General features: G+C 69.7%; 51 protein-coding genes (1 of these 51 cut by a window edge). 27 read left to right on the top strand and 24 right to left on the bottom strand.

The annotated features are described in order from the left end of the window. Window positions 1-946 carry the 5' portion of an acyl-CoA dehydrogenase family protein gene (locus ACWFRB_RS14490; protein ID WP_452641845.1) on the bottom strand. The gene continues 788 nt to the left of window position 1, outside the view, so 946 of the gene's 1,734 nt are visible here — the first part of the coding sequence; it begins with the start codon at window positions 944-946; its stop codon lies off the left edge, out of view. Between the two features lie 153 nt (window positions 947-1,099). Between ACWFRB_RS14490 and ACWFRB_RS14485 the strand changes: the two genes are divergently transcribed. The 7 genes from ACWFRB_RS14485 (at window position 1,100) to ACWFRB_RS14455 (ending at window position 8,597) form a co-directional block, all read left to right on the top strand. Then, the gene (locus ACWFRB_RS14485) at window positions 1,100-2,032 is read left to right on the top strand and encodes an oxygenase MpaB family protein (protein ID WP_452641844.1); all 933 of its coding nucleotides are present in this window, start codon (window positions 1,100-1,102) and stop codon (window positions 2,030-2,032) included. 9 nt (window positions 2,033-2,041) lie between these two features. Continuing rightward, window positions 2,042-3,388: a cytochrome P450 gene (locus ACWFRB_RS14480; protein WP_452641843.1), complete on the top strand. Its 1,347-nt coding sequence runs from the start codon at window positions 2,042-2,044 to the stop codon at window positions 3,386-3,388. Between the two features lie 21 nt (window positions 3,389-3,409). Beyond that, entirely contained in the window at window positions 3,410-4,000 is a 591-nt protein-coding gene (locus ACWFRB_RS14475; RefSeq protein WP_452641842.1) for a TetR/AcrR family transcriptional regulator, read from the top strand. A gap of 4 nt (window positions 4,001-4,004) precedes the next feature. Further along, window positions 4,005-5,531, top strand: coding sequence for a succinic semialdehyde dehydrogenase (locus ACWFRB_RS14470; protein WP_452641841.1), 1,527 nt, complete (start codon window positions 4,005-4,007; stop codon window positions 5,529-5,531). Between the two features lie 8 nt (window positions 5,532-5,539). Beyond that, window positions 5,540-7,147, top strand: a complete 1,608-nt coding sequence (locus ACWFRB_RS14465) for an AMP-binding protein (protein WP_452641840.1) — start codon at window positions 5,540-5,542, stop codon at window positions 7,145-7,147. After that, window positions 7,144-7,968, top strand: a complete 825-nt coding sequence (locus tag ACWFRB_RS14460) for an SDR family NAD(P)-dependent oxidoreductase (protein WP_452641839.1) — start codon at window positions 7,144-7,146, stop codon at window positions 7,966-7,968. The genes ACWFRB_RS14465 and ACWFRB_RS14460 overlap by 4 nt, the downstream gene beginning before the upstream one ends. Window positions 7,969-8,039: 71 nt before the next feature. Beyond that, window positions 8,040-8,597 (top strand): hypothetical protein, encoded by a 558-nt coding sequence (locus ACWFRB_RS14455; protein WP_452641838.1) that lies wholly within the window; start codon window positions 8,040-8,042, stop codon window positions 8,595-8,597. A 30-nt stretch (window positions 8,598-8,627) separates the two neighbouring features. Here ACWFRB_RS14455 and ACWFRB_RS14450 read toward each other — a convergent pair whose 3' ends face one another. After that, window positions 8,628-10,373, bottom strand: coding sequence for a proline--tRNA ligase (locus ACWFRB_RS14450; RefSeq protein ID WP_452641837.1), 1,746 nt, complete (start codon window positions 10,371-10,373; stop codon window positions 8,628-8,630). 59 nt (window positions 10,374-10,432) lie between these two features. Between ACWFRB_RS14450 and yaaA the strand changes: the two genes are divergently transcribed. Beyond that, entirely contained in the window at window positions 10,433-11,173 is a 741-nt protein-coding gene (yaaA, locus tag ACWFRB_RS14445) for a peroxide stress protein YaaA (protein ID WP_452641836.1), read from the top strand. Window positions 11,174-11,385: 212 nt separating this feature from the next. Here the strand turns inward: yaaA and ACWFRB_RS14440 are convergent, their stop codons facing one another. Next, window positions 11,386-11,520 (bottom strand): hypothetical protein, encoded by a 135-nt coding sequence (locus ACWFRB_RS14440; protein ID WP_452641835.1) that lies wholly within the window; start codon window positions 11,518-11,520, stop codon window positions 11,386-11,388. A 16-nt stretch (window positions 11,521-11,536) separates the two neighbouring features. Here ACWFRB_RS14440 and ACWFRB_RS14435 point away from each other — a divergent pair, with 16 nt between their 5' ends. Next, window positions 11,537-13,141, top strand: coding sequence for a neocarzinostatin apoprotein domain-containing protein (locus tag ACWFRB_RS14435; RefSeq protein WP_452641834.1), 1,605 nt, complete (start codon window positions 11,537-11,539; stop codon window positions 13,139-13,141). A 69-nt stretch (window positions 13,142-13,210) separates the two neighbouring features. Here ACWFRB_RS14435 and ACWFRB_RS14430 read toward each other — a convergent pair whose 3' ends face one another. The 3 genes from ACWFRB_RS14430 to ACWFRB_RS14420 form a co-directional block, all read right to left on the bottom strand. Next, window positions 13,211-15,745, bottom strand: coding sequence for a polynucleotide kinase-phosphatase (locus ACWFRB_RS14430; RefSeq protein ID WP_452641833.1), 2,535 nt, complete (start codon window positions 15,743-15,745; stop codon window positions 13,211-13,213). Beyond that, complete coding sequence (locus tag ACWFRB_RS14425) at window positions 15,742-17,148, bottom strand: 3' terminal RNA ribose 2'-O-methyltransferase Hen1 (protein WP_452641832.1); 1,407 nt, start codon at window positions 17,146-17,148, stop codon at window positions 15,742-15,744. Before ACWFRB_RS14425 ends, ACWFRB_RS14430 begins: the two co-directional genes overlap by 4 nt. A gap of 441 nt (window positions 17,149-17,589) precedes the next feature. Continuing rightward, entirely contained in the window at window positions 17,590-18,318 is a 729-nt protein-coding gene (locus tag ACWFRB_RS14420) for a class I SAM-dependent methyltransferase (protein WP_452641831.1), read from the bottom strand. 138 nt (window positions 18,319-18,456) lie between these two features. On the opposite strand from ACWFRB_RS14420, the gene ACWFRB_RS14415 reads away from it, so the two are divergent. Continuing rightward, window positions 18,457-19,116 (top strand): response regulator, encoded by a 660-nt coding sequence (locus ACWFRB_RS14415; protein ID WP_452641830.1) that lies wholly within the window; start codon window positions 18,457-18,459, stop codon window positions 19,114-19,116. Here the strand turns inward: ACWFRB_RS14415 and ACWFRB_RS14410 are convergent. Both ACWFRB_RS14410 and ACWFRB_RS14405 read right to left on the bottom strand, forming a co-directional pair. Then, window positions 19,092-20,273 carry a sensor histidine kinase gene (locus ACWFRB_RS14410; RefSeq protein ID WP_452641829.1) on the bottom strand — a complete coding sequence of 394 codons (1,182 nt, stop codon included), beginning with the start codon at window positions 20,271-20,273 and terminating at the stop codon, window positions 19,092-19,094. The genes ACWFRB_RS14415 and ACWFRB_RS14410 overlap by 25 nt on opposite strands. A 38-nt stretch (window positions 20,274-20,311) precedes the next feature. Next, window positions 20,312-21,571: an alpha/beta fold hydrolase gene (locus tag ACWFRB_RS14405; RefSeq protein WP_452641828.1), complete on the bottom strand. Its 1,260-nt coding sequence runs from the start codon at window positions 21,569-21,571 to the stop codon at window positions 20,312-20,314. Window positions 21,572-21,924: 353 nt separating this feature from the next. Between ACWFRB_RS14405 and ACWFRB_RS14400 the strand changes: the two genes are divergently transcribed. Together ACWFRB_RS14400 and ACWFRB_RS14395 are read left to right on the top strand one after the other, a co-directional pair. Further along, on the top strand, window positions 21,925-24,198 hold the full coding sequence (locus ACWFRB_RS14400; RefSeq protein WP_452641827.1) for a hypothetical protein: 2,274 nt from the start codon (window positions 21,925-21,927) through the stop codon (window positions 24,196-24,198). Between the two features lie 195 nt (window positions 24,199-24,393). After that, complete coding sequence (locus ACWFRB_RS14395) at window positions 24,394-25,257, top strand: hypothetical protein (protein WP_452641826.1); 864 nt, start codon at window positions 24,394-24,396, stop codon at window positions 25,255-25,257. Window positions 25,258-25,335: 78 nt separating this feature from the next. Here ACWFRB_RS14395 and ACWFRB_RS14390 read toward each other — a convergent pair whose 3' ends face one another. After that, window positions 25,336-26,001, bottom strand: a complete 666-nt coding sequence (locus ACWFRB_RS14390) for a TetR/AcrR family transcriptional regulator (protein ID WP_452641825.1) — start codon at window positions 25,999-26,001, stop codon at window positions 25,336-25,338. An 84-nt stretch (window positions 26,002-26,085) separates the two neighbouring features. On the opposite strand from ACWFRB_RS14390, the gene ACWFRB_RS14385 reads away from it, so the two are divergent. Beyond that, window positions 26,086-27,222, top strand: a complete 1,137-nt coding sequence (locus ACWFRB_RS14385) for an epoxide hydrolase family protein (RefSeq protein WP_452641824.1) — start codon at window positions 26,086-26,088, stop codon at window positions 27,220-27,222. A 60-nt stretch (window positions 27,223-27,282) separates the two neighbouring features. On the opposite strand, the gene ACWFRB_RS14380 is transcribed toward ACWFRB_RS14385, so the two are convergent. The 8 genes from ACWFRB_RS14380 to mqo all read right to left on the bottom strand — a co-directional run bounded on the left by ACWFRB_RS14380 (window position 27,283) and on the right by mqo (window position 36,589). Next, entirely contained in the window at window positions 27,283-28,686 is a 1,404-nt protein-coding gene (locus ACWFRB_RS14380; protein ID WP_452641847.1) for an MFS transporter, read from the bottom strand. An 86-nt stretch (window positions 28,687-28,772) separates the two neighbouring features. Beyond that, entirely contained in the window at window positions 28,773-29,999 is a 1,227-nt protein-coding gene (gene cobA, locus ACWFRB_RS14375) for a uroporphyrinogen-III C-methyltransferase (protein WP_452641823.1), read from the bottom strand. A 37-nt stretch (window positions 30,000-30,036) separates the two neighbouring features. Next, complete coding sequence (locus ACWFRB_RS14370; protein WP_452641822.1) at window positions 30,037-30,402, bottom strand: cobalamin biosynthesis protein; 366 nt, start codon at window positions 30,400-30,402, stop codon at window positions 30,037-30,039. Continuing rightward, entirely contained in the window at window positions 30,395-31,813 is a 1,419-nt protein-coding gene (locus ACWFRB_RS14365; protein WP_452641821.1) for a cobyrinate a,c-diamide synthase, read from the bottom strand. The genes ACWFRB_RS14370 and ACWFRB_RS14365 overlap by 8 nt, the downstream gene beginning before the upstream one ends. Further along, the gene (gene cobO, locus ACWFRB_RS14360) at window positions 31,810-32,430 is read right to left on the bottom strand and encodes a cob(I)yrinic acid a,c-diamide adenosyltransferase (protein ID WP_452641820.1); all 621 of its coding nucleotides are present in this window, start codon (window positions 32,428-32,430) and stop codon (window positions 31,810-31,812) included. The genes ACWFRB_RS14365 and cobO overlap by 4 nt, the downstream gene beginning before the upstream one ends. A 23-nt stretch (window positions 32,431-32,453) precedes the next feature. Beyond that, window positions 32,454-34,394, bottom strand: a complete 1,941-nt coding sequence (locus tag ACWFRB_RS14355) for a magnesium chelatase subunit D family protein (RefSeq protein ID WP_452641819.1) — start codon at window positions 34,392-34,394, stop codon at window positions 32,454-32,456. Between the two features lie 167 nt (window positions 34,395-34,561). After that, window positions 34,562-35,032, bottom strand: a complete 471-nt coding sequence (locus ACWFRB_RS14350; RefSeq protein ID WP_452641818.1) for a GNAT family N-acetyltransferase — start codon at window positions 35,030-35,032, stop codon at window positions 34,562-34,564. A gap of 12 nt (window positions 35,033-35,044) precedes the next feature. After that, on the bottom strand, window positions 35,045-36,589 hold the full coding sequence (mqo, locus tag ACWFRB_RS14345; protein ID WP_452641817.1) for a malate dehydrogenase (quinone): 1,545 nt from the start codon (window positions 36,587-36,589) through the stop codon (window positions 35,045-35,047). A gap of 118 nt (window positions 36,590-36,707) precedes the next feature. Here mqo and ACWFRB_RS14340 point away from each other — a divergent pair, with 118 nt between their 5' ends. Beyond that, the gene (locus tag ACWFRB_RS14340; RefSeq protein WP_452641816.1) at window positions 36,708-37,706 is read left to right on the top strand and encodes an alpha/beta hydrolase; all 999 of its coding nucleotides are present in this window, start codon (window positions 36,708-36,710) and stop codon (window positions 37,704-37,706) included. Continuing rightward, window positions 37,703-39,076: a mycothione reductase gene (gene mtr, locus ACWFRB_RS14335; protein ID WP_452641815.1), complete on the top strand. Its 1,374-nt coding sequence runs from the start codon at window positions 37,703-37,705 to the stop codon at window positions 39,074-39,076. The genes ACWFRB_RS14340 and mtr overlap by 4 nt, the downstream gene beginning before the upstream one ends. Before the next feature lie 68 nt (window positions 39,077-39,144). Here mtr and ACWFRB_RS14330 read toward each other — a convergent pair whose 3' ends face one another. Then, complete coding sequence (locus ACWFRB_RS14330) at window positions 39,145-39,711, bottom strand: alpha/beta fold hydrolase (protein WP_452641814.1); 567 nt, start codon at window positions 39,709-39,711, stop codon at window positions 39,145-39,147. Between the two features lie 116 nt (window positions 39,712-39,827). On the opposite strand from ACWFRB_RS14330, the gene ACWFRB_RS14325 reads away from it, so the two are divergent. The 3 genes from ACWFRB_RS14325 to ACWFRB_RS14315 are packed head-to-tail and all read left to right on the top strand — an operon-like array spanning window position 39,828 to window position 41,835. After that, window positions 39,828-40,190, top strand: coding sequence for a GntR family transcriptional regulator (locus ACWFRB_RS14325; RefSeq protein ID WP_452641813.1), 363 nt, complete (start codon window positions 39,828-39,830; stop codon window positions 40,188-40,190). Beyond that, window positions 40,187-41,092, top strand: a complete 906-nt coding sequence (locus tag ACWFRB_RS14320; RefSeq protein ID WP_452641812.1) for an ABC transporter ATP-binding protein — start codon at window positions 40,187-40,189, stop codon at window positions 41,090-41,092. Before ACWFRB_RS14325 ends, ACWFRB_RS14320 begins: the two co-directional genes overlap by 4 nt. After that, window positions 41,089-41,835 (top strand): ABC transporter permease, encoded by a 747-nt coding sequence (locus tag ACWFRB_RS14315; protein ID WP_452641811.1) that lies wholly within the window; start codon window positions 41,089-41,091, stop codon window positions 41,833-41,835. The genes ACWFRB_RS14320 and ACWFRB_RS14315 overlap by 4 nt, the downstream gene beginning before the upstream one ends. 10 nt (window positions 41,836-41,845) lie before the next feature. Here the strand turns inward: ACWFRB_RS14315 and ACWFRB_RS14310 are convergent, their stop codons facing one another. From ACWFRB_RS14310 to ACWFRB_RS14300, 3 genes are all read right to left on the bottom strand, one after another. After that, a complete protein-coding gene (locus tag ACWFRB_RS14310) occupies window positions 41,846-43,381 on the bottom strand; it encodes a cobyric acid synthase (RefSeq protein WP_452641810.1) in 1,536 nt (511 codons plus the stop codon). After that, entirely contained in the window at window positions 43,378-44,235 is an 858-nt protein-coding gene (gene map, locus ACWFRB_RS14305; RefSeq protein WP_452641809.1) for a type I methionyl aminopeptidase, read from the bottom strand. Before map ends, ACWFRB_RS14310 begins: the two co-directional genes overlap by 4 nt. Window positions 44,236-44,322: 87 nt before the next feature. After that, entirely contained in the window at window positions 44,323-44,511 is a 189-nt protein-coding gene (locus ACWFRB_RS14300) for a ChaB family protein (protein WP_452641808.1), read from the bottom strand. Between the two features lie 190 nt (window positions 44,512-44,701). On the opposite strand from ACWFRB_RS14300, the gene ACWFRB_RS14295 reads away from it, so the two are divergent. The 3 genes from ACWFRB_RS14295 (at window position 44,702) to ACWFRB_RS14285 (ending at window position 46,665) form a co-directional block, all read left to right on the top strand. Continuing rightward, window positions 44,702-44,902, top strand: coding sequence for a hypothetical protein (locus ACWFRB_RS14295; protein WP_452641807.1), 201 nt, complete (start codon window positions 44,702-44,704; stop codon window positions 44,900-44,902). Window positions 44,903-44,911: 9 nt separating this feature from the next. Next, window positions 44,912-45,421 carry a DUF6328 family protein gene (locus ACWFRB_RS14290; protein ID WP_452641806.1) on the top strand — a complete coding sequence of 170 codons (510 nt, stop codon included), beginning with the start codon at window positions 44,912-44,914 and terminating at the stop codon, window positions 45,419-45,421. 92 nt (window positions 45,422-45,513) lie between these two features. Next, window positions 45,514-46,665 (top strand): carboxylate-amine ligase, encoded by a 1,152-nt coding sequence (locus ACWFRB_RS14285; protein WP_452641805.1) that lies wholly within the window; start codon window positions 45,514-45,516, stop codon window positions 46,663-46,665. A 21-nt stretch (window positions 46,666-46,686) separates the two neighbouring features. Here ACWFRB_RS14285 and ACWFRB_RS14280 read toward each other — a convergent pair whose 3' ends face one another. The 3 genes from ACWFRB_RS14280 to ACWFRB_RS14270 all read right to left on the bottom strand — a co-directional run bounded on the left by ACWFRB_RS14280 (window position 46,687) and on the right by ACWFRB_RS14270 (window position 51,310). Beyond that, window positions 46,687-49,866: an arabinosyltransferase domain-containing protein gene (locus ACWFRB_RS14280; protein WP_452641846.1), complete on the bottom strand. Its 3,180-nt coding sequence runs from the start codon at window positions 49,864-49,866 to the stop codon at window positions 46,687-46,689. A gap of 161 nt (window positions 49,867-50,027) precedes the next feature. Then, window positions 50,028-50,756 (bottom strand): GntR family transcriptional regulator, encoded by a 729-nt coding sequence (locus ACWFRB_RS14275; protein WP_452641804.1) that lies wholly within the window; start codon window positions 50,754-50,756, stop codon window positions 50,028-50,030. Continuing rightward, a complete protein-coding gene (locus ACWFRB_RS14270; RefSeq protein WP_452641803.1) occupies window positions 50,753-51,310 on the bottom strand; it encodes an HD family phosphohydrolase in 558 nt (185 codons plus the stop codon). Before ACWFRB_RS14270 ends, ACWFRB_RS14275 begins: the two co-directional genes overlap by 4 nt. 98 nt (window positions 51,311-51,408) lie before the next feature. Here ACWFRB_RS14270 and ACWFRB_RS14265 point away from each other — a divergent pair, with 98 nt between their 5' ends. The 6 genes from ACWFRB_RS14265 to ACWFRB_RS14240 are packed head-to-tail and all read left to right on the top strand — an operon-like array spanning window position 51,409 to window position 57,232. After that, complete coding sequence (locus tag ACWFRB_RS14265; RefSeq protein ID WP_452641802.1) at window positions 51,409-52,536, top strand: TIGR03364 family FAD-dependent oxidoreductase; 1,128 nt, start codon at window positions 51,409-51,411, stop codon at window positions 52,534-52,536. A 32-nt stretch (window positions 52,537-52,568) separates the two neighbouring features. Continuing rightward, on the top strand, window positions 52,569-53,252 hold the full coding sequence (locus ACWFRB_RS14260) for a phosphonatase-like hydrolase (RefSeq protein ID WP_452641801.1): 684 nt from the start codon (window positions 52,569-52,571) through the stop codon (window positions 53,250-53,252). A 58-nt stretch (window positions 53,253-53,310) separates the two neighbouring features. Further along, window positions 53,311-54,363, top strand: a complete 1,053-nt coding sequence (locus tag ACWFRB_RS14255) for a 2-aminoethylphosphonate ABC transporter substrate-binding protein (RefSeq protein WP_452641800.1) — start codon at window positions 53,311-53,313, stop codon at window positions 54,361-54,363. 1 nt (window position 54,364) lies between these two features. After that, window positions 54,365-55,570, top strand: a complete 1,206-nt coding sequence (locus ACWFRB_RS14250) for an ABC transporter ATP-binding protein (RefSeq protein ID WP_452641799.1) — start codon at window positions 54,365-54,367, stop codon at window positions 55,568-55,570. After that, window positions 55,567-56,472 (top strand): 2-aminoethylphosphonate ABC transporter permease subunit, encoded by a 906-nt coding sequence (locus ACWFRB_RS14245; protein WP_452641798.1) that lies wholly within the window; start codon window positions 55,567-55,569, stop codon window positions 56,470-56,472. Before ACWFRB_RS14250 ends, ACWFRB_RS14245 begins: the two co-directional genes overlap by 4 nt. Further along, window positions 56,447-57,232: an ABC transporter permease gene (locus ACWFRB_RS14240; RefSeq protein ID WP_452641797.1), complete on the top strand. Its 786-nt coding sequence runs from the start codon at window positions 56,447-56,449 to the stop codon at window positions 57,230-57,232. Before ACWFRB_RS14245 ends, ACWFRB_RS14240 begins: the two co-directional genes overlap by 26 nt. The last annotated feature ends 42 nt before the right edge of the window (window positions 57,233-57,274 follow it).

The raw sequence follows: 57,274 nt of genomic DNA, 5'->3' as shown, positions 1-57,274 counted from the left end.
TGAACTGCTTCATCGCGACCATCCGGGCGTAGGCGTCGACGAACGCCGCGCGCACGTGGGTGAAGTCGGTGACCGGGTTGCCGTAGAGGATCCGGTTCTGCGCGTGGGTGATCGCCTCGTAGAAGGCGTGCTCGGTGATGCCGATCGAGCCGGTGCACAGGTTGAACTTGCCGACGTTGACGGTGTTGAGCGCCGCCTCGAACGCCTGGACGCCCGTGTGCAGGATGTCCTCCTCGCGCACCGGGTAGTCCTCGAGCCGGAAGGTGCTCACGTACATCTGGCCGTGAATGACGTTGTCGATGAGCTTGTAGTTCGGATGCTGGCTGTCCGCGACGAAGAAGACGTATCCGTCAGATCCCTCGACGTCGGTCCGGCGACCGAACACCGACACCATGCCCGCGACATTGCCGTTGCCGATGTAGTACTTCTCGCCCGTCGCCAGGAAGGCGACGCCGTCGTCGCCGGGCTTCGGAGTGAGCAGCATGTCGGTGGAGTACACATCGGCGCCGTGCTCGCGCTCCGAGAGACCGAACGCCATCACGCCGCCGTCGGCCAGTTCGCGGGCGGCCCGCTGCTTCGCGGCGGTGTTCTCGCTCATCCAGATCGGTCCGAGGCCGAGGATCGTGACCTGCCAGGCGTACCAGTAGGCCAGACCGTAGAACCCGAAGATCTCACTGAGGGCGGCGTTGCGGGCCGCGTCCCAGCGCCGGTTCGGGTCGCCGTCACCGAACTCGGCCGGGGTCTGGAAGGTGGCGAAGAGCTTCTCGCTCTTCACGAACTCCAGGAAGTCCGACACCCAGGTGGCATCCAGGTCGTCCTGGAGCAGCTGCTTCTTGCCACGGTTCTCGAACCAGTCGACGGTCGCGCGCAGCAGCCGCCGGGTTTCCTCGTCGAACTCGGCGAAGTCGCTGGTGGTCGGGTTGAAAAGGTGTCCGTTCGCGGACATGGGCGTGCCCCTCTCTCGCAGATCAGCTCGCATCTGACATGAACCTACCAGCGAGTAGCAAATCCTCTCTCTTGTGGCGCGGGTCACTCCGATGCTACGTTCTGACACAGCGCGACAATTTTGTTTCATTGTCCAATCCGACAGGAACCCCCGATGCCGCTCGACTTCGATTCCGCCATCCGCGAGGCCGTCCCCATGCCGGTGGACGATGAGATCACCTCGAACTCACCGCGACTGGGCCCCGATTCCCTGATCTGGAAGTACTACGGCGACGTGCGCGGACTGCTGGGCTTCCAGCGACTCGCCGGGACCGAGAACTGCATCGAACAACTCGGCAAGGCGGTCGAGGACCATTCGGTGATCTTCTCGGACACCCTCGGCCGGGCCAGGCGCAGCGGACCCCCGATCATGAAGACCGTCTACAGCGAGGACCCGCACCACTGGGGCCGCACCGTCCGCGACTTCCACAAGCCGATCAAGGGCACCGTCGCCGACGGTTCGCGCTACCACGCGCTCAACCCCGAACTCTTCTACTGGGCGCACGCCACCTTCGTCGACCAGGTCCTCTACGTGACCGACACCTTCATCCGGCGCCTGTCCCACGAGGAGAAGGTCCAGATCTTCGAGGAGGGCAAGACCTGGTACGGCCTCTACGGGGTGAGTGATCGGAGTCAGCCGCAGACCTACGAGGAATTCCTCGAGTACTGGGAGCAGATGCTCGACCGGTTCGTACCGACCCGGACCATCGGGTACGCCACCGGGTACATCAGGAAGGGCGTGCCAGGGCCGCGACGAATCCCGGCGCCGGTGTGGCGGGTGCTGTCGGCGCCCCTGAACGGCTTCATCCGCACCGTCGTTGTCGGCACGCTGCCGCCGCAGATGCGCGAGGTCTGCAACCTCGATTGGGATAACAAGAAGGAGAAGCGGTTCCAGCGATTCGCTGCCTTCTCCCGCCGTATCAACCCCCTCGTCAACCGGTTGCCGCTGCGCGCGCTGTACCTGTCCTGGGCCTACGACGCATGGCGCCGGGTCGGCGTCGATCCCCGACCCCTGATGAACGCCCCCCTCGCCCCCACCGCCCGCTAGGAGTCAACCGTGCGCACCAGAGTGTTGGCAGCTCCCCCGGCCGGCAGCGGCCTCCGACCCATCTACGGCACCGGCGACCCCGGCGTGATCGAACTCCTCCGCTTCTTCCGCAATCCGATCGAGCTTGTGGCCCAGCGCCGCGCGGCCTTCGGCGACATCACCTACATCAAGGCGTTCGGCCTCGAATTCGCCATCCCGCTCACCGCCGACGGCACCGAGTCGGTGGCCATGAACCGGCAGAAGGCGCTGGCCGCCGAACCCGCATGGGGTTTTCTCATCGGACCGTTCTTCCGCCGCGGCATCCTCTTGATGGACTTCGAGGAGCACCGCCACCACCGGCTGATCCTGCAGCAGGCCTTCAACAACAAGCGGCTGCGCGGGTACCTGGACGAGATGCAGCCGATGCTGCGCAAGGGCGTCGAGCGACTCCCGACCGGCGAGAACGTTCTCGTCCTGGACGAACTCAAGGCGCTCACCCTCGACCTGGCCCTCGAGATCTTCCTCGGGATGGACCTGCCGCGCGCCGAGGCCGACCGCATCAACAAGGCCTTCATCGACTGTGTGAACGCCGGGATGTCGATCATCCGCAAGGACATTCCGGGGACCAAGTGGGCGAGGGGCCTGGCCGGGCGACGCGTGCTCGAGGAGTTCTTCCGTCGACACCTGCCCGCCAAGCGCGCGTCCGACGAGACCCCCGATCTGTTCTCGGTGCTCTGCCATGCGCGGTCGGAGGAGGGCCACACCTTCACCGACGAGGACGTCGTCAACCACATGATCTTCGTGCTGATGGCCGCGCACGACACCTCGACGATCACCCTCACCACCATGGCCTACTACCTGGCCAAACATCCCGAGTGGCAGGACAGGGCGCGGGCACAGTCCCGCTCGCTGTCCCGCGAGATCGACTACGACAACCTCGACGAGTTCACGGTGCTCGACGCCGTGATGAAGGAGTCGCTGCGACTGAACTCCCCGGTGCCGGGACTGGCTCGACGGGCGTTGGAGGACACCGAGATCAACGGGCACTTCGTCCCGAAGGGCACCTACGTGAGCGCGGTGGGAATGGTCAACCACCACAACCCGGACCTGTGGACGCATCCAGAGCGCTTCGACCCGGACCGCTTCTCCCCCGAGCGCGCCGAGGACAAGTCACATCGGTACGCCTGGATGCCGTTCGGTGGCGGCGTGCACAAGTGCATCGGCCTCTACTTCGCCCAGATGGAGATCAAGACGATCATGCACAACCTGCTCCTCGAGTACGAGTGGTCGGTACCCGCCGACTACACCTGGAAACTCGACAATTCCACGCTGCCGGTCCCGAAGGACCACCTGCCCGTCACGCTGCGGGCGCTGTGACCGCGGATATGCTGGCACGCGATGAACACGCGCCCCGCCCCCGTCGCGCCGACCGCTCCCCCTGCGGAGCAGGCGATGCTCGACGCCGCCCGGGACGAGTTCGAGCGCTACGGGATCCGTCGAACCAACATGGACGACGTGGCCAAGCGCGCCGGGATCAGCCGCAGCACCCTCTACCGGAAGTTCCCGAACAAGGATGCGCTGGTCGAGGTGTTGGTGTTGCGCGAGGCGGGACTGTTCTTCGACCAGCTCGACGCCCTGGCCCGGGACCTGGATCCGCCGCGGGCGCTGGTCGAGTGCTTTGCGCGGGGCATCGCTCTGACGCAGGAGATTCCGCTGCTCGGCCGGATTCTGGAGAGCGAGCCGGAGATGCTGGTCGAGGTGACCACGCGGACCGAGGGCGCACCGATCGCGGTGGCGGCCGCCCGGGTTGCCGCCGCGCTGCGTCACAGCGGGGCGACCATGCCCGAGGACGACCTGCTCTCGGTCTCCGAGATCCTCATCCGCATCTCGATGTCGCTGCTGCTGCACCCGCACGGCCGCCTCGACACCACCGATCCCGACGCGGTGCGTCACTACGCCGAGAGGTACCTCGTCCGACTGGTGTGGTGACACCGTGACGGCGTCGGTCGAGGCGCTGCTGCGCCAGCTGCCACCCTCCGCCGAGTTCGGCTCGGCCACCGCCCCTTTCACCGGCGAGCCCCTCCCCGAGATCCCCCAGACCGGCAACGAGTCGGTGGCCACGGCGGCGATCGCCTGCCGCGCCGCGCAGCCCGCGTGGGCGGCCCTGCCGGTGCGCGATCGGCAGCGGGTGCTGGCCCGATTCGCGCGGCTGTTGGTCGAGGACCACGACCGGCTGTGCGACCTCATGCAGTGGGAGACGGGCAAGGCCCGCGTGCACGCCGCCGTCGAGGTACAGGGCGTGGTCTCCGTGGCCCGTCACTACGCCGCCCGTGGCGGCGCCTACCTGGGCGAACGGCGCGCACTCGGCGCGGTGCCCGGCCTCGTCTCGGCCCGCGTAGGGTACCGCCCGAAGGGGCTCGTCGGGGTGATCGCGCCGTGGAACTACCCGCTGTTCCTTGCCGTCGGCGACGTGGTCCCGGCATTGCTGGCCGGGAACGCGGTCCTCAGCAAGGCCGACTCGCAGGCCCCGCTCACCCTGCTGCACGCGCGGCACCTGGCGGTGCGGGCAGGGGTGCCCGACGCCGTGTGGCAGGTGGTCGCCGGGCCGGGGAGCCGGCTCGGGCCCGCCCTGATCGACGCGGTGGACCACCTGAGCTTCACCGGCTCGACCGCGACGGGCCGCGAGATCGCGCGGCGCTGCGCCGACCGCCTGATCGGGGCCTCGCTCGAGCTCGGCGGCAAGAACCCGATGATCGTCTGCGCGGACGCCGACCTGCGGGCCGCCGCCCGCGGCGCCGTGCAGGCCGCCTTCTCCAATGCCGGGCAGATGTGCATCGGCATCGAGCGAATCTACGTCCACGAGAAGGTGTTCGACAGGTTCCGCGACGAACTCGTCCGCCGCACCGCGAGACTGCGGCTCGGCGCCGGATACGGCTACGACGTGGACATGGGTTCGCTCACCTCGCGACGGCAACTGGACCTCACCACGCGCCATGTGGCCGACGCCCTCGCCAAGGGTGCGAGCGTCGCGACCGGCGGCAGGCCCCGTCCCGACCTCGGTCCGTTCTTCCACGAGCCGACCGTGCTGACCGGCGTCACCGCCGAGATGGCCGTGTACGCCGAGGAGACCTTCGGCCCTGTGGTCTCCCTCTACCGGGTGGACTCCGAGGCGGAGGCCGTCCGCCTCGCGAACGAGGGCGAGTACGGCCTGAGCGCCAGCGTGTGGACCAGGGACCTGCGGTGTGGCCGTCGGATCGCGGCCCAGGTGGTCGCGGGCGCGGTGAACGTCAACGACGGCTACCTTTCCGCGATCGCCTCGCTCGGCGCGCCCATGGGCGGGATGCGCACCAGCGGCACCGGGCGGCGGCACGGCCGCGAGGGCATCGTCCGCTACACCGAACCGCAGACGGTCACCACCCAACGCGTCGCAACGGCGTACCCCGACCGATTCCGCGGGCCACTGCTCCGCGCGATGAACGCGGGCACCCGTGCGTTGCTCGCGATACGACACCAATCATGAGGAGAACGATGCGAATCCTCGACGAGGCGCTCGCCGCAGGCACGCTCTGGCGGGCAGGGGCGGTGCCGCGCAACCCACGATCCCTGGCCTCAGGCGCCCGCGCGGTCGCCCGGCTCGGGCCGTTCGGCGGTCTGCCCGCCTTCGGGGCGGCGGCCTTCCCGGACCGCGTCGCCCTGGTGGACGACCGGGGCCAGCTGACGTTCGCCGAGTTCGCGCGGCGAACCCACCGGCTGGCACGCGCGCTCACATCCCGGCTGGCCTCGCCCCAGCCGGGGGTCGGCATCCTGTGCCGAAACCACGCCGATGCCGTCGTCACCCTCTGCGCTGCGTCGGCCGCGGGTGCCCGGGTGGTGCTGCTCAGTCCCGATTTCGGCCCGCGCCAGGTGGCCCAGGTGGCCGCCCGCGAGCGGCTCGATGTGCTCGTCTACGACGAGGAATTCGCCACCGCGGCATCGGGTTTCGACGGTCCCCGGTGGTGCGCCTGGACCGAGGACGCCCGGTCGGAGAGCTCACTGGCCGCCATGATGACCGGCGAGTCCGCCGCGCTTCCCGCCCGGCCGGCTCGATCCCCGGCGTTGGTCGTGCTCACCAGCGGCACCAGCGGGCTACCCAAGGGCGCCCCGCGGTCGCAGGCGCCGTCGCTGCTGGTCCCCGCGGGGCTGCTCGCGAAGATCCCGCTGCGCGGCGGCGAGCGCGTGCTGCTCTCGGCACCGGTCTTCCACGGCTGGGGCCTGATCGTCGCGACCCTCACCCTCACCCTCGGCTCGACGCTGGTGCTGCATCGACGGTTCGACGCCGGGCGGGTACTGGCGGACCTGCAGCGGCAGCGCTGCTCCACCCTGGTGGCGGTCCCGACCATGCTGCGCCGGCTGGTGGCGCTCGGCGACGCGATTCCCGCGGCCGACCTGTCCGCGCTGCGGATCGTCGCGAGCGGCGGCGCCCGGCTCGACGGCGCCCTGGTCGCCCAGGTCACCGCGGCGCTCGGCCCGGTGCTGCACAATCTCTACGGTTCCACCGAGGCCTCGTACATCAGCATCGCGACACCGGAGGACCTGGCCGCGGCGCCGGACTGCGCGGGAATCCCGCCGCGTGGCACCGTCGTCCGCATCGCCGACGACGACGGCCGGTGCGCAGGGGTCGGTGCAGAGGGCCGGATCCTCGTGCGCACGCCGGGCCAGATCGATACGTACACCGACGGCACCAGCAAGAGCGATCCCGACGGGTTCCTCGACACCGGCGACCGCGGCCACCTCGACTCCGCCGGGCGCCTGTACGTCGCGGGCCGCTCCGACGCCATGATCGTCTCCGGCGGCGAGAACGTCTTCCCGGAGGAGGTCGAGATGGCGTTGCTCGCGCACCCGGAGCTGGCGGACGCCGCCGTCACCCCGGTCCCGGATGCCGAGTTCGGGCACCGGCTGCGTGCGTACCTCGTCCGCGCCGACTCCCCCGCGGGTCTCGACGCGCTCGACGAGCAGGCGGTCCGCCGGTACCTGGCCACGGAACTACCGAGATCGCGGATGCCGCGCGAGATCGTGTTCGTCGCTCGCCTCTCGCGGGGCTCGACGGGCAAGCTCACCCGCCACACACTCGACGAACTGCAGAAGGAGCACGGATGAGGGGCATCGATCTGACCGGCCGGGTGGTGGTCGTCACCGGCGGTGCCCGCGGCATCGGCCGCTCGACCGCGGCCGCGCTGCGCGCCGCGGGCGCCCGGGTCGCGATCGGCGACATCGACGAGGCGGAGGTGGTCCACACGGCCGGGCAACTCGGCGTGCTCGGCGCCGTGCTGGACGTCACCGACCCGGCATCGGTGACATCGTTTCTCGCCCAGGTGGAATCGACCCTCGGCCGGCCGTGGGGTTGGGTGAACAACGCAGGCATCATGCCGCTCGGCGCGCTCCTCGAGCAGGACGACGCCATCGTGGACGCGACGGTGGACGTCAACCTGCGCGGCGTCCTGCACGGCACCCGCGCCGCCGGACGGGCGATGGCACCGGCAGGCGGCGGCCGGATCGTCAACATCGCCTCGATCGCAGGCTGCATCCCGGTCCCCGGCATGGCCGTCTACAACGCGACCAAGGCCGCGGTGCTCTGCTTCGGCGACGCCGCCGACGCCGAACTGTCCGCCGCCGGGGTGCGGGTGTCCACGGTTCTGCCGTCGTTCACGAACACCGCGCTGCTGGACGGCACCCACCCCGGCCGACTGCTCGCCCCGATCTCGCCGGAGACGGTGGCCGACGCGGTCGTCGCGACGCTGCGGTCCGGCCGACGCCGGGCGGTCGTCCCGCGCCGGCTGTCCGGGTCCCTGCTCTGGCCGCTGTTCCCGCGCCCGCTCACGCGCCTGCTGCGGCGGGCGACCGGGCTCGACCGGGTGTTCCTCGACGTCGATTCCGGCCGCGCCGCGTATGACGCACGGATCCGCGGCGGGTCTACCTAGATCGGGGCGCCTCGACACGTGTGAGAGCATCCAGTGCCGCACCACCACCCGAGCCGAGGGACCGCTTCCGGATGTTCACCGCCGTCGCACTGCTGACCGTCGCCGCGGCCGGCTACTTCGGCTACCGGCGGCTGCGCCGCAATCCCGCACTGCGCGCCGACCTGTGGGCGCGGGTCAGGACGTATGCACTGGCGGCCGGGCTGTTGGCGCTGGCGGCGGTGGCCGTGTGGAGGGGGCCGTCGGGCGAGACCGCGCTGGTCCTCGCCTGCGCGGCCGTGATCGTCCTCCCCCTCGCCGCCCGAGCCACCGCGCAGGACCGGGCCGCGGTCCGTGAGACCGGGCGCCGCTCCCAACTGGGTCTCGAACCTCGCAGGCCGCTGGTCAACGTCCCATCGCTGCAGGCCCGTTGGGTGGCCGGAGGGGCCCTCGCCTACTTCTGCGTCGGGGGGTTCCGTGGCTTCGTCGCGCTCAATGCCGTCTTCTCACACCACGTACCGGACGCCGGCTGGGTGCTGTCGGCGGTCGTCGCGGCCGCCGCGGCCGCCGGGGTCGCCCATGTGAGCGTGCAACGGCGCCGGATCGCGGCGGAGGACGCCCGCCTCGACGCACTGGACCGGGCCGTCAGCTGACGGCCCGGTCCGGTACTGCTGTGTCGTGTGTCAGCCGCGGACGGCGGCGAGCACCTCGGCGAGCGCCGAGTCGGCGGGCACCTCCCGGGACTCCCCGGTGAAGCGGTCCCGCAGTTCCACGTTGCCCTCGGCGAACCCGCGGCCGACGACGACCACCAGCGGCACACCGAGCAGCTCGGAGTCCTTGAACTTCACGCCGGGCGAGGCCTTGCGGTCGTCGAGGATCACCGAGAGTCCGGCCCGGTCCAGCTCCGCGGCGAGCGCCTCGGCGCCCTCGCGGGCCGCGTCGTCCTTGTTCGCGATCACCAGGTGCACGTTCGCGGGCGACACCTCGGCCGGCCAGCGCAGGCCCTTGTCGTCGTGCTGCTGCTCGGCCATCACCGCGACCAACCGCGAGACGCCGATGCCGTACGAGCCCATCGTCGGACGGACCGGCTTGCCGTTCTCGCCGAGCACGTCGACGCCGAACGCGTCGGTGTACTTGCGGCCGAGCTGGAACACGTGGCCCACCTCGATGCCACGGGCGGCGACCAGCGGCCCCGCACCGTCGGGCGAGGGATCGCCGTCGCGCACCTCGGCGGCCTCGATGGTGCCGTCCGGGGTGAAGTCCCGGCCCGCGACGAGGCCGACGACGTGCTTGCCGTCCTCGTCGGCGCCGGTGATCCAGCTGGTGCCGTCGACGACCCTGGGGTCGACGAGGTAACGGATGCCGTTGGCCTGCAGCGCCTTCGGACCGATGTAGCCCTTGACCAGGAACGGGTTGTTCTTGAAGTCGGTCTCGGTGATCAGCACGTACTCGGCGGGCGTGAGCGCGGCCTCGAGGCGCTTCTCGTCCACCTCGCGGTCACCGGGGATGCCGACGCCGAGGAGCTCCCATTCGCCGCCGGGCACGCGGGTCTTGACCATGATGTTCTTCAGCGTGTCCGCGGCGGTGACCGTGTTCCCGAGGTCGGCGCCGTTGGCCCAGTCGACCAGCGACTCGATCGTCGGGGTGTCCGGGGTGTCGTACACCTTTGCCTCCGGCTGCCCGTCGAACGGGATCGCCGCGGGTGCGAGGGTCTTGACGGCCTCGACGTTCGCGGCGTAGCCGGACTCGATGCACCGGACGTAGGTGTCCTCACCGATCGGGCTCTCGGCCAGGAACTCCTCCGAGGCGCTGCCGCCCATCGCGCCCGAGGTCGCGGAGACGATGACGTACTTGACGCCGAGTCGCTGCAGGATGCGCTCGTAGGCATCGCGGTGCGCCTGGTAGGACGCCTCCAGGCCCTCGTCGGTGAGGTCGAAGGAATACGAGTCCTTCATCACGAACTCGCGGCCGCGCAGGATGCCCGCGCGCGGGCGCTCCTCGTCGCGGTACTTGGTCTGCACCTGGTACAGGGTGACCGGGAAGTCCTTGTACGAGTTGTACTCGCCCTTCACGGTGAGCGCGAACAGCTCCTCGTGGGTGGGTCCGAGCATGTAGTCGTTGCCCTTGCGGTCCTTGAGGCGGAACAGGCCTGCGCCGTACTCGGTCCAGCGGTTCGACGTCTCGTAGGGCTCGCGCGGGAGCAGAGCGGGCAGCAGGATCTCCTGCGCGCCAATCGCATCCATCTCCTCGCGGACGACCCGCTCGACCTCGCGGAGCACCCGGAGGCCCAGCGGCAGCCAGGAGTACACGCCCGGCGCGATGCGCCGCACGTAGCCGGCGCGGACGAGCAGCTTGTGGCTGGCGACCTCGGCGTCGGACGGGTCGTCGCGGAGCGTGCGAAGGAACAGCTGAGACAGGCGGGTGATCACGGGGTATCAGGATAGTCGGCCCGCCGGTCGGTCCGGCCCGCCCGGTACCGTTACCGCTCGTGCTGGTGCTGCTTCCCCCCTCCGAGACCAAGTCCGACGGCGGCAAGGGCGCCCCCCTCGACCTGGGCGAGCTGTCGCTGCCCAAGCTCACCGCGACGCGCGAGGTGCTGGTGAACGCGCTCGTCGAGCTCGCCTCCGACGCCGAGGCGTCGAGCCTCGCGCTGGGGCTGAGCGCCGGGCAGTCCGACGAGATCGCCCGCAACGCGGCGCTGTGGACCTCGCCGACACGTCCGGCGCTGGAGCGCTACACGGGGGTGCTCTTCGACGCCCTCGACGCGAAGTCGTTCACCCGCGCGCAGAAGGCGAAGGCGCTGACCCGCCTCGCGGTCGGCTCCGCGCTGTTCGGCGTGGTCCGCGCGGGCGATCCGATCCCGGCCTACCGGCTGTCCGGCGGCTCGAAGCTGCCGGGGATGGGCACCCTGCAGTCGGTCTGGAAGCCGGAGCTGACCTCGGCGCTCGAGGCGGAGGCCGACGGCTTGGTGGTGGACCTGCGCTCGGGCACCTACCAGCAGCTGGGTCCGGTGCCGGGCGCGGTGATCGCCACCGTGCTCACCGAGAAGCCGGACGGCAGCCGCTCGGTGGTCAGCCACTTCAACAAGCACCACAAGGGCCTGCTCGCCCGCGCGCTGGTCGTCTCCCGGGCCGAGCCGTCCGACGTGAAGGGCGTCGCCAAGGTCGCGGCCAAGGCCGGGCTCCGGGTCGAGATCGCCTCCGAGCGGGAACTGATCATCCTGACGTAGGCGGCTCCGCCGCCCGTCGCGCGTCTGTCCCCGATTGGGGTACGAATCGCACACAGTGGCGGAGCCAACTGAACGCGCGCCCAGATCATAGGTTAGCCTCACCTGCCGTTCGTCTCGTGGTGTCGCCCTGGCGGCCCGGACCAGGGAGTTGGGGAATGCGCGTGTTCAGTCGAGTGGTGGTCGCGGCCGCGGTCGTCGCGATGTCGGTGGCGCTACCCGCCGCCGCCCAGGCCCAGCCGACCCAGGGGGGGTTCGTCCGACGGCGGCATCTCGATCGGCCCGATCGACATCGACTTCGGCGTCGGCACCGGCGCGCTGACGACGTCGCGGACGACCGGCCTCGGCACCGGCGACACCGTCACCGTGTCCGGCACCGGGTTCAAGCCGGGCACCCCGCTGTATCTCGCACAGACCATCGCCAAGCCGGCCGTCGGCTTCCCGACCACCTACGGCCAGGAGTCGAAGGTGACGACCGACGCGGCGGGCGCCTTCACCGCCGAGGTCCAGGTCGCCCGCACCTTCAAGGGCGTCGACTGCCTCGAAACCGCTTGCTATCTCGCCACGTTCGCGGCCTTCCCGTCCATCTTCACCGACCGCAGCCAGGATGTGTGGGTACCGATCTCGTTCGCGGCGCAGGCGGAGGTCGCCGTCGAGGGCTCCGGCGCCGCACCCGGTTCGGGCGGCCCGGTCACCGCGGTCGCGAAGACCGCAGCCATCGCCGCGGGCGGCGAGGCGATCCGGGTCAGCGGTACCGGCTTCTCCGCCGCGGGCGCCGGCCTCTACGTCGGCCTCGCCGAAACCGGGCGCTACAACCCGCTCGACGCCGACTCCTTCGCCAGCACGGTGTACGTGCGCACCGCCGAGATCCAGGGTGGCGCATGGAGTGTCGACCTACCGGTGCAGGCACGAGTCGGCGCGACCGACTGCCTGGCACGCCCGTGCGCGATCTACACCCTCGCCGCACACGGCTCCCCCGACCGCAGCCAGGACACCGTCACCCCGGTGACCTTCGCCCCCGCCGTCACGACGGCGGCACCGGCGCCGGCCGCACCCGCACCGGCAGCTGCCGGATCCCCCGTGGTGACGGCGTCGAAGATCGCGGGCCTGAACGCGGCCGGTGACACGGTGACTGTGTCCGGCACCGGATTCGCCGGCACCGGTTCGGGAATCTACGTCGGTGTCGCACAGACGGACCGGTTCTCCACCACGGACGCCTCGGCATTCCAGGACGCCGAGTTCATCCGCGCCTCCGACATGTCCGCGGGTGCCTGGTCGACCACCCTGAACGTCGCCGGTGCGTTCGGGGACAGCGACTGCACCCGCAATGCGTGCGCGATCTACACGCTCGCCGCGCACGGCTCGTCCGACCGCAGCCAGGACACCGTGACGCCGATCAGCTTCGTCGGCGCCGCACCCGCCGTCACCACCCCGGCGCCCGCCCCTGCGGGTGTCGCCGCCGTGACCGTCGCGAAGACCGAGGGGCTCGAACCGAACGGCGAGAAGGTCACCGTCAGCGGCACCGGGTTCTCCGGCGGCGGCGCCGGCATCTACGTCGGCCTGGTCGAGGACGACAAGTACTCCGCCACCGACGCGACGGCATGGATCACCACGGCCTACCTGACGCCGGACAAGATCGTCGGCGGGAACTGGTCGACGGAACTGGAACTGCGAGCAGTACAAGGTGATGCGGACTGCACCCGCAGCACCTGCTCCGTCTACACGGTCGCCGCTCACGGCTCGTCCGACCGCAGTCAGGACACCCGCACGCCGGTTGCGTTCGGGGGTGTCCCGGCCACCGCGGCGCCGACCACCGTTCCTGTGCCCGACACAGCGGTGGAGAACCTGTCGGCCACCTCGACCGAGTCCGACGACGACTCCGGTTCTGCCGCCGGCTGGATCGTCGGCGGTGCGGTCGCAGCGATCGTCGCCGCCGGCGCCGGCGTTGTTGCCATGCGCCGCAGGGTGTAATCCTCTGCTTCGACGAAAGTCCGGCTGCGGTCCGCGTCGTTCATGAAACGGGGCGCGGACCGCAGGCGGTCACAGCCGGGGATCGACCGCCTCCGACTCCAGGGCGAGCACCGCGAATACCGCCTGATGGATACGCCACAGCGGATCGGCCTTGACCAGTCGGTCGACCGCCTCCATGCCCAGCGCATACTCGCGCAGCGCCATCGACTGCTTGTGCCCCAGGTTTCTGCTGCGCAGCCGCTCCAGGTTCTCCTTCTCGGTGTAATGCGGACCGTAGATCAGTCGCAGGTATTCACGGCCACGCACCTTGATGCCGGGCTGAACGCGACGAGAGCCGGCCTGCGCCCCGTTGGCGAGCGGTTTGACCACCATGCCCTCGCCGCCGGCGCCGGTCAGCTCGTCCCACCAGGCGATGCCCGCGGCCTCCGACTCCGGCGAGCCGGTGTCGACAACGACGCGCCGGGTCGTGGTGAACAGGGTCGGTGCCGCCGCCACGAGCCGGTCCGCGATTGCCAGGTGCCAGCGATGATCGCGACCGCCGTGGCCGGTTCCCTCGGTGGCCAAGACCTGGAACGGCGCCACTCGCACGCCGTCCAGGCCGTCGGTCGGCCACACGTATCGCCGGTAGGCGTCGGTGTAGCGCGCGACGTCGTCCGCCCTGCTGCTCACCCGCTCGAGGAGATCCTCGACGTCGAGTCCGCGTTCCGCCGAGGCCTCGAGCACCGATCTGCGGCCCGCAAGGTCTGCGCGCGCGGCCGCACCCACCGCGGCGTACTGCGACCGCAGCAGCCCCTCGGACTTCGCTGACCACGGCAGCAGCTCCGCGTCCAGGAGCATCCAGTCGGTCGCGAGCTCCTCCCACAGCCCGGTGACCCCGACAGCCTCCGCGATGAGAGTCACCAGGCGCTCGGTCTGTTCCTCGTCGAACATGCGCCGACCCGTACGGGTGTGCACCATTCCGGACAGCCCGTCCGCGACGCCGAACCGCGCGGCGGCAACCGAGGCGTCGCGGCACACCATCACGATCGCTCGCGAACCCATGTGCTTCTCCTCGCAAATCAGCTCGCTCACCCCCGCCTTTCGGTACTCGGCGAAAGCTTCGGCTGGATGCTCGAGGACACCGGGCCGCGACGAGGTCGCGCACGGCGCCATCGTCGGCGGCAGGTAGTACAGCCACTGTGGCGCCACCGCCCATCGGCTCATCACCTCGAGCGCACCCGCCGCATTCTCGGGCCGAATCGTGATCCGTCCGCGCAGGGCGGTATCCACTCCCCCAACCCTGAGAATGTCCTCGATGTCGAGGGCCTGCGGATCGGGCTCCGGCACGTGCAGCGGCTTGGCCGGCGGATACCACTCCCGATCGGCCGGAACGGAGACCACCTCGCGCTCGGGGTAGCGCATCGCCGTGAGCGCGCCGCCGAAGACGCACCCGGTGTCGAGGCAGGCCGTGTTGTTGAGCCACCGCACATCCGGCACCGGCGTGTGTCCGTACAGCACCATCGCGTCGCCGCGATAGTCCTCCGCCCACGGGTAGCGGACCGGCAACCCGAATTCGTCTGTCTCACCGGTGGTCTCGCCGTAGAGCGCGAAACTGCGCACCCGACCGGACGCGCGATTGTGGTACTCCTCCTTCAGGCCCGCGTGGGCGACGACCAACCGCCCGTCGTCGAGAACGAGATGCGCAACCAGCCCGTCGCAGAATTCCGCGACGGCGCGGCAGAACTCCTCGGACTCGGACGCGAGCTGCTCTAGGGTGCGGTCGAGACCATAAGTGGCGCTGACCTTTTGTCCGCGCAGCGCCTTCACGAGCTTGTTCTCGTGGTTACCCGGCAGCGCCAGCGCGTTCCCGGCAGCGGCCATTCCCATCACCAGCCTCAACACACCCGGCGAGTCGGGGCCGCGGTCCACGTAGTCGCCCACGAACACCGCGGTGCGCCCGACTGGTGGAAGTGCATCCACCGGCCGACCCCGCTCATCCCGCCGCACTGTGTATCCCAGTGCGTCCAAGAGGGTTTCGAGCTCGCCGAGACATCCGTGAATGTCCCCGATCACGTCGAACGGCCCGCGCAGGTCGCGACGGTCGCTCCGCAACGGTTGCCGGACGATCCGCGCCGACGCCACGTCCTCGACCCCATCGAGGACGTGGACCGTGCGGAAACCCTCACGCGCCAGCCCGCGCATCGACCGCGAGAGTTGCTGCTGCTGACGTCGCAGGACGCTGCGATCGAATCCTCGGTCCCCCCGGGCGGCATTGCGCTCGGCGCACACCTGCTCGGGCAGGTTCAGCACGATCGCCACCGGCAGCACATCCTGGGAGCGGGCAAGATCGATCAGCTTCTTTCGGGCCGCCGGCTGGACGCTCGTCGCATCGATGACGGTCAGCTTCCCGGCGCGCAGTCGCTTGGTGGCGATGAACTCGAGGACCTCGAACGCATCGCCGGTAGCCTCCTTCGAATTCGGGTCATCACTGACCAATCCACGACAGTGATCGCTCGAGATCACCTCGTACGCGCCGAAATGCTCGGCCGCGAAGGTCGACTTCCCCGACCCGCTGATGCCGATGAGCACGACCAACGACGGCTCCGGTATCTCGAGAACACTCATGCCGAAACCTCCCGTCGGATGAACACGGCCATCTGGGTTGGCGCGCCATGGGTCTCGTCGACATCACCAATCCCCGTGAAGCTCACGTCATAGTCGTGTGCGGACGTGACCTCTCGCGCCCAGGCCTCGAATTGCGTTCGGCTGAACTCGAATCGGTGGTCGGGATGCCGGAAGGTGCCCGGCTCGAGATTCGGATACAGCACGTTGTACTCGGAGTTGGGCGTGGTCACCAGGACCACCCGCGGGTGCATGTCGGCAAACACCGACCGCACCAGCGCCGGCAGGCGCGACTCGTCGACGTGTTCGACGACCTCCATCAACACCACCGCATCGAACCCCCTCAGGCGTGGATCACGGTAGGTGGCCGACGACTGGAGCACCGAGATGCGCTCCCGCTGACGGTCCGACAGCTCGGCCAGCCCGAGCCTACGTTCCGCTCTACGCAGCGCGCCGTCGCTGACATCGACGCCGACGATCTTGGTGAAGGCAGGCCGGGCGAGCAGCTCCCGCAACATCTTTCCCTCACCGCAGCCGACATCGACCACCCGTGCGACACCGAGATCCTCGAGCGTCGCGATCACCACGTCCTGACGCCGGTTCGCGAGGCCGGCGTTGACCACCGGCACATCGCCCCGCTCCATTGTTGCGTCCTCGACCAACCGATCGACGACGGATGCCACCAGCTCGCGTCGGTGTGCGAGGTATCGCGAGGCGATCAGCTCGGCTTCCGGGTGGCCGCTCAGCCACTCGCCTGCCACCCGAACCAACTTGTCGGCCTCTTCCTCACCGACCCAGTAGTGCTTGACATCATCGAGCACGGGCAACAGGACGTAGAGGTGTCGCAGCGCCGCGGACAACGTCAGAGTGCCGACCAGCGTCAAGCTCACATATGCCGAGTCACCCCACTGCGGAATCGTCTCGTCCAGCGGCAGCGGCTCCGCGATGACGTCCCAGCCGAGCGGACCGAAGAGCCGACCCGGCAGGTCTGCACCGCCCCTGGCCGGCATCGCCGGAACGGTGACCCGCAGCGGCAGGGCCGTCAGCGGGAGGTCCGGGCGCGACGCGAGCGTCCCGGCGAGGGCGGATTTGAACACCCGCGAGATGGCCACTGCCAACATCGACGACCCGGCATACGGTCGGTCGTTGACATACTGCCCCAACGCGAAACCGTCACTGCCACGCCGAAACTTGCTGCGTGCCAGCTCGATGGGATCGACGTCGAGGACCAGCGCCACGGTGCAGCTCGACTGCGAGGACTCCGGGTAGAGGACGGTCGCGGTCCCCACCGACAACTCGAAGGTCTGCACCCGATCGGGGTGCTTGTGCAGGAGGTAGCCGAGGTCCGACGCATCAGGGAAGCCGCCACTCACGGTCGCGGTCGCGGTCAGTGTGAACAGCACCATTCGAACACTACCGGCGGTGTCGAGCGAGATTCCGTCGTGACATCGGCGGGATGTCCTCTCTACGGGAGGGGGTACGACGGGACCGGCCATCGTAGAGGTCCCCTTGGTGGGGCGGAATCGGTGGGTAAGGGCGGGGCTCGATGTACACGCAGCTCCACAGACCTGCGGCGACCGCGACGAAGACCGCCCCACCGGACCCCAAGCTCGCCGCCTGATGGAAGAGCAGCCACACTCCCCCGGCCCACACCACGAAGCCCACCACCCACCGTCCTCGCGGCGCCGTGCTCGACTGCGATCTCCGCGTGGAAAGGTGGGCCCAGGTCGCCGAGCCGAATCCCCACGTCCCGGCCACCGTCACCACCATCGCCGCGAGAAACCACCAGACCACCGTGTCGTCGGACAGCTCGATCGGTACTCCCACAGGCCACACCGCACGAACCCTTACGCGATGATCGGTTCGGTGTGCGGATTCCCGGGGCCGACATGGGGATCGGGTGGGGCCACTCCCGGTTTCGTGAGCGTCCACGCATAGGCGGGCGGGAGGTTGGTCCAGATCTTGACGCGATCCTGGCGGAAGCGTGCGCGGAACTCGGCGAGCGCCCGCGCGCTGCCTTGGCGGTGCCGGAGGTGCCGATCCCCGGCAAACCGGTCGACCGCCGCACCGCCGAGATACGAGAAGTAGGTGATGCATCCGCCGGGCTTGAGTACCCCGTCGAGGGTTGCGCAGATCGCACGCGTCTCGTCCTCGGAGAAGTTCGCGAAGGGAAGTCCGACCACGATGACGTTGTACTGTTCGGTCGCCGGGAGTTCGGCGATGTCGGCCTGGCGGACCGCGATCCGCTCCGCGCGGGCGCGGAGAGCCGGATCGACGCCGATCTCCGCTCGGAGGTACGCGGCGAGTCGCGGGTTCCGCTCGACGCAGGTCAGGGTGTCGTCCGGGCCGATGCGGGCCGCGATCGCGCGGCTCAGCGCTCCCGTCCCCGCACCGACCTCGAGGATCGACAGCGCGGTATCGGTGGAACGGGCGATCGACTCCGTCAGCGCGCGTGCCAGTCGGGGACTGCTCGGCGCGATCGCGCCCGTCGTCCGCAGGTCGCGGCCTGCCTCTGCGGCAAACAGCGCGTGGCCGCCGAATCGTGTCGGCGACATCCTGGCGGCAAAGTTCATCATGTACCCACAGTGCGGGCGCCACATCGTGGGCCGCATCGGCAATCCGGCCACCGGCACCCCCGACGAAAGTAGGTGGGGACACCGGCGATCGGTCGAAACAGTCGATGCCAGAGCCGATTCCGCGGGTACATTCGCAACGTGATCTCCATCCTCGTCGTTGACGACGATCCGTTCGTGCGCCAGGGGTTGGCCGACATGATCGCCACCGACGACCAACTGTCCGTGGTCGCGCACGCGTCGGACGGCGCCGACGCGGTGCGAGTTGTTCGGTCCCGTGAGATCGACGTCGTACTGATGGACATCCGGATGCCGACGATGGACGGAATCGAGGCGACGCGCCGGATTGCGGCACTGCCGTCCCGTCCGCGCATCCTGGTGCTCACCACGTTCGATCTGGACCAGTACGTGTATTCGGCCCTCGCCGCAGGCGCAGACGGATTCCTGCTCAAGGAGACACCTCCCGCGGAGATCCTCCGAGCGGTCCACATCGTTGCGGCGGGCGGGTCGATGTTGCATCCCGGCGCGGCGCGGGCGCTCATCGATCGATTCCACCAGCAGACAGCGGAGTCCGCGCAGGCCGCGGCCGAGCGCATCGCGCGCCTCACCCCGCGCGAGACGCAGGTGCTCGAGCGGGTTGCGCGTGGGGACTCCAACGCCGACATCGCAGAGAGGCTGTCGATGCGCGAAAGCACAGTGAAGGCGCACGTCAGTCGGATTCTCACCGCTCTTGACGTCTCGAACCGGGTCCAAGCGGCGCTGGTGGCGCGTGACGCTCAGCTGCTCGGCGAGTCCGGCTGACGGCTGGGCCACGGCAAGCTTACGAACACCCGGAAGCCGCCGTCGAAGGTGGGCCCGTGCTCGAACGTTCCCGCGGCGACCATGATGCGCTCGCTCAACCCCTCCAGTCCCGTTCCGGACCCGCCCAGGTGCGTGGTCGCCGAGGATTCTGCCGGCGCCGCATTGACGATCTCGATGCTCAGACGGTCGCCGGGTGCGCCGTCGATCGCGATCGTGGTGGCGGCGCCCGCCGCGTGCTTGTGGATGTTCGTCAGCGCCTCCTGGGTCACGCGGAAGGCCGCGTGCGCAAGCACGGAGGGTGCGGGACGGTCCAGGTCCGCGCGGATGTCCTCCACGATCGGGACGCCCGCGGCACGCGACGCGGCGATGAGCGCGGGAATGTCCCGCAGCAGCGGCTGGGGCGGTTCCGGCGCGGGTTCGTCGGACGAGTCCCGGAGCACGCCCAGCACGCCGCGCAGATCCTCGAGCGCACCGCGGGCGGTGTCGGCGATCAGCGTCGCGCTGCGTTGCACGCGGTCGGCATCCGGTGCGCGGGTCACCTGCAAGGCACCGGCGTGCAGTGCGATCAGCGAGACCTTGTGCGCCACCACGTCGTGCATCTCGCGGGCGATGCGGCTGCGTTCGGCCAGTCGCGCCTGGGCCGCTCGCGCCTCCCGTTCGGCCTCCGCCTGACGAACGCGATCATGAAGTCCGTCCAGGTACGCGCGGCGCAGGCCGATATAGGCGCCGAAAACAGCGAAGGCGGCGATCGCGAACAATGCCGAGCCCAGCACGGTCGGATAGTCCTCCGCGGTACGCCGGAAAGACTCGGACGCGGCGTCCGTCAGCGCCCCGGCCACGGCCAGGATCCAGAGCCATCGGTCCCGGCGGCGCACCGCAAGGGTGCAGATCGCGATGAGCATCATCAGATTCGACCCGGACAGAGCACACACGAGAATGCCGACGCACGTGATCGCGATCGGATACCGGCGGCGCCACCACAGGGTCATCGCGGCGGCGACCGAAATCGCCGACAACCAGCATGACGACGCCGAATAGTCGCCCGCGTCCACGAACCGCCCGACCAGGACGAAGATCGTCGCCGCGAGCAGCGCGATGTCGCGAATCCGCGGAAGACGCGGCTCGAGCCTCCGGCGGTACTCCTCGAGGGCAGTCACACGCTGAGTATGTCGCGTATCCGATCGCGAACGCTCCGTCAGTTGGTCCATCGTCCGGGCGGAGGGTCCATGGATGTATAAGCGGGGAGCGGGAGCGGCTGATCGTTCAGGAACGTCTCCAGCAAGCCTGTGTAGATCTCCGGCTGGTCCGTCGAGACCGCGTGGCCGGCACCCTGGATGTCGACCAGCGTGGAGTCGGGAAAGGTGTCGCGGTACTCGCGGGTGACCGGCCAACGGAGGAAGTCGCATTGGGCCGCCATGACGAGGACGGGAACCTGCGCGTTCGTGAGTGCCGGCCTGGGATCCGGGATGGAGTCGAAATCGGCGGTCGTCATCTGGTTGACGTAGAAGCCCTGCGGGTTGTCGTGCGGTGGCGTCGTGACCTCGCGTGAGCACGAGGCACCGTCACGTCCGGTGAGGGCGACCTCGTGCATCCACGAGTCGGCTTCGGCGTCGGGGACGAACGCATGCGCGGCTTCGGGATTCACGCCCATCAGCAGCGATTGGGCGAGAACGCGCGGGTTGCCCATCAGTTCGTCGTAGCGGGCTTGCTGGGCGGGATCCATCTCGTGCCAGGGTTCGCCGACTCCGTCGGGAAATGCCGTCGGCCAGATCGCCCCCGGTGCGACGAAGACAGCTTTCGCGACTCGATCGGGGTGCGCGGCGATGTACTGCGCCGCAAGCGATCCGCCCCATGATCGTCCGACGAGGATGAGTTGCTCGGCACCGAGTTCTTGCCGTATCGCGTCGAGATCGGCAACCTGGCGCTGCACGGTGTAGGCGGTGACATCGCCGAGTCGGGTCGAGCGGCCGGCCCCCACTTGGTCATACGCATATACCTCGAATCCCTCGGCGGCGAGTTCGGTGCCGCCGACCGGTATTCCCTCGCCCGGTGTTCCCGGTCCGCCGTGCACGAAGATCACCGGCGGCTTCGGGGTCTGGAGTTCGGCGGCAGGCGCGTGGACGTAGGCGATTCGCGACCCGGTCGGCAGGTCCCAGTACTGGACGGCCGCGGGCACCTCCGCTTCCGGCTGGGCAGGGAACGGACTGAGAATCGTCGACGCCGCCAACGCGGTGACGGCCACGCCGATCGCCGCGCTCAATCCGGCCGCGCCCACCTTTGCTCGACGCAACCCCGCCAGCCGAAAACCCCACCAGCTCAACAGAAAACAGACGGCAATGGTAACCACGAGTCCCGCGCCGAGGAACAGCGCCGGGGTGTCCACCACGAGGGCCACCAGGCCCACCGCCAGCGCTCCGACGACGATCGCCACCACGATTCCGACAACGATGGTCATCACCCCCAGGGCGATACGCAAGCGCCCGCGCGCCCGCCCGGGCGTCGCCGATTCTCGCGGTTCCACCGTCATCGCAGGTCCCGTCCCTCTCATAGCCAGTTCGTCGGACCGTACTGGACGGTCGTTACAAACCGAGCCCGGCAAGCTGCGACTCCTCGACCCCCGCCGACGCCCGATAAGCCTGACCTACCAATTGAACGCTCAATCAGGTAGCTTAGCCTCACCTATGCAACCGTAGGCTAACCTCACTTATCGTGTGAGCTCCCCATGTCGCCGTTGACCTGCGGCTATGACCAGGAAGAAGGAAGATGCGCGCGTTAGGCAGGGCCGCATTCGCGATCATGGCGACAGCCATGGCACTGACGGCGCCGACAGGCGTCGCTGTCGCTGACCCCGATACCTCCGGCGAGGGCGACACGGCCGCCCCGACCGTCTCCGGCCCCGCGGTCACGACCGTCAGCAAGACGTCCGGCCTGAACGTCGACGGTGAGACCATCACCGTCTCGGGCAACGGATTCTCCGGCGCGGGTGCCGGCATCTACGTCGGCCTCGCCCAGGACAGCATGTTCTCCACCACCAATGCCGACGCCTGGATGTCCACGGTGTTCGTCCGGGCCGGCCAGATCACCGGCGGCTCGTGGTCGACCGCGGTCGAGGTGATGGGGATCAAGGGTGCCTCGGACTGCACCGTGAACTCCTGCTCGATCTACACAGTCGCCGCACACGGCTCGCCGGACCGCACCCAGGACACCAGAACCGGGGTGGCCTTCGCCGCGGTGCCCACGACGACCACGCAGCCGCCCACCACCACCACGACCGTGCCCCCGACTACCACCACCACCAAACCGCCAACCACCACCACCAAACCGCCAACCACGACGACCAAGCCGCCGACGACGACCACCACGCCGCCGCCCACCACCACCACGACCACACCGCCAACCACCACCACCAAGCCGCCGACGACGACCACCACGCCGCCGCCCACCACCACCACCAAGCCCCCGACGACGACCACCACGCCGCCGCCCACCACCACCACGACCACACCCCCAACCACCACCAAGCCCCCGACGACGACCACCACGCCGCCGCCCACGACCACACCCCCAACCACCACCACGAAGCCCCCGACACCACCGGCTGGCAACGGGCCAAAGGTGAGCGTCGACCGGACCAGCGGGCTCAACGCTGCCGGCGACACGATCAAGGTCAGCGGCCGCGGCTTCTCGACCTCCGGACCGGGCATCTACATCGGCGTCGCCCAGATGAACCGCTTCTCGGTCACCGACGCGTCGGTCTTCCAGGACGCGAAGTTCATCAAGACCTCCGACATGCCGGGCGGTTCCTGGTCGGCATCGCTCAACGTCACGTCCGCGTTCGCCGGTAGCGACTGCATCGCCAATGCCTGCGCCGTCTACACCCTGGCCGCCCATGGGTCGTCCGACCGCAGCCAGGACACCGTCACCCGCATCGACTTCGGCGGCGGCACGGCGGGACCCGGCACACCCGCAGGACCGGGAACCCCTGGCACACCTGAAACACCCGCGGGACCAGGAGCGCCCGCGGGACCGAATCCGGGACCCGGCGGATCCACCTTGACGACCAACCCCAACCTTTCGGTGACGCTGTCGAAGGGCACCAACCTCGACCCGGCGGGCGAGACGGTCACCATTTCCGGTTCCGGGTTCTCCGGAGCGGCACCGGGTCTCTACGTCGGCCTCGTCCAGGACAACCGCTTCTCCTCAACCGACGCCTCGGCCTGGATGACGACCGCCTTCCTCAAGCCAGAGGCAATCTCCGGCGGCAACTGGTCCACCACCATGGAACTCCCCGCAGCCGTGGCCGATTTCGACTGCATGCGCAACACCTGCTCGATCTACACCGTCGCCGCTCACGGCTCGAGTGACCGCAGCCAGGACTCCCGCACCCCGGTGGGCTTCGCAGGCGGCGTCGCGCCCGACACGACCAGCACACGGACGATCAATCCCGCATTCAACAACAAGGCGGGCGCGGCGAGCGGCACCGCCGCGGCAGCACTGAAGGGCAAGGTGGGCGTAGGGAACTCGGTGGTAGTGACTCTGTCGAAGACACGCGGCCTCAAGGTCGACGGCGACACGATCACCATCTCGGGCACCGGATTCTCCAGCAGCGGCCCCGGCATCTACACCGGACTCATCCAGGACGACAAGTTCTCCACGACCGACGCGGGAGCCTGGATGACCACTGCGTTCATCACGCCGAACAAGATCATCGACGGCGCCTGGTCCACCGCCATGGATGTCATGGCCGTCAAGGGCGGTTCCGACTGCACCAAGAACGCCTGTTCCGTCTACACCATTGCCGCACACGGCTCGAGTGATCGCAGCCAGGACAGCCAGACACCGGTGAGCTTCGGCGACGACCCGGAAGGCGCCGAGGCGGCAACCCCCGCCGCGGCCGGCGGAGCATCGGCGTCGGGCGACTCCAACTCCCCCTCGGCATTCCGCAACCTCTCCAGCACGTTCGCGAGCACCGCCTGGATCGCTCCGCTGCTGATCGGCGGCGGCGTCGGAGCCGGGATTGCGGTGGCGACGACCTTTGCTATGCGCCGCCGAGCGAGTACCCGTCCCCTCACACACGACTGACAACCGAACACTGGGCGCACCACAGCCCGCTCAAGCGGCTCTGACCTGCAATTTCATGCTCAGGAATTGCGGTCACGCATGTCGGTTACGTCCGGTTCAACCCCTTGACAACCACCGCGTAATTTAGGCTAGCTTTACCTAACTTTGTGCCACCAATTGAACGCCTCATGGCGACTCACACAAGAAAGCAGGAACATGCACAAGTTCAACAAGGCAGCGATCGCAGCCGTTGCCGCCACGATCACCTGGACGATGTCGGTCGGCGTCGCAGGAGCGTTGACCACGCCGTTCGGCGACATCGACACCGGGTCGCTTGGCAGCGCGGGTTCAAGCTCGCCGGAGCCCGAAGGTCCGGGGCCGGAGGTACCGGCTCCGCTGGTCTCGCTGTCGAAGGCCACGGACCTCACCGCCGACGGCGACACGATCACCGTCTCGGGCACCGGATTCTCCGGCGCAGGCGCAGGCCTCTACGTCGGCCTCATCCAGGACAGCAAGTACTCCGCCACCGACTCGACCGCGTGGATGACCACCAAGTGGCTCAAGCCCGCCGACTTCACCGCAGGCGCCTGGACCGCCACCATCGACGTCGCCGCCATCAAGGGCGACTCGAACTGCCTCGTCAACACCTGCTCGATCTACACCGTCGCCGCACACGGCTCGGCCGACCGCACCCAGGACACCAAGACCCCCGTCACCTTCAAGGCACCCGTCGTCGTGCCCACCGGGCCTGCCGTGACCGCGACGAAGACCACCGACATCGCCGCCAACGGCGAGACCATCACCGTCTCGGGCACCGGATTCTCCGGCGCAGGCGCAGGCCTCTACGTCGGCCTCATCCAGGACAGCAAGTACTCCGCCACCGACTCGACCGCATGGATGACCACCAAGTGGCTCAAGCCCGCCGACTTCACCGCAGGCGCCTGGACCGCCACCATCGACGTCGCCGCCATCAAGGGCGACTCGAACTGCCTCGTCAACACCTGCTCGATCTACACCGTCGCCGCACACGGCTCGGCCGACCGCACCCAGGACACCAAGACCCCCGTCACCTTCAAGTGACCTGAACCGCCCTGCTATCAAGGCCTGGTCTCTGTTCTTTCGAGCAGAGGCCAGGCCTTGTGGCGTATTCGACGGTCGTTACACGCTGCCGGCCTCCGGGTTCCACCGCGACCCGAACTCCCCCGCGCGTGGTGGCGGGCCGGGCAGATCACCGCTCACGGCCAGACCGTCGACGAGCAGAGCGAGGTGGCGGCGTCGCAATTGCCGGGTCCGCTCCTGGTCCGGAATCCGGATGGCGGCGCACCCCTCGAGCAGCAGCCCGAGATCCAGGGTGACGATGTCGGCGCGCAGGCGCCCCGTCGCGCGTGCCCGCTCGACGAGGGCATCGGTCAACTCCTGGGAGCGCATCGCGTCGTGTCCCATCTCCTCGGTCGGGGTGAACGCCCCCGCGAGGTGCACCGTCAATGAGTGCACATCGGCGTCGACCACCCTCTCGAGAAATCCGGTCAGCCCGCGCCACGCGTCGGCGTCCTCGAGGCCTGTTTCCGCCTCGGCGATGTAGCGGCGCAGGCCGTCGTGACACAACGTACGCAGGAGGTCCTCCTTGCCCGGGTACCGGCGATAGAGCGCGCTGATCCCGACGCCCGCACGCTGGGCCACCGCGGTGATGGGGGCCTTCGGATCGGACAGGAACACCTCCCGCGCCGCCTCCAGGATGACTCCGTCGTTGCGCGCCGCCTGCTGTTTGCGCCCCGGCAGCCCGGGCCCGCTCTCGCGAACTGCGCTTTCAGTCGATTTCGGCATGAACCGACGATAACACTGGAACGGAATGATCCGATCTGTTACGTTCAAACGGAACCGAACATTCCGTTCTAAATTGGAGATGCCATGAACGACATCCGCCCCTTCGCCATCGACGTCCCGCAGGCTCAGCTCGACGACCTGCACGAGCGGCTGGGGCGCACGCTGTGGCCGAACGAGCTGCCGGGCGTCGCCGACTCGTACGGTGTCCCGAACGACCGGGTGCGCGCGCTCGCCGCCCGGTGGCTCGATGGCTTCGACTGGCGCGCCCTCGAGGCGAGGATCAACTCCTACCCACAGTTCGTCACCGAGATCGACGGCGAGGACATCCACTTCCTGCACATCAGGTCGTCCCGGCCGGATGCCACTCCGCTGGTGCTCACGCACGGATGGCCGGGGTCGATCGTCGAGTACCTCGAGGTCATCGCCCCGCTCACCGAACCGGAGTCTCCCGATTCACCCGCGTTCCACCTGGTGATCCCCTCGATCCCGGGCTTCGGCTTCTCCGGCCCGACGCGCAGCACCGGCTGGAATCGGTACCGCACCGCCCATGCCTGGATCGAGCTGATGCATCGGTTGGGGTACCAGTCCTACGGGGCGGTCGGCAACGACGGAGGATCGATGATCGCGCCCGAGATCGGCCGCCTCGACCCGTCGAATGTGGTGGGCGTGCACGTCACCCAGCTGTTCTCGTTCCCGTCCGGCGATCCGTCCGAATTCGAGGGGCTCTCCGAGGCCGACCTGGCAGCCCTCGAGCACCTGCAGTGGTTCCACGCGAACAAGATGGCGTTCAACACGCTGCATAGCCAGCAGCCGCAGACCCTCGCGTTCGCCCTCGCCGACTCGCCGGTGGGGCTACTCGCATGGAACGCACAGCTTTTCGGTGAGGGCCTCGATGCCGACTTCGTCCTCGCGAACGTCGCGATCTACTGGCTGACCGGCACCGCCGGCTCCTCGACGCGGTTCTACTACGAGGATGCCCACGCCACCGACCACCCGACCGCGCCGACCACGGTGCCGACCGGTCTGGCGATGTTCGCAGGCGACTTCCAGTCGATCCGCCGGTTCGCCGAGCGCGACCACAGCAACATCGTCAGCTGGAACTCCTACGACACCGCCGGGCCGAGCGGCGGGGCGAACGACGCCGCCGGACACTACGCCGCGCACGAGGCGCCCGAGGTCCTGGTCGGCGACATCCGTCAGTTCTTCGCCCAGTTGGCCTGACCGGAGGCCGGGCAGCACTCGGAGGCGTTCACCCGTACAGGGAACGCCTCCGAGACGCGCCTAGGACTCCTGGGCTGCCTTCTCCGCGGCCTGCGCCTGGGCGACCTGCTGCGGGGTGAACCGGATGAACAGGGCCACGACGGCGGCGAGGGCGGCGAAGATCGCACAGCCGAGCAGGGCGGTGGTGTAGCCCTCGCTGAGGGCGAAGAGCTGGTCCGGGCTCATGTTCTCGGTCGCCGTGGTCGTACCGCCGAGCGAGAGCGTCCGCGACGTCGCCATCGCGCCCACGATCGCCAGCCCGATCGGGCCGAAGAGCACCTGAGCCACCTGAGCGATCGCCGACAGCGGCCCGATCTCGTGCGGCCCGACCCCCGCGATCGCGCACAGCGGCAGCGGCACCACCGCGAGACCGACACCGAATCCGACGCCGACCACCAGCACGAACAGGTTCCCCATGTAGGTCGCCGAGGTGTCGAGCGTGGAGCCGTACAGCAGGCCGACCGCCGTGAGGACGGTGCCGGTGAGGATCAGCCACCGGGGCTGGATACGAACCGCGAGCTTGGACGCGACGAACGCCGCGGCGCCGAGACCGAAGGCGAACGGCACGAACGCCATGCCCGCCGCGAGCGGGCTGTAGCCGAGAATGTTCTGCACGAACAGGGCGACGAACGGGGCCAAGCTGAACATCACCGCGCCGACGAGCGCGATCGCGATGAAGGTGGCCACCCGGTTCCTGTTCCGGAACAGCGAGAACGGCAGCAGCGGATTCTCTGCCCTGCGTTCGACGACGAGGAACGCCGCGAGCAGCGCCAGCCCCGCGAGGAGCGCCGTCACCACCGCCGGGCTCGTCCAGCCCATCTCCGCGCCCTCGGTGAACCCGAAGACCACGCCGGTGCAGCCCAGCGTCGCGAGCACCGCGCCAGGCACGTCCAGCTTGAGCCGCTCGGCGCCGGTCTCCACCAGCGAGCGGAAGGCGAGGGCGATGATCAGCAGGCCGATCGGGACGTTGATCAGGAAGATCCAGCGCCAGGACACCTCGGTCAGCGCGCCGCCGACGATCAGCCCGGTCACCGAGCCGACACCGGTCATGGCGGCGAAGATCGCGATCGCCTGGTTGCGGACCGGACCGGGCGCGAACGTCGTCGCCACCAGGGCCAGCGCGGTCGGTGACGCGATCGCCGCGCCAACGCCCTGCAGCGCCCGCGCCGCGATCAGCGAGACCTCGCCGGTGGCGAGTCCGCAGAAGAGCGAGGCCACCGTGAACAGCACCACACCGCCGATGAAGACCCGCTTGCGGCCGAAGGCGTCACCGAGCCGCCCGCCGAGGAGCATCAGGCCACCGAAGGTCAGCGCGTAGGAGGTGATCACCCAGTTCCGGCCGGCGTCGCTCAGGTCGAGGTCCTCCTGGATCCGGGCCAGGGCCAGCGACGCGACGGTCCCGTCGAGCACCATCATCAGCTGCATACCGCCGAGGACGATGATGGCGAGACCGAAGGCTCGCGTGGTCACGGGGTACTTCACGACAGTGGAGTCAGGCACGGTCGCCCAGGTTACTGCGCGTCGGCGGTCAGGCCCGCGACCGGCCCGATCACGATGATCGCGGGCGGGCGGATGTTCTCCTCGCGAACCCGGGCCGCGACGGTCGCCAGGTCGGCACGCAGCACCCGCTGCGCACGCGTGGTGCCCTCCTGGATGACGGTCACGGGGGTCTCGGCCGGCCTGCCACCCTCGGTGAGCACAGCGGCGAACTTCTCGATCCGCTCGACCGCCATCAGCAACACCAGGGTGCCGCGCAGCTTCGCCAGGGCCGACCAGTCGACGAGCGAATCCGGGTGATCCGGGGCGATGTGCCCGCTGACGACCACGAACTCATGGGTGACGCCGCGGTGGGTCACCGGGATCCCTGCCGCGGACGGCACGGCGATCGCGCTGGTGATGCCCGGCACCACGGTGACCGGAACCCCGGCGGCCGCGCAGGCCTGCAGCTCCTCGAAGCCGCGGCCGAACACGTACGGGTCGCCGCCCTTGAGCCGGACCACGAACTTGCCGGCCTTGTAGCCGTCGATCAGCGCGGCGTTGATCGCCTCCTGCGCCATCGCGCGGCCGTACGGGATCTTCGCCGCGTCGATGACCTCGACCTGGGGGCCGAGCTCCGCGAGCAGCTCGGGCGGCGCGAGCCGGTCCGCGACCACGACATCGGCCCGGGCCAGCAGCCGGCGGCCGCGGACGGTGATCAGATCCGGATCGCCGGGTCCGCCGCCGACCAGCGCGACGCCCGGCGCGTGCGGCTCGGCGACGTCCACCACGCCACCGGACTGCAGGGCCTCGACCAGCGCGGTGCGCACCGCGGCCGAGCGGCGGTGGTCGCCGCCCGCAAGCACGCCGAGCTCGAGCCCGTCGAAGGACGCGCTCGCGGGGGTGACGGCGGTGCCGTTGCGGGCGCTGTCGGCGCGGACGCAGAAGATGCGGCTCCGCTCCGCCTCGGCGACGACGGCGGCGTTGGTGTCCGGCTCGTCGGTGCAGGCGATCGCGTACCAGGCGCCGTCGAGGTCACCGTCGACGTACGCGCGCAGGTCGATGGTGATCTGACCGCCGGTGGCCATCGCCTCGACGGCGGGGGTGACGGCGCGGCTGACCACATGCACCTTCGCCCCGCAGGCGACGAGCAGGCCCAGCCGCCGCTGTGCGACGGTGCCGCCGCCCACGACGACCACCCGTCGATCGGTCAGGTTGAGCCCTACGAGGTAGTTGGGCTCGTCTCCGGCCGCTGCTGGCACTTCGCGCTCCTTGACTGGGATGTCGGGGGTCTTCGGGCTACCAAACATTACGGGCGACGGCCACGGTGACGCCATTGCGGGCGCGTTTGCGCACCAACAGGTCGCCGCCGCCCGCACCGAGGACCGCCGCGGCCTCGGCGACGCTCGGCGTCCCGACCTCGGCCGCGACCCGTCCTGATGGTGTCGGCACTTCCACGGCCGAGAGTTCGTCGGCCGTGAACCCGAGCACCGGCACACCCAGCTCGGCCGCCGCGATGGCGATCGAGGACTCGGTGGCCTTGCGCTCGAGGGTCGCCAGCGCGTGCAGTTCGGTCGGGTCGTCGACGACGGCGCTGATCGCGGCCAGCACGGTATCGGGGTCCACCCCGTCGCGGGCACCGATGCCCACCACCAGATCACCCATTGGAGGCCTCGAAAACTCTTGCCGCGGAAACGAACCGGCGCACGGAGGCCGGGTTGCCCGCGGGGTGGGTGTGCAGGTAGGAGGCGTGCACACCGCCGCCGGCGAAGCCCTCCCGCGCCGACGTTCCCGCCGCCCGCCAGCCCCAGGCCGGGGCCCAGCCGTCCACCGACGCCGACTCGAGCCGGGTCCGGTGGAACTCGTGACCGACCACCCGCGTCCCCGGTTCGAACAGCACGGACTCCCCCAGCGCGACGGCCTCCCGGTAGCCGAGCGTCAGCGACTGACCGAACTCCGCATCCACCCCGATGACCCCCGCCATCGGGTGCCCGTCGAGACGGCGCGCCAGGTACAGCAGGCCCGCGCACTCGGCGTGGATCGGCATCCCGCGGCGCGCCAGTTCGCGGACGGTGGTGAGCAGCGGGATGTTCGCCGCCAACTCGGGCGCGTGCTCCTCCGGGAACCCGCCGGGCAGCACCAACGCGGCCGCGCCGTCGGGAAGCTGATCGACGGCGGGGTCGAAGGTGCACACCCGCGCGCCCGCCGCTTCCAGCAGCTCGCGATGCTCGGCGTAGCCGAACGTGAACGCCGAGCCACCGGCGAGCGCCACCACGGGGGCGGGTCCCTGCTCGTCCGTACCGGCCTCGTCCACGGCATCCCAGGCCGGTGCGACGACACTCGAGCGGGCCAGCGCCCGCACGGCGGGCAGGTCCACGTGCCGCGCGATCAGCTCGGTCATCGCATCCACCGCGTCGGTGGCGGCCCGTCCGTGCTCGACCGCGGTGATCAGGCCGAGGTGCCGCGAGGGCACCGCCAGCTCCGCGAGCCGGGGCACCACCCCGAGCACAGGAACCCCGACCCGGTCGCAGGCCTGGCGCAGCACCTGCTCGTGCCGCTCACTGCCGACCCGGTTCAGGATCACCCCGCCGATCCGGACGCCGCTGTCGAAGGTCGCGAAGCCGTGCAGCACCGCGGCCAGCGACTGGCTGTGCCCGCGGGCATCGACGACAAGGACGACAGGGGCTCCGAGCAGCCCGGCGACCTGGGCCGTCGACCCCTCCGCGGCGCCCTCGGGCGCCGGGTCCGCGATCTTGCCGTCGAACAGGCCCATCACGCCCTCGACGACGGCGATGTCGCAGCCCGCGCTGCCGTGCCGGTACAGCGGACCGATCCGGTCCGAGCCGACCAGCACCGGGTCCAGGTTGCGTCCGACCCGGCCCGCGGCGAGGCCGTGATAGCCCGGGTCGATGTAGTCGGGCCCCACCTTGAACGGTGCCACCCGATCACCGGCCGCGCGCAGGGCACCGATCAGACCCGTTGCGACGGTGGTCTTTCCGCTGCCGGACGCGGGTGCGGCGATGACCACCGCCGGAACGGCGGTGACATTCCTCGTCGCTGCGCTCGGCTCCGTCACCACTCGATGCCCCGCTGGCCCTTGCGTCCGGCGTCCATGGGGTGCTTGATCTTGGTCATCTCGGTGACGAGATCGGCCGCCTCGATCAGGGCCTGCGGCGCATCCCGACCGGTGATCACCACGTGCTGGTTCCCGGGCCGCGAACCCAGCACCTCGACCACCTCTTCGACGTCCACCCAGCCCCACTTGAGCGGGTAGGTGAACTCGTCGAGGACGTAGAACTTGTGCTCCTCGTTGGCGATCCGGCGGGCCACCTCACGCCAGCCGTCCAGCGCGACGCGGGCGTGGTCCTCGTCCTCGCCCTTCTTGCGGGTCCAGGACCAGCCCTCGCCCATCTTGTGCCACTGCACCGGTCCGCCGACCCCCGTGGACTCGTGCAGCTCGCCGAGCGCGCGGAACGCCGACTCCTCGCCGACCTTCCACTTCGCGCTCTTGACGAACTGGAACACCCCGATGTCGAAACCCTGGTTCCAGGCTCGCAACGCCATCCCGAACGCGGCGGTCGACTTCCCCTTCCCCGGACCCGTGTGCACGGCCAGCACCGCCGCGTTGCGGCGCTGCCTGGTGGTCAGGCCGTCGTCGGGGACGTTCTCGGGAAGCGGTACACCCTTGGGCATCGTCTGTTACTCCTCTTTCCGTTCTAGGCCGCGAGCTTCGAGGTACCGGCCCGGACGACGCCTGCCACCTGCTCCGCCGAGAGCTCGCCGAGCCGGATGTAGGCGCCCCGCAGCGCGGTCGCCAGGTCGCGGGCCAGGCCCAGTCGCACCATGCCGGACTCGCAGTCCACCACCACCGAGGCCACCGACTCGCCCGCGAGCAGCGTCGCGGCCACCCGGGCGCGATGGACCGGGTCGGTGCCGCCGGTCGCGCGGCCGTCTGTCAGAGCGACAACCATCGCCCGACGCTGGGGGTCGCGCACCTTTTCCCGCAGCACCACCTCTCGGGCCTTCAGGAATCCTTGCGCCAGTGGGGATTTACCGCCGGTACGCAGCGAGCGCAGTCGGCGGACCGCGACGTCGACGGACGAGGTGGGCGGCAGCACCAGCTCGGCTGCGGCGCCCCGCACGGTGATCACCGCGACCTTGTCACGGCGCTGGTAGGCGTCGCGCAGCAGCGAGACGACGGCGCCGGTGACCGCAGAGAGCCGGTCCCGCGCGGCCATCGAGCCGGACGCGTCGACCACGAAGACCACCAGGTTGCCCTCGCGGCCCTCGCGGTGCGCCCCGCGGATGTCGCCGGGCGCCAACAGCATCCGGCCGTCCCGCCGTCCGCGGGCGATCTGGTGCTCGGCGGCCGCGAACAGGGTGCCGACCAGATGCAGCCCGCGACCCGGCTCGGTGGTGGGTCGCACGGTCCTGCCCTGCGCGGAACGCGAACGCGAACGCCTGCCTGGTGCGCCCTCCCCGACACCGGGAATGGTCAGCAACCGCGTCTTGAACTGCGCGGAGGGCGCCGCGGCCGGGCGTTCGGGGGCGCGGGCCGGGCCTGGCTGTTCGCTCTCGCTCGGCTCGGTGGACTGCTGGGCGTCGTCGGGGGTCGGGGCACCGTCGGACTCGGGCTCGGGCGCACCGCCACCGGGACCGTCCGGATCGGGCTCCGGCTCGGGTTCGGGCTGGTTCGCCTGCTCGGCGGCGTCCCGCATCGCGTCCTCGAGCTGCTGGGGGTCCAGGCCCGGCTCGTCGAACGGGTCGCGGCGGCGCCGGTGCGGCAGCGTCAGCTCCGCGGCGATCCGCACGTCCTCCTCGGCGACGGCGTCGGCGCCGCGCCAGGCGGCGTGCGCGGTCGCCGTGCGGGCGAGCACCAGGTCGGCACGCATGCCGTCGACGTCGAAGGAGGCGCACAGCGCGGCGATCCGGCGCAGTTCGGTGTCGCTGAGTTCGATGGCGGGCAGGGCCGCCCTTGCCGCGGCGATGCGGCGGGCCAGCGCCGAGTCCTCGTCGGCGTACCTGGCCGCGAATCCGGCGGGGTCGGCCTCGAAATCGAGGCGACGGCGCACCACCTGCATGCGGACGTCCACCTCGCGCGAGGCCGCCACGTCGACGGCAAGGCCGAATCGGTCGAGCAGCTGCGGGCGGAGCTCGCCCTCCTCCGGGTTCATGGTCCCGACCAGGACGAACCGCGCGGGATGGGAGTGGGAGACGCCGTCGCGCTCGATGTGCACGCGACCCATCGCGGCGGCGTCGAGCAGCACGTCCACGAGGTGATCGTGCAGCAGGTTGACCTCGTCGACGTAGAGCACGCCGTCGTGGGCCGCGGCGAGCAGTCCGGGCTGGAAGGCCCGCTCCCCGTCCCGCAGCACCTTCTCCAGGTCCAGCGAGCCGACCACCCGGTCCTCGGTGGCGCCGACCGGCAACTCCACCAGCCGGGCCGGCCTGCCGCCGTTGCCGTCGTCGACGGGCGGCAGCAGCGCGGCGAGCGCGCGCACCACCGTCGACTTCGCGGTGCCCTTCTCGCCCCGCACCAGCACTCCCCCGATACCGGGGTGAACGGCGCAGAGGGTCAGGGCGAGCCGGAGCGTGTCCTGACCGACGATCGCACTGAACGGAAATCCCGGTTCGGACCCGGTACCAGCTTGTGCCACAGCGCTTTTCCCTTCACTCCCCGGTGTCCACGCCGAGGGTTCGGACCTTGACCCGCTGCCGCGGCGATCTGACTCCGGTTCCGGACGTGGCCGGATCCATCACAGTGGCGGGACCGTGCCTGGTTCACACAGGACTTCCCCGCGGCAGGGATTGTCGGATCCTGACTCTAGACCTCGCGCCATGGCTCGCCGCCACCGCGCCGCATCGGCACGTGCGGGATCCCGTCCTCGACGAACTCCTCGCCGTCGGGCGTGAACCCGTGCTTGGCGTACATGTCCACCAGGTGGCTCTGTGCGCTGAGCCGGCACGGTGCGGATCCGACCTCCGCGAGCGCCGTCCGCAGCAGCCTGGTGGTGTGCCCGTGCCCGCGTGCCTCAGGACGGGTGCACAGCCGCCCGATGCGGTACGAGGTGCCGCCGTCGTACTCCTCCATCAGGCGGAGGGTGCACACCACCTGACCGTCCTGTTCGATCCAGAGGTGCCTGGTGCCGGGGAGCAGGTCCCGCCCGTCCAATTCCGGGTACGGGCAGGCCTGCTCCACGACGAACACGTCGACCCGCAGTCTCAGCAGGTCATAGAGCGTGCGGAGGTCCAGATCGAGCGCCCAGGCGCGGTGCAGCGCCGCTGTTGCCGTCATACGGTGTGACTATCACACCGCGGCGGAGGCGGTCTCCTGAACGTCGGTGTCGAGCTCGAGCACGCGGCTCGACCAGTCCCAGACCTCGGTGAACAGCGACTTGTCGTCGGAGAGCTTCACGCCGAGCGAGGGCACCATCTGCTTGAGCTGCGGCTCCCAGGACGCGAACCGGTCCGCGAAGCAGCGCTTGAGCACGTCGAGCATCGCCGGGACCGCGGTCGAGGCGCCGGGCGAGGCGCCCAGCAGTCCGGCGATCGAGCCGTCCTCGGCGCTGATGACCGCGGTGCCGAACTCGAGCACGCCGCCCTTGCGCTTGTCGCGGCGGATCACCTGGACGCGCTGGCCTGCCGTGATCAGCTCCCAGTCCGCTCCGATTGCCTCGGGGACGAACTCGCGCATGGTCTCGATGCGACCCTCCGCATTCTTCGCCAGCTCGCTGACCAGATACTTGACCAGGCCGAGCTCGGAGACGCCGACGCCGAGCATGGACAGCAGGTTGTTCGGCTTGACCGAACCGGGCAGGTCGGTGACCCGGCCCTCCTTGAGGAACTTCGGCGACCAACCGGCGTACGGGCCGAACAGCAGGCCCGGCTTGCCGCCGATGACGCGGGTGTCGAGGTGCGGCACCGACATCGGCGGGGCACCGACGGCGGCCTTGCCGTACACCTTCGCGCGGTGCTGATCGATCAGCTCCGGGTTGGTGCAGCGGAGGAACGCGCCGCTGACGGGGAAGCCGCCGAACCCCTTGGCCTCCTTGATGCCGGACTGCTGCAGCAGGTGCAGGGCGCCGCCGCCGGCTCCGACGAAGACGAACTTGGCGTTGACGACCTTGCGGCCGCCGGTGCGACGATTGTGGACCTTGAGCGTCCAGCTGCCGTCGGACTGCTTCTTGATGCCGGTGACCTCGTGACCGAAGTGCACGGTGCCGCCGGAGGAGGCGACGTGGTTGAGCAGCTGCTTGGTCAGCGCACCGAAGTCGACATCGGTGCCGCCCTCGGTCCAGTTCAGGGCGATGGGGTCGGTGAAGTCGCGACCCTTGGCCATCAGCGGCAGGCGGCGGGCGAACTCGTCCGCGCTGTCGGTGTACTCCATGCCGTTGAACAGCGTGTGCCCGGCGAGGGCGTCGTAGCGCGCCTTCAGGTACTTCACGTTGTCCGCCCCGTGCACGAAGCTCACGTGCGGGATGGGGTTGATGAACTCCTTGGGGGCGGTGAGGATGCCCTGTTCGAGCGCGTGCGCCCAGAACTGCCGGGAGACCTGGAACTGCTCGTTGACCGTGATCGCCTTGGCGATGTCGACGGAGCCGTCCTTGTTCTCGGGGGTGTAGTTGAGCTCACACAGAGCCGAGTGTCCGGTGCCCGCGTTGTTCCACGGGTCGCTGCTCTCCGCGGCGGCGGCGTCGAGCCGCTCGAACACGCTGATCGACCAGTCCGGCTGCAGCTGCCGCAGGATGGCTCCGAGGGTCGCACTCATGATGCCCGCACCCACGAGCACTACATCGGTCTTGGTCTCTACCGCGTTGTTGTCTGACACTGGAAAATCGACTTCCTTGTCCATTGGCAGTGCGCAGTCGCGCCGACTGCAGCGGATAGGTTACCCGCGCGTATACGCGTCGTTCACCTCACCCAATTGTGCGCCACTGCGGGGGGCATTCCTGCGCATTACATTGTGATCTGTGACTACTTGGGCTCCCGACGTCCTCGGCGACGGATATCAGCAGTTGACCATCCCACTCGGAATCGATCCCGACGGTGAAGGTGAGATCGACGCCACACTCGTCCGGTACCAGCCCGAGGGCGGGATCGACCGCACGCCCGCACGGGCCGTGCTCTACGTGCACGGGTTCACCGACTACTTCTTCCAGCACCACATGGCCGAGCACTTCCACGACCAGGGCTACTCGTTCTTCGCCCTTGACCTGCGCAAATGTGGCCGCTCGCTGAAGCAGGGCCAGACCGCGCACTTCGTCACCGACCTCGCGCTCTACGACGAGGAACTGGGCCGCGCACTGGCGCTGGTCCGCGAACAGATCGGCGGCGGCACCGTTCTGCTTGTGGCGCACTCCACCGGCGGGCTGATCCTGCCGCTGTGGCTCGACCGGCTGAACAAGCAGCCCGGCGGCTGCGCTGGCGCGGGCATCGCCGGGCTGATCCTCAACAGCCCTTGGTTCGACCTGCAGGGCCCGTCGTACCTGCGCAGCGTCGGCACGGTGGCGGTCAAGGCCGTCGGCCGGGTCAAGGACCGACTGGCCGTCAAACAGCCGCCGATCGACGTCTACGGACGCAGCCTGCACGTCGGGGCGAGCGGCGAGTGGGACTACAACCTCGAGTGGAAGCCGCTCACCGGGTTCCCGGTGACCTTCGGCTGGCTGCGCGCGATCCGACATGGGCACGCGAAGCTGCACCGCGGCCTCGACGTCGGGGTGCCCTCGCTGATCCTGCGATCCGAGAAGACGCACTACTCCTCGCGGTACACCCCCAAGTCCGACGAGGCCGACCTGGTGCTGGACGTGCGGCAGATCGCCCGCTGGGCCGGCTGCCTCGGCGACCGCACCACGATCGTGCCGATCGAGGGCGCACGGCACGACGTCTTCCTCTCCACCGAGGTCCCGCGCAAGCAGGCCTTCGACGAGGTGGACCTGTGGCTGAACTGGCTGCACGGACACGGCGCATGAACCACTTCGATCTCGCGATCATCGGATCCGGTTCCGGCAACACCATTCTCGACGACCGGTACGCCGACATGCAGGTCGCGCTGCTCGAGGACGGCATCTTCGGCGGCACCTGCCTGAACGTCGGGTGTATCCCGACCAAGATGTTCGTCTACGCCGCCGAGGTCGCCCGCACCATCGAACACTCGAGCAGGTACGGCATCGACTCGCGCATCGACAAGGTGCGCTGGCCCGACATCGTCAGCCGGGTTTTCGACAGGATCGACCCCATCTCGGCGGGCGGCGAGCGCTATCGACGCGACGAGAGTCCTGGCACCACACTGTTTTCCGGCCACGCCAGGTTCATCGGACCGCGACGCATGGAGACCGGGACCGGCGAGGTGATCACCGCGGACCAGGTGGTGATCGCGGCCGGATCGCGGCCGATCGTCCCGGAGGTGGTGACCCGCAGCGGCGTCCGCTACTACACCAACGACGACATCATGCGGCTGCCGGAACTGCCCGAGCACCTGGTGATCATCGGCAGCGGTTTCATCGCCTCCGAGTTCGCACACGTCTTCTCCGCATTCGGCAGCAAGGTCACCATCATCGGCCGCGGCAACCGCCTGCTGCGACACCTCGACGGTGACATCTCGGCCCACTTCACCGCCCTCGCCCGTGAGAAATGGGATGTGCGACTGGGCAATCCGGTGACGTCCGTGCGTGGCGGCGACGGCAACGTGCAGGTGGAACTCGCGGATGGCAGCGTCGTGTCGGGCGACACCCTGCTGGTCGCGGTGGGTCGGGCCCCGAACGGCGACCGGCTCGGCGCCGAGACCGCGGGGGTCGACGTCGACGACGAGGGACGGGTGCTGGTGGACCGGTTCCAGCGCACAACGGCGGAGGGCGTGTTCGCGCTCGGCGACGTGTCCTCGCCCTATCAGCTCAAGCACGTCGCGAACCACGAGGCCCGGGTCGTGCAGGAGAACCTGCTGCGCAACGCGTGGTCGGACGGCGCCGACCTGGTCCGCACCGATCACCGGTTCGTGCCCGCGGCGGTGTTCACCGACCCGCAGATCGCGGAGGTCGGGCTCACCGAGGAGCAGGCCCGCGATCAGGGCCTCGACATCACGGTGAAGGTGCAGAAGTACTCCGACGTCGCCTACGGCTGGGCGATGGAGGACACCGAGGGCCTGTGCAAGGTGATCGCCGAGCGCGGCACCGGCAGGCTGCTTGGCGCCCACGTCATCGGCGCGCAGGCGCCCACGGTGATCCAGCCCCTGATCCAGGCGATGAGCTTCGGCCTGAGCGCCCAGGACATGGCCAGGGGCCAGTACTGGATCCACCCGGGTCTCCCGGAGGTCGTCGAGAACGCCCTGCTCGGCCTGGAATAGGCGGCTGCGCCGCCCGTGCGCGGTTGACGAGTCCAGGGACTCGTCAACCGCGCACGGGCGCGGAGCGCCTACCAGCTGCTGGTGCGGAGCACGATCTCGGTGGCCATCTCGGCGGCCGCGCCCTGCGGCACCGAGTCCACGCCGTCGAGCTGGACGACCCGGAAATCGGAGTAGACGTGCCTGCCGCTGGTGTCGGCCATCGGCCTGCCAAGCGAGTTCCCGATCAGCAGTGTCGTCGGCATTTCCACGGGCGCACAACCGGACTCACGCACGACGCCCTCGAGATCCGGCACCGCGGGATGCGGGCAGTCCGCCACGACCAGACTGGCGAACCGGCCGAAGGTCTTGGCGGCGAGCAGCCAGGCCAGCTCGGCACCCTCGCGGTTGCCTGCAAGGTTGACCCACGGCAGCTTCAGCGCGTCGAGCAGCGCGATCGCACCGGTCTCGTCCAGTCCGTCGATCGACTCGGGCACGACCGTGCGCAGGTCGGAGTTGTGCAGTCGCTCGCACACCGCGTCGAACACGGATGCGGACTCCCCCGCACCCGGGAGCAGCAGCACCGTGTGCCTGCTCTCGGGGCCGTCGACGCGAACGGTGTAGGTGCCCTCCCCGACGGGAACTTGCGTCAATTCCATGGCTACGGACGGTACGCCATGGGGCCGCGCCCTCCATCGCTTGCACACCGCGCCCACTGGCCCTATGGTTCATTACATGAGTAATGAACCAGTGAGCCTCGCGGGCGGCGGTTCCGGTGAACGACGACGGTAGGCCGCTGTTCCAGCAGATCGCCGAGCTGGTGGAGAACTCCATCATCGACGGCTCCCTGCCCGAGGACGGCCAGGTTCCCTCCACGAACGAGCTCGCCGCGTTCCACCGGATCAACCCGGCGACGGCGGCGAAGGGACTCGGGCAGCTCGTGGCCGAGGGGATCCTCTACAAGAAGCGAGGAATCGGGATGTTCGTCACGGAGGGCGCACGGGACGCGCTGCGATTCCGGCGCCGTGAGCACTTCGTGCGCCAGTACATCGAGCCGCTGATCGCGGAGGCCGACAAGCTCGGCATGTCGATCGCCGAACTCAAGTCCATGCTCGACAACCGGGAGGAAAGCAGATGACCGTGACCGCCATCGATGCCAAACCGATCGCGTCGGTTCGCGGCGTCAGCAAGCGTTTCGGCGACGTCACCGCGCTCGACGACATCTCCTTCACCATCGAGCCCGACAAGATCTACGGCCTGCTCGGCCGGAACGGCGCCGGCAAGACCACCCTCATGCAGATCCTGACCGGACAGGACACCCAGACATCCGGTGACGTCACGGTTCTCGGCGGCACACCGTTCGAGAACGCGCGGGTCCTGCGGAACATCTGCTTCATCAAGGAGAGTCAGACCTACGTGGACGACCTCCGGGTCAAGCACGTGCTCACCGCCGCCGGGCATCTGATGCCCGGCTGGGACCGCGAGTTCGCCGACCGACTGCTCGACGACTTCCAGCTCCCCCTCTGCCGCAAGGTCAAGAAGCTGTCCAGGGGCATGAAGTCCACGCTCGGCGTGATCATCGGGCTCGCCGCGCGGGCCCCGCTCACCCTGTTCGACGAGCCCTATCTCGGCCTCGACGCCGTCGCCCGGCACCTCTTCTACGACCGGCTGCTCGCCGACTACGCCGAGCACCCCCGCACGATCGTGCTGTCCACGCACCTGATTGACGAGGTCAGCAACCTGCTCGAGCACGTCATCGTCGTCGACCGCGGGCGGATCGTCGTCGACGACGATGCCGACGCGCTGCGCAGGCGGGCCGTGGTCGCCACCGGGCCCTCCGAGTCCGTCGACGCGTTCGCGGCGGGCGGCCGGGTGCTGCATCGCGAATCGCTCGGGTCGCTGGCCCGCGTCACGGTCGAGCGCACGGCGACCGAGCCCGAGTGCGCCCGGCTGCGGGCGGCGGGCGTCGAGCTCGAACCCGTATCGCTGCAGGACCTCGTCATCGCGACCACCACAGGAGCACGGGAGATCACGGCATGACCACGCAGACCATCACGACGACGACACCGCAGCGGACCGAGCCGGTCTCCGATTCCCGGATCGGCGCCGTTCTCCGCGTGCACACCGTGGCCTGGCCGCTGCTGATCGCATGGCCGGTCGCAATCCTCGCCAGCTCCTTCCTGATCAGCTACACGATCTACTTCCTGATCGACAACGATCAGGAAGAGGGCTTCACCGGCAGCGTGTTCTCCGTCTTCGGGTTCGTGCTGGCGTTCTACCTGCAGGCGATGGCGCAGACCTTCCCCTTCACGCTCGGTATGAGCGTGACCCGGCGCGAATTCTTCTCCGCCACAGTGTTGTTGGCGCTCGCCCAGTCCACGGTGTTCGCCGCTGTCCTCTACCTGCTCTCGGTCGTGGAGGCCGCGACCGACGGCTGGGGCGTGTGGATGCGGATGTTCGGGCTGGCCCGGTACGTCACCGACAACCCGTTCCTGCAGTTCCTGACCATCTTCTCGACCCTGCTGCTGACGACGGCGATCGCGATGGCCGCGGGCGCGATCTATCAGCGCTGGCGGGCCTCCGGACTGCTGGCCGCCGGTGTCGGGGCCCTCGGCCTCGGTGGTCTCGCCGCGATCCTGATCACCTGGGCGCGGTGGTGGCCCGCGGTGGGCGACTGGTTCGCCGACTCGCCGCGGGCACTGCCGCTGGTGGTGCTGCCCCTGACCGCGACCGCGATCGCGACGGCGGTCGGCTGGCTGGCGCTGCGTCGGGCGACCCCGTGACGGACCGCGATCAGCGAGCCGGGTCCACCGCCGCACGGCCGTGCGTGATCGCCGGAAGATCCCGCGGCGCACCGTCGTTGATGAGTTCCTCGATCGCCCCCACGTCGAGGTGCCGCTCCACCAGATCGGCAAGCAGATCCAGCTGCGCGGTCCGCTCCGCCGCCACCGAGGTGTCGGGCGCGACCGTGAACGGCCGCCCGGTCACGGCCGCGATCCTGGTCAGGAACCCGCGACGGAACTCGTCCGATTCGAGCAGACCGTGCCAGTGGGTGCCGAACACCTGCCCCCGGACGCTGCCCTCCGGCTCGCCGCCCGCGCCGCGCAGCAGCGGCGGGTCGGCGTTGCGGACGACGCGGCCGTGGTGGATCTCGTAGCCGGACACCGCAACCGAGTCGGCGGTCCCGGCGACCTGCCGCAGCACCTTCTCGGGCGCGAACTCGATCTCCATGTCCAGCAGGCCCAGCCCGTCCACCGTCCCGGCGCCCGATTCGACGTCGTCGACGATGGTGCGCCCGAGCATCTGGTACCCGCCGCAGATGCCGAGGATCGGCAGCCCGGCCGCGGCGCGCGCGTCCAGCGCGTCCGCGATCCCTCTCGATCGCAGCCAGGCCAGGTCCGAGACGGTGGACTTGCTGCCGGGGATCACCACCAGGTCGGCATCCTGCAGCCGCGACGGCTCACCGACCCAGTGCACCGAGACGCCCGGTTCGCAGGCCAGCGCCTCCACGTCGGTCGCGTTGGACACCCGTGGCAGTCGCACCGCGGCCACCCGCAGCCACCCCTTACCCGCCGGTGCGGCAGGCCTGCCGACCGGGGCGTCCGCGACCGTCGACAGCGAGTCCTCGGCGTCGATCCACAGTCCGTCGGCGAACGGCACCACACCGAGGGTGGGCCGTCCGGTCATCTCCCGCAGCTGGACCAGGCCAGGCTCCAGCAGACCCACATCGCCGCGGAACTTGTTGATCACGAACCCGGAGATCAGTGCCTGGTCCTCGGGTGAGAGCACGGCGAGGGTGCCGAACAGGTGCGCCAGCACACCCCCGCGGTCGATGTCCCCGACCACGATCACCGGAAGCGACGCCGCCCGCGCCAGCCCCATGTTCGCCAGGTCCGTCGCCCGCAGGTTGATCTCGGCGGGTGAGCCTGCGCCCTCGCAGATCACCACGTCGAATTCCGCTCGCAGCGAGGACAACTCATCGGCGACGACGCCGCGGAGCCACTCCCGGTGCTCGATGTAGTCGCGGGCCCCGACGTTGGTCACCGCCCGGCCGCGGACCACCAGCTGCGAGGTGCGGTCGCTGCCCGGCTTGAGCAGCACCGGGTTGAAGCGCACGCTCGGCTCGAGCCCGCAGGCCCGCGCCTGCAGTGCCTGCGCCCGCCCGATCTCGCCACCGTCGAGGGTGACCACCGAGTTGTTGGACATGTTCTGCGCCTTGAACGGCGCAACCGACACCCCGCGCCGGGCCAGCATCCGGCACAACCCGGCGACCAGCACGCTCTTGCCCGCGTCGGAGGTCGTTCCGGCGACGAGCAGCGCACCCTTCACGGCAGCGTGAGGATTTCCGCGCCCGTGTCGGTGACGACGATGGTGTGCTCGAACTGGGCCGTCCACTTGCGGTCCTTGGTCACGACGGTCCAGCCGTCGTCCCAGATGTCGTAGTCGACGGTGCCGAGGTTGATCATCGGTTCGATGGTGAACACCATGCCCGGTTCGATGACGGTGTCCACGTTCGGCTGGTCGTAGTGCAGGATGACCAACCCGTTGTGGAAGGTCTCGCCGATGCCGTGGCCGGTGAAGTCCCGCACCACGCCGTAGCCGAAGCGGTTGGCGTAGGCCTCGATGACCCGCCCGATGACGTTGAGCTCGCGGCCGGGCTTGACCGCCTTGATGGCGCGCATCGTCGCCTCGCGGGTGCGCTCGACGAGCAGGCGGTTCTCCTCGGACACGTCACCGGCGAGGAACGTGGCGTTGGTGTCGCCGTGCACCCCGCCGATGTACGCGGTCACGTCGATGTTGACGATGTCGCCGTCCTGGATCACCGTCGAGTCGGGGATGCCGTGGCAGATGACCTCGTTCAGCGAGGTGCAGCAGGACTTGGGGAAGTCCTTGTAACCCAGCGTGGACGGGTAGGCGCCGTGGTCGAGCATGTACTCGTGCGCGATGCGGTCCAGCTTGTCGGTGGTCACGCCCGGCGCGACCGCCTTGCCCGCCTCCTGCAGGGCCTGCGCGGCGATCTTGCTCGCCACCCGCATGGCCTCGATGGTCTCCTGTGTCTGCACCCACGGCTCGTTGCCCTCGTTGACGGTCGGCTTCCACGCGTACTCCGGCCGCTCGATGTCGGCGGGGACGGCGAGCGTCGCGGAGACTGTTCCGGGGCTGAGCTGGGTGCGAACTGGCATACGGACAAGGGTAGACGCACCGGGTGGGCACAGGATCAGACGCACCGCGTCGCGTCCCACCGCGACGCGGACCGCGTCGTGCCGAGGTCACCCCTGCTTGGGCACCCAGTGATCGACCTCCAACTCGAATTCGTGTTTGAGCTCGCCGTACGCCGCGCGCAGGGCGTCCTCGCCCTCCCCATACCGCTTGATGGCCGTGTCGCGTGCCGTCGCGAAGACCTCCTGCGCCTCCTTGGACGATCGCCGCACTGTCTGTGGGAGCTCGGTCCGGTTCACCGCTGCCCCTCCTCCGTCGGTCGAGGCCGTCATTTCTTGCCCCTCGATTGTCCGCCCCTCGGCACCTCCGCGAAAGCGGCCGATCCGATTGCACCGGTCGACTGACACGCCAGGGGAATCCCCACGCTGTCGGCGCCAGGTAGTACCAACGGAGGCAGGATGCCGATCGCCCCGACCCGGAGGTAACACCATGGCCTGCGCCGCGTGTGTCGACAGTCTCGACCACTGTCACGGAACCCTGATCGTGCACCGGACCGACCCGACCGAGTGCACCGAGGAGCAGTGCGCCGACCTGACCGTTATGCGGCACCCGCTGGTCCTGGACTGCGGCGACGTCCCGCTCGGCTGCCGCTGCGCGGATGACACCTCCCTGGCATCTCGGGCGTCGTAGGCTTCGAGAATGACGCCGGGCCACGACGCGGCCGACCACCCGGAACGGGACGCGGAGTGGGACAGATCGGCACGCCACGAGACGGCGACGGAGCGACTCGACCGTAATTGGGCGAGCATCCTCCAGGAACTCCGTGTCGTGCAGACCGGCGTTCAGTTGCTGACCGGATTTCTGCTGATTCTCCCGTTTCAGGAGCGATTCGCCGAGCTGTCCACCTACGAACAGTGGGTGTATCTGGCGACGGTGATCCTCTCGATCGCGGCCACCGTGCTCCTCATCGCCCCGGTGGGTATGCATCGGATCCTCTTCCGGCAGCGAAAGCTGGACACCCTCGTCACGTCCGCGCACCGATTCGAACTGTGGGGACTGATCCTGCTCGGACTGACGCTCACCGGGGTGGTCATGCTGATCATCGGAACGGTGATCGACCCCATCGTCGGCGCGATCGCAGGCGGCTGTGCCGCGATCGCGTTCGGCTACTTCTGGATTGCGCTTCCCCTGCGCTATCGGCGCGACTGACAGGCGTCGGCCACTTCCACCGCCTCACCCCGCATGTTTGAATTGGACATATCGGGCGATCGCCTAGGGCGTTCGTCGCTCATGGATCTGAGATGGGGTCCGATCAGCGTGAGTCCGGCATGAATCTTCCTGGGTATCCGTCGGTGGGGGTCGAAGAGGAGTTCCTGCTGGTGGATCCCGACACGGGACAACCGCAGATGCGTAATGCGGCGGTCGTGTCGACGGCAACGGAGCTCGGTGTCCCCCTCCAACTCGAACTCTCACAGTGTCAGGTCGAGACGAACTCGCCGGTGTGCTGGGACAGTCAGGGGTTGCGCAGGCACCTGCTCGCGATGCGCGCGACCGCCGCCGACGCCGCGGTCCGCAACGGGAGCAGGCTGCTCGCGACCGGTACCCCACCCATCGGCCCGTCTCGCATGCCGGTGAGCGATTCCGATCGCTATCGGCGGATGGCGCGCCGCTTCGGGACGCTCGCGCTCGAGCAAGGCATCTGCGGATGCCACGTCCACGTGGACGTCCACGACCGCGAGACCGGCGTACAGGTCTGCAACCACGTCCGGTCCTGGCTGCCCGCGCTGCTGGCACTCAGCGCGAACTCACCCCTGCACCGGGGAACGGACAGCGGTTACTCGAGCTGGCGTGCGATCCTCTGGTCGCGGTGGCCGGTCTCGGGGCCGCCGCCCTTCTTCGCCTCGGCCGAGCGCTACGACTCGTTCGTCGCCATGCTGGTCGACAGCGGCAGCCTGCTGGACGAACGGATGATCTATTGGGACATCCGCCCCTCATCCCACCTGCCCACCGTCGAGGTCAGGGTGGGTGACGTGATGCCGACGGTCGACCAGACCGTGCTGCTGGCAACCTTGGTTCGCGCCCTGGTGATGACGGCGACGCGATCGGTCGACCGCGGCGACCAGCCGCCCGATGTCGGACTCGAGACGCTTCGCGTTGCCACGTGGATCGCCGCGAGGGACGGCCTCACCGGAGAGGGCCTCGACCCGCGCACGTCGAGCCCCGTCCCCTATGCACACCAGCTCGAACTGCTGCTCGACCACGTGCACGATGCGCTGGACGAGCTCGGCGAGTTCTCATGGGTCGAGTCCGCACTGAAACACCAACTCGCGCATGGCAACGGCGCGGTCTGGCAGCGCCGGTCGCTGGCCGCGAGCCACAGCATCGAGGAGGTCATCCGATCCGCGACAGAGCGAACCCTCCTGGACTGCGGGCCCCCGCAACCGACGCCGTGACCGCCTGCTCGCGGTGCCTCGTCAGAACGTGGTGTTGATCGGCCCCGGGGTCCACAGCCCGGATCGCGGCGTCGGCGTGACGTCGAGGGTCGCGGGATCGGCCGTCGGGTCGAGCGGCGTGAACTGCTCGATCTCGCCCCAGTCCCGACCCCAGTCCTGATCCAGATAGGACGGGATGGTCCTGGCGGTGAGCAGCATCTGCGTCCAGCCGAGCGGCCCGCCACCGAAGTGGTCCTGCCACAGGTTCGTCGACTTGGCGCCGACCCGGTCCGGGAGGATCCGGTACTCGGGCACCTCGGCCACGCCGTCGTGGTGACCGAACGGGCGCTGACACGGGAACGCAAGGCCCACCGCCCAGTCGATCAGGACGGGGGTCTGCGATCCCACCACCGAGTTGAGCGTCTGCGTCTGCGGTACCCGCGGCGGGGTCACCGCGAGCCACTGCTTCGGATCCCGGTTGTCGTCGGACGCGACGATCCGGACGACGTCGGCCTCGGCAGGCAGCGCGTCGAGCGGCACCCGGAGGTTGCGCCAGGACGGGGCGGGACCGGGGTCGAGCGGGGCCACCGTGCCGAGGGCGACAGCCGTGCCGTCGCCTTGCCCGGTTCCGTACTCGACCTCGAGATGCTGTCCGTCCGTGACGATCCCGTCGGCGTCGACGGAGCGGATCCGGCCTGCCGCTGCGATGGAGATGAGGTCGCCCCTCGACCCGTCCGAGCCGACCGGCGGGAGCCGGTACCAACCGGTGGTCAGCGAGGCGGAGCCCCCGGATCCGTAACTGCCCAGCACCGGCGTGGTCGCCGGGTCGAGGCCGTACGGCAGGGCCACCGCGCTGCCGTTGATGCCGACCCGTCCGGCGCCGCCGCCGGTTCCTGCCGAGTTGCCCGTCGCCGACTGATCGCCCTTCGGATCGACCGAGTTCGCCGTTCCCGAGGCCGACGATTCCTTGTCGGCACTCAGGTCGGCGGCGACACCGTTCGGCTCGAAGCCGACACTGCCGGTTCCGGCCAGGGCCGTCGCGGAGCCACCCGAGAGCGGCTGCAGCATGGAGGCATTCGGGTCGGTCTCGAGCAGCACGTCGTTGGCGAGTGAACAGATTCGACCGCCGAGCGCATCGAAGTTCGACCTACCGACCGAGTACGCGGGGTATTGCGTGACGGCACCCTTGGCGAGGGAGAGCACCTCGAAGAGCACCATCGCCGCGGCGGCGACGGTCAGCGGAGGGATCGCCCAGAGCCGGCCGGTCCGCCTCGAACCGTTGCGGGCGTACGGCTCCCGGACGTGGCACCACACCGCGACGAGCACCATCAGCATCGTGGCCCCCAGCAGAACGGTGCCCGCGCCGAGTCCGCCGATAGAGACCGGCTTGTCCCACCACGGCACGCTGTAGCTCGAGACGTACCACCAGCCGTTGCTGCCGGTGAACGACATGGCGAGCACGAACAGGACGGCCGCGGCGAACAACGCACGATTGCGGGGCGACCGCAGGACGTGGACGCCCACGGCGACCGTGGTCACCACGGCGACCGCCCCGGCGAGTCCGGCGTAGATCCCCAGGTGGTGCGTCCACTTCGTCGGCGTGAACATCATCAACACCATGGCACCGAGGGTGATCCCGAGGATCCGGCGCGCCGGTCCAGCCGCGATTCCAGGGATGCGACCCCCCTTGCGGAGCATCGCCAGGATGCTCGCGGCCACCCCGAGGATCATGATGAAGATGCCGAATCGCCGGGCAAGCGATCCGTCGGGTGAGATGTTGAACAGGTACTGGTAACGCAGGTACTCGTCGAACCACTTCACGTTCGGGCCCGCGGCCTCGTGTGCGCGCTGCATCTCGAAGACGGCCGCCATAGTCTGGTTCGCGAAGATCACCGCCAGGATCGCGGTGCCCGAGGCCAGGAGCGGGAGCAGCAGCGCGAGGTATCCGACCGCCTTCGCGCGGGCGACGACGATCTGGGCGATGGGGCGCAGGCCCGCGATCAGCGCGGCGAAACAGATGATCCCGGATGGTCCGACCGAGAGGGTCATGGCGGCGACCAGGATCGCGACCGCGGCGGGGAGCAGCCGTCGGGTGGCGATGGCGCGCTCGACCGAGCACCAGGTCAGCAGCACGCCTGCCGCGACGACCGGTTCGGGGCGCAGCCCGTTGTTGTACGGGAGCCAGACGGCGAGGAAGGCCAGACCGCCGGTCCACAGGGCCAGCCGGTTGGCCCGCACCGCAGCGCCGAGGCGGGGCACCACCTCGCGGCTGAGCACCAGCCAGGTCACGATGCCCGCGATCAGCGCGGGCAGCCGGACGAACGGGCTCGCGGGCGTTATGTGGGCCAGCAGCCCGAACACCTGGTAATACGGCGTGCCGAAGGGCGTTTCGGGCACCCCGTAGTACCGGAAGTAGTTGGCCATGTAGCCGGCCCCCTCGGCAGCGCGGGCCATGTTGAACTGATAGCCGTCGTCCGAGGTGGTCGCGCCGATGAAGTGCCACAGCACCAGGGTGCCGATGATCACAGCGTCCACCACGCCGAACTTCCACCAGCGCGCGGGCAGGAACCGGCGCGAGCGCCTGCCGTCGGCGCGGTCGAGGCGGTGCAAGGCGACGAGGGAGGCGAGCACCGCCAGCAGGCCGACAACCATCGCGATCAGCTTGAGCGTCGACGGCGTCGAGGTGAAGCGCGAATCGAGTTCCGCGGTGACCTGGAGGCCGGCGGGCGCCGCACCGTCCAGATCGGTGAACACCCCGACCATCTGGGGACGGAGGTCACCCTCGTGCACGGTCGGCGCGATCCCGGACCCGGTGATCTCGGCCGTGGTCCGCGTCGCGTCGGAGGACACCGCGATCGCGCAGTCACCGCCCGCGAGCCGATCGAGCGGCGCGGACAGCAGCACCGTGTCGCGCAGGACCACCTCGATGCGACCGGGATCATCCGCGCCAGCCGGCGTGACCTTGGCCACGAAGCCGTAGCGCTCGGCGTCGGGGGCACCGTTCGGGGCGGTGGCGACGAGGGTGCCGCCCTGCCCTGCCAGCGGGCCGACGGCCGTGCAGGGGATCTCGACGTCGAGGCTCACCGGCGAGTACGAGACGAGCGGCGCCGAGACGCTGCGTGTCATGTCCTGCTGCGGCCACGAGAGCACCGTCTCGTCCGTCACGACGGGCAGCAGCGGCACCGACAGGGTCAGGAGCATGCCGATCAGGCCCGTGACGATGGCGGTCCAGCGGGCGCCGCGGAGCGAGGACCTGCCGCGTGCACCGTGGGGAGGGGGCTCCGGATCATTTGCCGATGCAGGTCTCGTCGCCACGATGCTGTCAACCACGGGTTCGGATGCTAACCGGAATCAACTCATGAGTGAAACGAACGACTTCGGGCTCACTCCCTCAGCGTGGCGAGGAATGCGACGCGATCGCCGCGGTAGAGCGAGCGGACCCGCTCGATCGGCACACCCCCTGCGTCCAGGGATATCCGGTTCAGCAACAGCATCGGCATCGCGGTCGACGAGTCCAGCAGTGCGGCCTCGCGTGGCGATGCCAGCACCGTCTCGATCCGCTCGGTGGCCGAGTCGAAGATCACCCCGGTGGCGCGGATCGCGGCGTACAGCGAGGTGCCCGGATCGAACGACCGTGCCATCGAGGCGAATCGGCAGGCGGGCAGGTACGTGCTCTCGAGCCCGATCTTCTGTCCGTCCGCGAGCAGCACCCGCTCGAGATGGATGACGGCAGCACCCGCGGACAGTCCGAGGTCCGCGGCGAGCTCGGAATCGGACAGCTCGTTCTCGAAGGTGACCAGCTCCCGGCCGGGCACCCGGCCCTGACTGAGCGCGCCCTCGGTGTACGAACAGAGCGAGAGCGGTTGGGTGAGTTTCGGGCTGGCGACGACGGTGCCGCGGCCGCGACGCGCGATCCTGCCCTCCACCAGTAGTTCGTGCACGGCCTGGCGCACCGTCTCCCGTGACACCTCGAAGCGCACCGCGAGGTCGCGCTCCGCGGGCACGGGATCGCCCTCGTCGAGATCGTCGATGATGGCCGCCAATTCGGTGCGCACCCGGTAGTACTTGGGCGCGGACTCCCCCGCATCGATGCGGGCATTGACATCGGTCATCGTGACACCCCCATCCCGGCGCGTACCCGGCGCGCCACGACGAGCACCTCGTCGATCGACGGAGCCTGCGCGCCTGCGACTTTCGCGCCGTCATCGTACCGTCGCAGTCGCACGGCGTCGGGCCAGCGCGAATCGGCGCTCAGCGCCGGGTCGACGCCGGGCCCACCCTGCGCACGCAGTGTGTGGACCGACTCCGCCGAGAGGATCGCGGCATAGCCGGGCTCGGTGGCGACCAGATACCGCTTCGCGGCGACGTGGGCGCCCGCCAGCCACCCGACCCGCTCGCCGAATCGCGGGGTGAGCCACCGCTCGGCCGCGATGTCGTGCGCGGCGCCGTCGGGCAGTCCGAACAGCGGACTGCGCGCGATGTCGTGCAGCGCGCTGGCAAGCACGAGCTCGTCGTCCGCACCGTCCGCGAACGCACGACCCGCCGCCTGCAGGGCATGGTCCAGCTCGTCCACCGCATCCTCGTCGAACACCCCGCGCAGCGAGCGCAGCGCGGCAGCCGTTTCCTCCAGCACCGCGTCGACCGATCCGATCCCCGCTTCGTTCATGCAGGTCAGCGTACCTCAAATTGGTCTATACCAATTGTTCATCCGGCGTTCTCCTCGCCATCACCAGATGGTCTAGACCAAACTGCATGCTCGTCGCCATGCGAATTCTGATTGTGGGCGGAGGCATCCTCGGCACGGCACACGCCGACGAGGCGATCCGCCGCGGGCACGACGTGATCCAACTCGAGCGCGAGACCGAGGCCCGCGGCGCGACCGTGCGCAACTTCGGCCTTGTGTGGGTCTCCGGCCGCGCCGAACACGAGCTCGACACCGCCCTGCGCTCGCGCGAGCTGTGGGAGGACCTCGCCGCCCGCGTCCCGGCGATCGGGTTCCGCCCGGCCGGCTCGATGACGCTGCTGCGCACCCCCGCGGAGGTCGCGGTCGCCGAGGAAGCGATGGCCCGTCCCGATGCCGGGGCCCGCGGCTTCGCCCTCCTCGACCCGGAGCAGGTGCTCGCCGTCAACCCGGCCCTGCGGGGAAAGTTCCTCGCCGGGCTGTACTGCGGCCGCGACGGCGCCGTCGAGTCCCGCGTGGCCCTGCCCGCGATCCGCCGCCACCTCGAGGAGAGCGGCCGCTACACCTTCCACGCCCGCACCGAGGCCCGCGAGGTGGCCTCCGACGCGGCGGGCGTGCACGTCCGCGACGACCAGGGCCGGGTATTCGACGCCGATCTGGCCATCGTCTGCCCCGGCGCGACACTCGGCGGCCTGGCCAGGGACCTGGCCGGGGAGCTACCACTTCGCCGGGTCCGGCTGCAGATGATGCAGACAGCCCCGCTCGGCGAGGAGCTCACCACGGCCATCGCCGACGGCGACAGCCTGCGGTACTACCCGGGTTTCGCTGGTGCGGCCCTGGAGAACCTCAGGACCGTCCAGCCGCAGTCCCCGACCGCGGAGGCACACCGCATGCAGCTGCTGTGCGTGCAGCGCCTGCACGGCGGGCTGACGATCGGCGACACCCACGAGTACGACGAGCCGTTCGACTTCGACGTCGACGAGGCGCCGTACCAGCACCTGACCGGCGTCGTCGAGGAGCTGCTCGGCCGCAGGCTACCCCCGATCGTCAGGCGCTGGGCCGGTGTCTACAGCCAGTGCCTCGACCCCGGCGAGCTCGTGCACCGCGGCAGCCCCGCGGACAACGTCTTGGTGGTGGCAGGCCCCGGCGGCCGCGGTATGACCCTCGGCCCCGCCCTCGCCGAACAGACCGCCGACCAGCTCGGCCTCTGAACCACGACACATCGATCGCCCCAGGAGAAATCGTGACCGCAACCCCCATCGAACTCGCCGTGCTCGACATGGCGGGCACCACCGTCTCCGACGACGGGCTGGTGCTGCGGGCCTTCGCCGCTGCGGCCGACGCCGCGGGCCTGCCCCCCGAGGGCGCCGAGGCCGAGGCCGCGCGCCGGTACGTCCTCGACACCATGGGCCAGTCCAAGATCGTCGTCTTCCGTGCGCTGCTACGCGACGAGGACCGCGCCCAGGCCGCCAACGCCGCCTTCGAATCCGAATACGACCGGCTGATCGAGGAGGGCAACGCCGAGCCCATTCCCGGTGCGGCGGAGTCGATCACCGCACTCCGCGAGGCCGGGATCAAGGTCGCACTGACCACCGGGTTCAGCCGCAGCACGCAGGACAAGCTGCTCTCCGCGCTCGGCTGGCAGACCATCGCCGACCTCACCCTGTCCCCCGCCGAGGCCGGCCGCGGTCGGCCCTACCCGGACCTGATCCTCACCGCACTCCTGCGCCTGCGGGTCGACGACGTGAAAGGCATCGCCGTGCTGGGCGACACGTCCAACGACGTGACCAGCGGGCTGCGCTCGGGCGCGGCCATCGTCGCGGGCACCCTCACCGGCGCCCACGACGAGGACCAGCTCCGCTCGGCGGGCGCCACCCACATCGTGCCCTCGGTGCGCGAGTTCGCCCAGCTCCTCCTGAATCCGTAACACCCCGCTCCACCGTCCCGCACACGAAGAATCCCTCACCCACAGTTAGGAATCCGTCATGCGCATCCGCCCCAGCCTTGCCGCAGCCGCCCTTGCCGCGACCCTGCTCACGCTGACCACCGCCTGCGGTGGCACCGGCACCGCAGCGAGCTCCGACACCGAGACCGTCACCGTCTACAGCGCCGATGGCCTGAGCAACTGGTACAAGGCCCGGTTCGACGAGTTCACCGAGGAGACCGGCGTCGCCGTCAACCTGGTCGAGGCCGGCTCGGGCGAGGTCGTCTCCCGCGTCGAGAAGGAGCAGTCCAACCCGCAGGCCGACATCGTCGTCACCCTGCCGCCGTTCATCCAGAAGGCCGACGCGCAGGGCCTGCTCCAGCCCAGCGGGATCGACACCTCCGCGGTCCCCACCGAGGAGAAGGACCCGGCGGGCAAGTACGTCCCGGTCGTCAACAACTACCTCAACTTCATCGCCAACCCGGGCGCGAACCCGGCCCCGGCGACCTGGGACGACCTCCTCGGCGAGCAGTTCAAGGGCAAGCTGCAGTACTCCACCCCCGGCCAGGCAGGCGACGGCACCGCGGTGCTGCTGCTGCTCCAGCATCTCAAGGGCAAGGAGGGTGCGCTCGACTACCTGAACAAGTTGCAGGCCAACAACGTCGGGCCGTCCTCGTCCACCGGCAAGCTGCAGCCGAAGGTCAGCAACGGTGAGCTGCTGGTCGCGAACGGCGACGTGCAGATGAACCTCGCGTCCATCGCGGATGACGGCTCCAAGTTCAACGTCTTCTTCCCCGCCGAGACGGGCGGTGCCCGCACCACCGTGGCGCTGCCCTACGTGATGGGCCTGGCCAAGGGCGCCCCGCGGTCCGAGCCCGCCAAGAAGCTGATGGCGTACCTGCTCTCGGAGAAGGCACAAAAGACCGTCGGGCCCGATGCTCTCGGCGTCTCGGTCCGCAAGGACGTGCGCGAGGCCGCGACCGTCGATCTGGGCGACAAGTCCACCCCGGCGGGCCTGCTGAACGGTGTCACCGTCTGGACCCCGAACTGGAACACCGTCATCACCGAGCTCGACACCGACGTCGCGGCCTACCAGAAGGCCACCGGGAACTGACATGAGGAAGATCAACACCGGGCAGGCCCGGCCGAGGTTCGGTTCGGCTCCCACGCGCACCGCCGAATCCGGCATCGTCGGGGCCACCGACTACTCCGCCCCCGCCATCACCTTCGACCGCGTCAACGTGGCCTACGGGCGGGGCAAGAGCGCCACCCGGGCGTTGATCGATTTCAACCTGCGGGTGTCCCCGGGAGAGACCGTGGCTCTCCTGGGGCCAAGCGGGTCCGGCAAGTCCACCGCGCTCAAGGCACTGGCCGGCTTCACCCGGCCGGTGTCGGGCTCGGTTCGGCTGGCGGGCAGGGACATCACCGACCTGCCGCCCGCCAAGCGCGGCATCGGGGTTGTCGTGCAGTCGTATGCGCTGTTCCCGCACATGCGGGTCTCGGAGAACGTCGCGTTCGGCCTGCGTTCGCACCGGGTGCCGCGCGCAGAGATCGGCGCGCGGGTCGCCGAGGCACTGGAGATGGTGGGCATGTCCGCCTTCGGCAAGCGACTGCCCCGCGAACTGTCCGGCGGGCAGCAGCAGCGGGTCGCCATCGCGCGCGCCCTGGCGATCCGCCCGAAGGTACTGCTGCTCGACGAGCCGCTTGCCGCGCTCGACGCCCAGCTCCGGCAGAGCATGCTGGCTGAGCTACAGCAACTGCGGGCGGCCCTGCCGGACACCGCGATGCTCTACGTGACCCACGACCAGAGCGAGGCCCTGGCGCTGGCCGACCGGATCGCCGTGATGCGCGACGCCCGGCTCGTCGACGTCGACACCGCGGAGAACCTCTGGAAGCGGCCGCCGAGCAGCTTCACCGCGGCCTTCCTCGGCGGTGCGAACCTGCTGCCCTGCACCGTGACCCGGGTGATCGGCACCTCGGCGCTGGTGTCGGTCGGCGGCATGCCGGTGACCGCGCACGCGCCACGGCCTGCCATCAGCCCGACCGAGTGGGAGTCCGACGCCGGGGCCCTGCTCTGCCTGCGCCCGCACGCGATCACCCTCACCTCGCCCGCCGAGCGCGGCACGCTCCCCGGGCGGGTCACCGCCGGCGTCTGGCGCGGCTCGACCACCAGGCTCACCGTCGCGCTCACCGCCCTGCCCGACGTCCTGCTCGAGGTGGATGTGACCGGGCACGACGAGCGCCCCGCCGGAACCGCTGTGGGCGTTCGCTTCCCGGACCAGGGCGCGGTGCTCGTCCCCGCACCGGGGCCGGTGTCATGACCGCCGTCCTCGATCCGGTCCACCTCGATCCCCCGCCGGTCGGGCCCGGACCGCCCCGGTGGCGGCCGGTGGCCTGGGCCCTGCCGCCGCTGCTGCTGGTGCTCGGCTTCGCCGTCTACCCGATGGCCCGCGTGCTGGCCGAGTCCACCGTCACCGACGAGGGCAGGGGGCTGTCCACCTGGACGGAGGTGCTCGCGTCGGCGCAGTTCCGGAACGCGTTGTGGCGCACCATCGAAATCGCGGTCGCCTCCACAATGGGATGCCTGGCGCTGGGCACCTTCCTCGCGCTGGTGCTCGCGTTCGTGCCCTTCCCCGGATCGAAGGTGGTCGGCCGGCTGATCGACACCATCCTGTCGCTGCCCTCGTTCCTCATCACGCTGGCGTTCACCTTCCTGTACGGAACCGCGGGCGCGGTCAACGCCCTCCTCACCCGGCTCACCGGCGCCGACAGCGGGCCGCTGAACTTCCTGAACACCCCGCTCGGCGTGATCGCCGCGGAGATCACCTTCTTCACCCCGTTCGTGGTGCGGACCCTGCTGGCCGCATTCACCCAGATGCCCCGCGACCAGCTCGACGTCGCGGCCAGCCTCGGCGCCTCCCCATGGCGGGTGCTGCGGACCGTCGTGATGCCGGAGGCCTGGCCCGCGCTGATGGCGGGCGGCTCGCTGGTACTGCTGTTGACGCTCAACGAGTTCGGCATCGTGCTGTTCACCGGGGCCAAGGACGTCGTGACGCTGCCGGTACTGATCTACACCCGCGGCATCGTGACCTTCGACCTGCCGGGCGCCGCGGTGATCGCGAGCGTCCAGGTGGTGTTGTCGCTGTCGCTGTACTGCGGCTACCGATTCCTGTTCAACCGACTGTTGGGAGGCCGCCGTGCTGCTGTGGACCACACGCGCTAGGGCGTTGGCCCTCGCCCTCTTCGGCGTCGTGGTGGTCGTGGTGTTCGTCGCCCCCATCGCCACCGTCGTCGCCGCCGCCCTCGCCGGGGCCTGGACCGGGCCGTTGCCGTCGGACCTCGGCCCGAAGAACCTCTCCGCCGCACTCTCCGAGGAGAACCTGGCCAGCCTGACGGTCAGCCTGCAGACCGCGTTCATCGCGGGCGCGCTGGCGTTGTTCGTCGGCACCTGGGCGGCACTCGCGGCCCGCGAGGGGCCCGCCTGGCTGCGCAAGACCACCGACGCGGTGTTCCACCTGCCGATCGCGGTGCCGTCGGTGGCGATCGGCCTCGGGCTGCTGATCGCGTTCAACGCCGAGCCGCTGCTGCTCGGCGGCACCAAGTGGATCGTGATCCTCGCGCACACCGTGCTGGTGCTCGCGTTCGCGTTCAGCTCGGTCTCCGCGGCGCTTGACCGGCTCGACCCCGCCTACCGGCAGGCCGCCGAGTCGCTCGGCGCCGGACCGACGCGGGTGCTGCTGCGGATCACCCTGCCGCTGCTGCTGCCCGCGCTCGGTGCGGCCGCGGGCCTGGCGATCGCGCTGTCGATGGGCGAACTCGGCGCGACCATCATGGTCTACCCGGCCACCTGGAAGACCCTGCCGGTGACCATCTTCGGGCTCACCGATCGCGGCCAGGTGTTCCTCGCGGCCGCCGACACCACCCTGCTGATGGCCGTCACGCTGGTCGCGCTGCTGGTGGTCGGCCGCATCCGCAGGCGCTGACGCGCCTGTGCGCGGTTGACGAGTCCCTGGACTCGTCAACCG

The sequence above is a fragment of the Rhodococcus sp. NPDC055112 genome (assembly GCF_053607505.1).
This window is presented reverse-complemented; position numbering and strand designations above follow the sequence as displayed.

What these genes read in the sequence shown, in the direction of transcription:
- ACWFRB_RS14295 (WP_452641807.1), top strand. Translation starts at nt 44,702, where the DNA reads ATGGCCTGCGCCGCGTGTGTCGACAGTCTCGACCACTGTCACGGAACC.
- ACWFRB_RS14385 (WP_452641824.1), top strand. Translation starts at nt 26,086, where the DNA reads ATGAACGACATCCGCCCCTTCGCCATCGACGTCCCGCAGGCTCAGCTC.
- ACWFRB_RS14400 (WP_452641827.1), top strand. Translation starts at nt 21,925, where the DNA reads ATGGCACTGACGGCGCCGACAGGCGTCGCTGTCGCTGACCCCGATACC.
- ACWFRB_RS14420 (WP_452641831.1), bottom strand. Translation starts at nt 18,318, where the DNA reads ATGATGAACTTTGCCGCCAGGATGTCGCCGACACGATTCGGCGGCCAC.
- ACWFRB_RS14430 (WP_452641833.1), bottom strand. Translation starts at nt 15,745, where the DNA reads ATGAGTGTTCTCGAGATACCGGAGCCGTCGTTGGTCGTGCTCATCGGC.
- ACWFRB_RS14425 (WP_452641832.1), bottom strand. Translation starts at nt 17,148, where the DNA reads ATGGTGCTGTTCACACTGACCGCGACCGCGACCGTGAGTGGCGGCTTC.
- ACWFRB_RS14380 (WP_452641847.1), bottom strand. Translation starts at nt 28,686, where the DNA reads ATGCAGCTGATGATGGTGCTCGACGGGACCGTCGCGTCGCTGGCCCTG.
- ACWFRB_RS14405 (WP_452641828.1), bottom strand. Translation starts at nt 21,571, where the DNA reads ATGACCATCGTTGTCGGAATCGTGGTGGCGATCGTCGTCGGAGCGCTG.
- ACWFRB_RS14330 (WP_452641814.1), bottom strand. Translation starts at nt 39,711, where the DNA reads ATGGAATTGACGCAAGTTCCCGTCGGGGAGGGCACCTACACCGTTCGC.
- ACWFRB_RS14395 (WP_452641826.1), top strand. Translation starts at nt 24,394, where the DNA reads ATGCACAAGTTCAACAAGGCAGCGATCGCAGCCGTTGCCGCCACGATC.
- mtr (WP_452641815.1), top strand. Translation starts at nt 37,703, where the DNA reads ATGAACCACTTCGATCTCGCGATCATCGGATCCGGTTCCGGCAACACC.
- ACWFRB_RS14350 (WP_452641818.1), bottom strand. Translation starts at nt 35,032, where the DNA reads ATGACGGCAACAGCGGCGCTGCACCGCGCCTGGGCGCTCGATCTGGAC.
- ACWFRB_RS14465 (WP_452641840.1), top strand. Translation starts at nt 5,540, where the DNA reads ATGCGAATCCTCGACGAGGCGCTCGCCGCAGGCACGCTCTGGCGGGCA.
- ACWFRB_RS14455 (WP_452641838.1), top strand. Translation starts at nt 8,040, where the DNA reads ATGTTCACCGCCGTCGCACTGCTGACCGTCGCCGCGGCCGGCTACTTC.
- mqo (WP_452641817.1), bottom strand. Translation starts at nt 36,589, where the DNA reads ATGGACAAGGAAGTCGATTTTCCAGTGTCAGACAACAACGCGGTAGAG.
- ACWFRB_RS14320 (WP_452641812.1), top strand. Translation starts at nt 40,187, where the DNA reads ATGACCGTGACCGCCATCGATGCCAAACCGATCGCGTCGGTTCGCGGC.
- ACWFRB_RS14370 (WP_452641822.1), bottom strand. Translation starts at nt 30,402, where the DNA reads ATGGGTGATCTGGTGGTGGGCATCGGTGCCCGCGACGGGGTGGACCCC.
- ACWFRB_RS14285 (WP_452641805.1), top strand. Translation starts at nt 45,514, where the DNA reads ATGGGGTCCGATCAGCGTGAGTCCGGCATGAATCTTCCTGGGTATCCG.
- ACWFRB_RS14270 (WP_452641803.1), bottom strand. Translation starts at nt 51,310, where the DNA reads ATGAACGAAGCGGGGATCGGATCGGTCGACGCGGTGCTGGAGGAAACG.
- ACWFRB_RS14265 (WP_452641802.1), top strand. Translation starts at nt 51,409, where the DNA reads ATGCGAATTCTGATTGTGGGCGGAGGCATCCTCGGCACGGCACACGCC.
- ACWFRB_RS14245 (WP_452641798.1), top strand. Translation starts at nt 55,567, where the DNA reads ATGACCGCCGTCCTCGATCCGGTCCACCTCGATCCCCCGCCGGTCGGG.
- ACWFRB_RS14460 (WP_452641839.1), top strand. Translation starts at nt 7,144, where the DNA reads ATGAGGGGCATCGATCTGACCGGCCGGGTGGTGGTCGTCACCGGCGGT.
- map (WP_452641809.1), bottom strand. Translation starts at nt 44,235, where the DNA reads ATGCCAGTTCGCACCCAGCTCAGCCCCGGAACAGTCTCCGCGACGCTC.
- ACWFRB_RS14485 (WP_452641844.1), top strand. Translation starts at nt 1,100, where the DNA reads ATGCCGCTCGACTTCGATTCCGCCATCCGCGAGGCCGTCCCCATGCCG.
- cobO (WP_452641820.1), bottom strand. Translation starts at nt 32,430, where the DNA reads ATGCCCAAGGGTGTACCGCTTCCCGAGAACGTCCCCGACGACGGCCTG.
- ACWFRB_RS14475 (WP_452641842.1), top strand. Translation starts at nt 3,410, where the DNA reads ATGAACACGCGCCCCGCCCCCGTCGCGCCGACCGCTCCCCCTGCGGAG.
- ACWFRB_RS14390 (WP_452641825.1), bottom strand. Translation starts at nt 26,001, where the DNA reads ATGCCGAAATCGACTGAAAGCGCAGTTCGCGAGAGCGGGCCCGGGCTG.
- ACWFRB_RS14315 (WP_452641811.1), top strand. Translation starts at nt 41,089, where the DNA reads ATGACCACGCAGACCATCACGACGACGACACCGCAGCGGACCGAGCCG.
- ACWFRB_RS14255 (WP_452641800.1), top strand. Translation starts at nt 53,311, where the DNA reads ATGCGCATCCGCCCCAGCCTTGCCGCAGCCGCCCTTGCCGCGACCCTG.
- ACWFRB_RS14250 (WP_452641799.1), top strand. Translation starts at nt 54,365, where the DNA reads ATGAGGAAGATCAACACCGGGCAGGCCCGGCCGAGGTTCGGTTCGGCT.
- ACWFRB_RS14275 (WP_452641804.1), bottom strand. Translation starts at nt 50,756, where the DNA reads ATGACCGATGTCAATGCCCGCATCGATGCGGGGGAGTCCGCGCCCAAG.
- ACWFRB_RS14290 (WP_452641806.1), top strand. Translation starts at nt 44,912, where the DNA reads ATGACGCCGGGCCACGACGCGGCCGACCACCCGGAACGGGACGCGGAG.